Source organism: Yoonia sp. D2-7, assembly GCF_055809435.1.
The window spans coordinates 2,574,495-2,629,191 of record NZ_CM147912.1; the positions used below are offsets into that span (position 1 = coordinate 2,574,495).

At 55.6% G+C, this 54,697-nt stretch carries 59 protein-coding genes and 1 tRNA gene (1 of these 60 running past the window's edge); 34 read left to right on the forward strand and 26 right to left on the reverse strand.

All coding sequences use genetic code 11. From position 1 onward, the window contains the following. The first annotated feature begins 44 nt into the window (after positions 1-44). The 6 genes from lgt to AC0L7R_RS12675 all read left to right on the forward strand — a co-directional run bounded on the left by lgt (position 45) and on the right by AC0L7R_RS12675 (position 5,853). Entirely contained in the window at positions 45-929 is an 885-nt protein-coding gene (gene lgt, locus AC0L7R_RS12650) for a prolipoprotein diacylglyceryl transferase (protein WP_247126310.1), read from the forward strand. After that, complete coding sequence (locus AC0L7R_RS12655; RefSeq protein WP_473657231.1) at positions 926-1,990, forward strand: SAM-dependent methyltransferase; 1,065 nt, start codon at positions 926-928, stop codon at positions 1,988-1,990. The genes lgt and AC0L7R_RS12655 overlap by 4 nt, the downstream gene beginning before the upstream one ends. Beyond that, a complete protein-coding gene (pgeF, locus tag AC0L7R_RS12660) occupies positions 1,980-2,741 on the forward strand; it encodes a peptidoglycan editing factor PgeF (RefSeq protein WP_473657232.1) in 762 nt (253 codons plus the stop codon). The genes AC0L7R_RS12655 and pgeF overlap by 11 nt, the downstream gene beginning before the upstream one ends. A gap of 280 nt (positions 2,742-3,021) precedes the next feature. Continuing rightward, positions 3,022-3,207: a hypothetical protein gene (locus AC0L7R_RS12665; protein WP_247126305.1), complete on the forward strand. Its 186-nt coding sequence runs from the start codon at positions 3,022-3,024 to the stop codon at positions 3,205-3,207. Positions 3,208-3,633: 426 nt separating this feature from the next. Next, positions 3,634-4,431: a Hint domain-containing protein gene (locus tag AC0L7R_RS12670; RefSeq protein WP_473657233.1), complete on the forward strand. Its 798-nt coding sequence runs from the start codon at positions 3,634-3,636 to the stop codon at positions 4,429-4,431. 249 nt (positions 4,432-4,680) lie between these two features. Further along, complete coding sequence (locus AC0L7R_RS12675) at positions 4,681-5,853, forward strand: sugar-transfer associated ATP-grasp domain-containing protein (protein ID WP_473657235.1); 1,173 nt, start codon at positions 4,681-4,683, stop codon at positions 5,851-5,853. Positions 5,854-5,884: 31 nt separating this feature from the next. Here AC0L7R_RS12675 and AC0L7R_RS12680 read toward each other — a convergent pair whose 3' ends face one another. Beyond that, positions 5,885-6,385 carry an Lrp/AsnC family transcriptional regulator gene (locus tag AC0L7R_RS12680; RefSeq protein ID WP_247126301.1) on the reverse strand — a complete coding sequence of 167 codons (501 nt, stop codon included), beginning with the start codon at positions 6,383-6,385 and terminating at the stop codon, positions 5,885-5,887. 200 nt (positions 6,386-6,585) lie between these two features. Here AC0L7R_RS12680 and trxB point away from each other — a divergent pair, with 200 nt between their 5' ends. Continuing rightward, the gene (gene trxB, locus AC0L7R_RS12685; RefSeq protein WP_348109603.1) at positions 6,586-7,533 is read left to right on the forward strand and encodes a thioredoxin-disulfide reductase; all 948 of its coding nucleotides are present in this window, start codon (positions 6,586-6,588) and stop codon (positions 7,531-7,533) included. 205 nt (positions 7,534-7,738) lie between these two features. Beyond that, positions 7,739-9,814 (forward strand): bifunctional sulfate adenylyltransferase/adenylylsulfate kinase, encoded by a 2,076-nt coding sequence (locus AC0L7R_RS12690; RefSeq protein ID WP_473657236.1) that lies wholly within the window; start codon positions 7,739-7,741, stop codon positions 9,812-9,814. A 75-nt stretch (positions 9,815-9,889) separates the two neighbouring features. Here AC0L7R_RS12690 and AC0L7R_RS12695 read toward each other — a convergent pair whose 3' ends face one another. After that, complete coding sequence (locus AC0L7R_RS12695) at positions 9,890-10,114, reverse strand: DUF1150 family protein (RefSeq protein ID WP_247126294.1); 225 nt, start codon at positions 10,112-10,114, stop codon at positions 9,890-9,892. Between the two features lie 4 nt (positions 10,115-10,118). Next, entirely contained in the window at positions 10,119-10,532 is a 414-nt protein-coding gene (locus AC0L7R_RS12700) for an Hsp20 family protein (protein WP_247126292.1), read from the reverse strand. Between the two features lie 198 nt (positions 10,533-10,730). On the opposite strand from AC0L7R_RS12700, the gene AC0L7R_RS12705 reads away from it, so the two are divergent. The 3 genes from AC0L7R_RS12705 (at position 10,731) to AC0L7R_RS12715 (ending at position 12,570) form a co-directional block, all read left to right on the forward strand. Then, positions 10,731-10,949, forward strand: a complete 219-nt coding sequence (locus AC0L7R_RS12705) for a YdcH family protein (RefSeq protein ID WP_247126291.1) — start codon at positions 10,731-10,733, stop codon at positions 10,947-10,949. Positions 10,950-11,018: 69 nt separating this feature from the next. Further along, the gene (gene purE / locus AC0L7R_RS12710; protein ID WP_247126289.1) at positions 11,019-11,507 is read left to right on the forward strand and encodes a 5-(carboxyamino)imidazole ribonucleotide mutase; all 489 of its coding nucleotides are present in this window, start codon (positions 11,019-11,021) and stop codon (positions 11,505-11,507) included. Further along, a complete protein-coding gene (locus AC0L7R_RS12715) occupies positions 11,500-12,570 on the forward strand; it encodes a 5-(carboxyamino)imidazole ribonucleotide synthase (RefSeq protein WP_473657238.1) in 1,071 nt (356 codons plus the stop codon). Before purE ends, AC0L7R_RS12715 begins: the two co-directional genes overlap by 8 nt. Positions 12,571-12,600: 30 nt before the next feature. Here AC0L7R_RS12715 and AC0L7R_RS12720 read toward each other — a convergent pair whose 3' ends face one another. Then, positions 12,601-13,359: an alpha/beta fold hydrolase gene (locus AC0L7R_RS12720; RefSeq protein WP_473660411.1), complete on the reverse strand. Its 759-nt coding sequence runs from the start codon at positions 13,357-13,359 to the stop codon at positions 12,601-12,603. Positions 13,360-13,444: 85 nt separating this feature from the next. Between AC0L7R_RS12720 and AC0L7R_RS12725 the strand changes: the two genes are divergently transcribed. After that, positions 13,445-13,891: an NUDIX domain-containing protein gene (locus AC0L7R_RS12725; protein WP_473657239.1), complete on the forward strand. Its 447-nt coding sequence runs from the start codon at positions 13,445-13,447 to the stop codon at positions 13,889-13,891. On the opposite strand, the gene AC0L7R_RS12730 is transcribed toward AC0L7R_RS12725, so the two are convergent. Beyond that, on the reverse strand, positions 13,888-14,724 hold the full coding sequence (locus AC0L7R_RS12730; RefSeq protein ID WP_473657241.1) for an EamA family transporter: 837 nt from the start codon (positions 14,722-14,724) through the stop codon (positions 13,888-13,890). The two genes, AC0L7R_RS12725 and AC0L7R_RS12730, sit on opposite strands and share 4 nt — an antisense overlap. Positions 14,725-14,842: 118 nt before the next feature. Between AC0L7R_RS12730 and yghX the strand changes: the two genes are divergently transcribed. After that, positions 14,843-15,730 carry a YghX family hydrolase gene (gene yghX / locus AC0L7R_RS12735; protein ID WP_473657242.1) on the forward strand — a complete coding sequence of 296 codons (888 nt, stop codon included), beginning with the start codon at positions 14,843-14,845 and terminating at the stop codon, positions 15,728-15,730. Between the two features lie 124 nt (positions 15,731-15,854). On the opposite strand, the gene groL is transcribed toward yghX, so the two are convergent. Both groL and AC0L7R_RS12745 read right to left on the reverse strand, forming a co-directional pair. Further along, positions 15,855-17,492, reverse strand: coding sequence for a chaperonin GroEL (gene groL, locus AC0L7R_RS12740; RefSeq protein ID WP_247126280.1), 1,638 nt, complete (start codon positions 17,490-17,492; stop codon positions 15,855-15,857). A 63-nt stretch (positions 17,493-17,555) separates the two neighbouring features. After that, positions 17,556-17,843, reverse strand: coding sequence for a co-chaperone GroES (locus AC0L7R_RS12745; protein WP_247126278.1), 288 nt, complete (start codon positions 17,841-17,843; stop codon positions 17,556-17,558). A 197-nt stretch (positions 17,844-18,040) separates the two neighbouring features. Here AC0L7R_RS12745 and AC0L7R_RS12750 point away from each other — a divergent pair, with 197 nt between their 5' ends. Next, positions 18,041-19,030 carry a TraB/GumN family protein gene (locus AC0L7R_RS12750; protein WP_473657243.1) on the forward strand — a complete coding sequence of 330 codons (990 nt, stop codon included), beginning with the start codon at positions 18,041-18,043 and terminating at the stop codon, positions 19,028-19,030. A 133-nt stretch (positions 19,031-19,163) separates the two neighbouring features. Beyond that, entirely contained in the window at positions 19,164-20,798 is a 1,635-nt protein-coding gene (locus AC0L7R_RS12755; protein ID WP_473657244.1) for a substrate-binding domain-containing protein, read from the forward strand. Between the two features lie 65 nt (positions 20,799-20,863). On the opposite strand, the gene AC0L7R_RS12760 is transcribed toward AC0L7R_RS12755, so the two are convergent. Further along, complete coding sequence (locus AC0L7R_RS12760; protein WP_473657245.1) at positions 20,864-21,559, reverse strand: DUF2161 family putative PD-(D/E)XK-type phosphodiesterase; 696 nt, start codon at positions 21,557-21,559, stop codon at positions 20,864-20,866. 62 nt (positions 21,560-21,621) lie between these two features. On the opposite strand from AC0L7R_RS12760, the gene AC0L7R_RS12765 reads away from it, so the two are divergent. The 7 genes from AC0L7R_RS12765 to AC0L7R_RS12795 all read left to right on the forward strand — a co-directional run bounded on the left by AC0L7R_RS12765 (position 21,622) and on the right by AC0L7R_RS12795 (position 27,552). Then, a complete protein-coding gene (locus AC0L7R_RS12765) occupies positions 21,622-22,491 on the forward strand; it encodes a transferrin-binding protein-like solute binding protein (RefSeq protein WP_473657246.1) in 870 nt (289 codons plus the stop codon). 103 nt (positions 22,492-22,594) lie between these two features. After that, a complete protein-coding gene (locus tag AC0L7R_RS12770) occupies positions 22,595-23,515 on the forward strand; it encodes a manganese-dependent inorganic pyrophosphatase (RefSeq protein WP_473657247.1) in 921 nt (306 codons plus the stop codon). Between the two features lie 145 nt (positions 23,516-23,660). Next, on the forward strand, positions 23,661-24,536 hold the full coding sequence (locus AC0L7R_RS12775) for a TIGR01459 family HAD-type hydrolase (RefSeq protein ID WP_473657249.1): 876 nt from the start codon (positions 23,661-23,663) through the stop codon (positions 24,534-24,536). A gap of 91 nt (positions 24,537-24,627) precedes the next feature. Continuing rightward, the gene (locus tag AC0L7R_RS12780) at positions 24,628-25,071 is read left to right on the forward strand and encodes a MaoC family dehydratase (RefSeq protein ID WP_247126266.1); all 444 of its coding nucleotides are present in this window, start codon (positions 24,628-24,630) and stop codon (positions 25,069-25,071) included. 36 nt (positions 25,072-25,107) lie between these two features. Then, positions 25,108-26,046 carry a bifunctional riboflavin kinase/FAD synthetase gene (locus AC0L7R_RS12785; protein ID WP_473657251.1) on the forward strand — a complete coding sequence of 313 codons (939 nt, stop codon included), beginning with the start codon at positions 25,108-25,110 and terminating at the stop codon, positions 26,044-26,046. After that, entirely contained in the window at positions 26,039-26,506 is a 468-nt protein-coding gene (locus tag AC0L7R_RS12790; protein WP_473657252.1) for a YcgN family cysteine cluster protein, read from the forward strand. Before AC0L7R_RS12785 ends, AC0L7R_RS12790 begins: the two co-directional genes overlap by 8 nt. Further along, the gene (locus AC0L7R_RS12795) at positions 26,506-27,552 is read left to right on the forward strand and encodes a beta-eliminating lyase-related protein (RefSeq protein ID WP_473657254.1); all 1,047 of its coding nucleotides are present in this window, start codon (positions 26,506-26,508) and stop codon (positions 27,550-27,552) included. The genes AC0L7R_RS12790 and AC0L7R_RS12795 overlap by 1 nt, the downstream gene beginning before the upstream one ends. 42 nt (positions 27,553-27,594) lie before the next feature. Here the strand turns inward: AC0L7R_RS12795 and AC0L7R_RS12800 are convergent, their stop codons facing one another. Beyond that, positions 27,595-28,188 (reverse strand): 2-hydroxychromene-2-carboxylate isomerase, encoded by a 594-nt coding sequence (locus tag AC0L7R_RS12800; RefSeq protein ID WP_247126259.1) that lies wholly within the window; start codon positions 28,186-28,188, stop codon positions 27,595-27,597. A gap of 111 nt (positions 28,189-28,299) precedes the next feature. Between AC0L7R_RS12800 and AC0L7R_RS12805 the strand changes: the two genes are divergently transcribed. Then, entirely contained in the window at positions 28,300-29,313 is a 1,014-nt protein-coding gene (locus AC0L7R_RS12805) for a ribose-phosphate pyrophosphokinase (RefSeq protein ID WP_247126258.1), read from the forward strand. Between the two features lies 1 nt (position 29,314). Here the strand turns inward: AC0L7R_RS12805 and AC0L7R_RS12810 are convergent, their stop codons facing one another. The 3 genes from AC0L7R_RS12810 to AC0L7R_RS12820 all read right to left on the reverse strand — a co-directional run bounded on the left by AC0L7R_RS12810 (position 29,315) and on the right by AC0L7R_RS12820 (position 32,027). Next, on the reverse strand, positions 29,315-29,662 hold the full coding sequence (locus AC0L7R_RS12810; protein ID WP_473657255.1) for an H-type lectin domain-containing protein: 348 nt from the start codon (positions 29,660-29,662) through the stop codon (positions 29,315-29,317). Between the two features lie 262 nt (positions 29,663-29,924). Next, complete coding sequence (locus AC0L7R_RS12815) at positions 29,925-30,698, reverse strand: MOSC domain-containing protein (protein ID WP_473657256.1); 774 nt, start codon at positions 30,696-30,698, stop codon at positions 29,925-29,927. A 72-nt stretch (positions 30,699-30,770) separates the two neighbouring features. Then, the gene (locus AC0L7R_RS12820; protein ID WP_473657258.1) at positions 30,771-32,027 is read right to left on the reverse strand and encodes a cytochrome c peroxidase; all 1,257 of its coding nucleotides are present in this window, start codon (positions 32,025-32,027) and stop codon (positions 30,771-30,773) included. 114 nt (positions 32,028-32,141) lie between these two features. On the opposite strand from AC0L7R_RS12820, the gene AC0L7R_RS12825 reads away from it, so the two are divergent. Next, positions 32,142-32,558 carry a tetratricopeptide repeat protein gene (locus AC0L7R_RS12825; protein WP_473660413.1) on the forward strand — a complete coding sequence of 139 codons (417 nt, stop codon included), beginning with the start codon at positions 32,142-32,144 and terminating at the stop codon, positions 32,556-32,558. Between the two features lie 63 nt (positions 32,559-32,621). Then, on the forward strand, positions 32,622-33,155 hold the full coding sequence (locus AC0L7R_RS12830) for a hypothetical protein (RefSeq protein ID WP_473657260.1): 534 nt from the start codon (positions 32,622-32,624) through the stop codon (positions 33,153-33,155). 182 nt (positions 33,156-33,337) lie between these two features. On the opposite strand, the gene AC0L7R_RS12835 is transcribed toward AC0L7R_RS12830, so the two are convergent. The 5 genes from AC0L7R_RS12835 to AC0L7R_RS12855 all read right to left on the reverse strand — a co-directional run bounded on the left by AC0L7R_RS12835 (position 33,338) and on the right by AC0L7R_RS12855 (position 37,461). Further along, the gene (locus AC0L7R_RS12835; protein WP_348106729.1) at positions 33,338-33,724 is read right to left on the reverse strand and encodes a hypothetical protein; all 387 of its coding nucleotides are present in this window, start codon (positions 33,722-33,724) and stop codon (positions 33,338-33,340) included. Between the two features lie 107 nt (positions 33,725-33,831). Continuing rightward, positions 33,832-34,896 carry a TRAP transporter substrate-binding protein DctP gene (locus AC0L7R_RS12840; protein ID WP_473657261.1) on the reverse strand — a complete coding sequence of 355 codons (1,065 nt, stop codon included), beginning with the start codon at positions 34,894-34,896 and terminating at the stop codon, positions 33,832-33,834. Between the two features lie 22 nt (positions 34,897-34,918). Next, positions 34,919-36,457, reverse strand: a complete 1,539-nt coding sequence (locus tag AC0L7R_RS12845) for a TRAP transporter large permease subunit (RefSeq protein WP_473657262.1) — start codon at positions 36,455-36,457, stop codon at positions 34,919-34,921. Next, on the reverse strand, positions 36,457-37,056 hold the full coding sequence (locus tag AC0L7R_RS12850) for a TRAP transporter small permease subunit (RefSeq protein WP_473657263.1): 600 nt from the start codon (positions 37,054-37,056) through the stop codon (positions 36,457-36,459). The genes AC0L7R_RS12845 and AC0L7R_RS12850 overlap by 1 nt, the downstream gene beginning before the upstream one ends. A gap of 150 nt (positions 37,057-37,206) precedes the next feature. Next, positions 37,207-37,461 carry a hypothetical protein gene (locus AC0L7R_RS12855; protein ID WP_473657264.1) on the reverse strand — a complete coding sequence of 85 codons (255 nt, stop codon included), beginning with the start codon at positions 37,459-37,461 and terminating at the stop codon, positions 37,207-37,209. A gap of 107 nt (positions 37,462-37,568) precedes the next feature. Between AC0L7R_RS12855 and AC0L7R_RS12860 the strand changes: the two genes are divergently transcribed. Together AC0L7R_RS12860 and nagA are read left to right on the forward strand one after the other, a co-directional pair. Beyond that, complete coding sequence (locus AC0L7R_RS12860) at positions 37,569-38,507, forward strand: ROK family protein (RefSeq protein ID WP_473657265.1); 939 nt, start codon at positions 37,569-37,571, stop codon at positions 38,505-38,507. Next, positions 38,504-39,616 (forward strand): N-acetylglucosamine-6-phosphate deacetylase, encoded by a 1,113-nt coding sequence (gene nagA / locus AC0L7R_RS12865; RefSeq protein ID WP_473657266.1) that lies wholly within the window; start codon positions 38,504-38,506, stop codon positions 39,614-39,616. The genes AC0L7R_RS12860 and nagA overlap by 4 nt, the downstream gene beginning before the upstream one ends. Positions 39,617-39,637: 21 nt before the next feature. Here nagA and AC0L7R_RS12870 read toward each other — a convergent pair. Together AC0L7R_RS12870 and putA are read right to left on the reverse strand one after the other, a co-directional pair. Next, positions 39,638-39,711, reverse strand: a tRNA-Cys gene (locus AC0L7R_RS12870). A gap of 82 nt (positions 39,712-39,793) precedes the next feature. Next, positions 39,794-43,222, reverse strand: a complete 3,429-nt coding sequence (putA, locus tag AC0L7R_RS12875; protein WP_473657267.1) for a bifunctional proline dehydrogenase/L-glutamate gamma-semialdehyde dehydrogenase PutA — start codon at positions 43,220-43,222, stop codon at positions 39,794-39,796. A gap of 106 nt (positions 43,223-43,328) precedes the next feature. Between putA and AC0L7R_RS12880 the strand changes: the two genes are divergently transcribed. Beyond that, positions 43,329-43,811, forward strand: a complete 483-nt coding sequence (locus AC0L7R_RS12880; RefSeq protein ID WP_348109699.1) for an Lrp/AsnC family transcriptional regulator — start codon at positions 43,329-43,331, stop codon at positions 43,809-43,811. Here the strand turns inward: AC0L7R_RS12880 and AC0L7R_RS12885 are convergent. From AC0L7R_RS12885 to AC0L7R_RS12895, 3 genes are read right to left on the reverse strand one after another with little or no spacing between them, the layout of a single operon-like run. After that, positions 43,808-45,175, reverse strand: coding sequence for an MATE family efflux transporter (locus tag AC0L7R_RS12885; protein ID WP_473657269.1), 1,368 nt, complete (start codon positions 45,173-45,175; stop codon positions 43,808-43,810). The genes AC0L7R_RS12880 and AC0L7R_RS12885 overlap by 4 nt on opposite strands. Beyond that, positions 45,172-45,906, reverse strand: a complete 735-nt coding sequence (locus AC0L7R_RS12890; RefSeq protein ID WP_473657270.1) for an ABC transporter permease subunit — start codon at positions 45,904-45,906, stop codon at positions 45,172-45,174. Before AC0L7R_RS12890 ends, AC0L7R_RS12885 begins: the two co-directional genes overlap by 4 nt. Positions 45,907-45,916: 10 nt before the next feature. After that, complete coding sequence (locus tag AC0L7R_RS12895; protein ID WP_473657272.1) at positions 45,917-46,666, reverse strand: ATP-binding cassette domain-containing protein; 750 nt, start codon at positions 46,664-46,666, stop codon at positions 45,917-45,919. A 127-nt stretch (positions 46,667-46,793) separates the two neighbouring features. Between AC0L7R_RS12895 and AC0L7R_RS12900 the strand changes: the two genes are divergently transcribed. Both AC0L7R_RS12900 and AC0L7R_RS12905 read left to right on the forward strand, forming a co-directional pair. Further along, positions 46,794-47,573 carry a transporter substrate-binding domain-containing protein gene (locus AC0L7R_RS12900; RefSeq protein ID WP_247126196.1) on the forward strand — a complete coding sequence of 260 codons (780 nt, stop codon included), beginning with the start codon at positions 46,794-46,796 and terminating at the stop codon, positions 47,571-47,573. Positions 47,574-47,640: 67 nt separating this feature from the next. Then, a complete protein-coding gene (locus AC0L7R_RS12905; protein WP_473657273.1) occupies positions 47,641-48,291 on the forward strand; it encodes a glutathione S-transferase N-terminal domain-containing protein in 651 nt (216 codons plus the stop codon). Here AC0L7R_RS12905 and modC read toward each other — a convergent pair. From modC to AC0L7R_RS12925, 4 genes are read right to left on the reverse strand one after another with little or no spacing between them, the layout of a single operon-like run. Beyond that, on the reverse strand, positions 48,288-49,334 hold the full coding sequence (gene modC / locus AC0L7R_RS12910; RefSeq protein ID WP_473657274.1) for a molybdenum ABC transporter ATP-binding protein: 1,047 nt from the start codon (positions 49,332-49,334) through the stop codon (positions 48,288-48,290). The two genes, AC0L7R_RS12905 and modC, sit on opposite strands and share 4 nt — an antisense overlap. Beyond that, positions 49,331-50,020 carry a molybdate ABC transporter permease subunit gene (gene modB, locus AC0L7R_RS12915; RefSeq protein WP_473657275.1) on the reverse strand — a complete coding sequence of 230 codons (690 nt, stop codon included), beginning with the start codon at positions 50,018-50,020 and terminating at the stop codon, positions 49,331-49,333. The genes modC and modB overlap by 4 nt, the downstream gene beginning before the upstream one ends. 2 nt (positions 50,021-50,022) lie before the next feature. After that, positions 50,023-50,757: a molybdate ABC transporter substrate-binding protein gene (modA, locus tag AC0L7R_RS12920; protein ID WP_473657277.1), complete on the reverse strand. Its 735-nt coding sequence runs from the start codon at positions 50,755-50,757 to the stop codon at positions 50,023-50,025. 37 nt (positions 50,758-50,794) lie between these two features. Then, positions 50,795-51,967 carry an acetoin utilization protein AcuC gene (locus AC0L7R_RS12925; protein ID WP_473657278.1) on the reverse strand — a complete coding sequence of 391 codons (1,173 nt, stop codon included), beginning with the start codon at positions 51,965-51,967 and terminating at the stop codon, positions 50,795-50,797. Between the two features lie 33 nt (positions 51,968-52,000). Between AC0L7R_RS12925 and AC0L7R_RS12930 the strand changes: the two genes are divergently transcribed. The 4 genes from AC0L7R_RS12930 to AC0L7R_RS12945 all read left to right on the forward strand — a co-directional run. Next, a complete protein-coding gene (locus AC0L7R_RS12930; RefSeq protein WP_348109719.1) occupies positions 52,001-52,477 on the forward strand; it encodes an NUDIX hydrolase in 477 nt (158 codons plus the stop codon). Between the two features lie 83 nt (positions 52,478-52,560). Then, a complete protein-coding gene (locus AC0L7R_RS12935; RefSeq protein WP_473657279.1) occupies positions 52,561-52,971 on the forward strand; it encodes a DUF1178 family protein in 411 nt (136 codons plus the stop codon). A gap of 135 nt (positions 52,972-53,106) precedes the next feature. After that, positions 53,107-54,345, forward strand: a complete 1,239-nt coding sequence (locus tag AC0L7R_RS12940) for an aspartate kinase (RefSeq protein ID WP_348109721.1) — start codon at positions 53,107-53,109, stop codon at positions 54,343-54,345. Between the two features lie 86 nt (positions 54,346-54,431). Beyond that, positions 54,432-54,697, forward strand: partial view of a response regulator gene (locus tag AC0L7R_RS12945; RefSeq protein ID WP_473657280.1) — the 5' portion only. 76 nt of this gene lie beyond the right edge of the window; the window shows 266 of its 342 coding nt (coding positions 1-266); it begins with the start codon at positions 54,432-54,434; its stop codon lies off the right edge, out of view.

A 54,697-nucleotide genomic window follows, 5' to 3' on the forward strand; every position in this document is an offset into this window, starting at 1 on the left:
GCCATCCCTGTTGACTTTGCCGCAGCCCAAAGCCACGTAAAGGCATGAGCAATCCGATACCCTTCCCCGCCATATCGCCCGAGATTTTCTCGATCAATGTATTTGGATTTGAGCTGGCCCTGCGCTGGTATGCGATGGGGTATATCGTCGGGATCGCTATTGGCTGGCAGGTGATTGCCGCAGCCCTGCGTCGCCCACATCTGTGGCGCGGTGGCGTGGCCCCGATGGAACATAAACAGCTGGAAGACCTGCTGACCTACGTCGTGATCGGCGTGATCGGTGGTGGTCGGCTGGGCTACGTTCTATTCTATAACCCTGCCCGTTTCATCGCGAACCCGCTTGAGATTCCGATGATTTGGACTGGCGGTATGTCATTCCATGGTGGCTTTATCGGCGTCGTCATCGGCGTTTGGCTGTTCAGCTATCGCAACAAGATACCTTTCTCCGCCCTTGCAGACATCGTCTGCGTCGCCGCTACCCCTGCTATTCTGCTGGTCCGCATTGCGAATTTCATCAACGCTGAACTTTGGGGCCGCCCCACGGATCTGCCTTGGGCTGTCGCGTTCCCGGGCCAAGCCGCACAAAGCTGTGCCACAGCAACGGAACTGTGCGGCCGGCATCCGTCGCAGCTCTATGAGGCCGGTCTCGAAGGATTGATCCTTGGCGCGATCCTCATGACGCTGGTGTTCGGCTTTGGCGCGCTGAAACGCCCGTGGATGATCACTGGCCTGTTTTTCGCGGGCTACGGCATTTCTCGTTTCATCATCGAATTTGTTCGCCAACCGGATGCCCAGTTCGTCACAGAAGGCAATCCGCTTGGTCTTGCGTTTCATATTGATGGATGGGGAGTGACCATGGGTCAGACACTTTCCCTACCGATGATCCTGATCGGCCTCACGATCTTTGTCATGGCGCGGCGGCGGTCATGACCGCGCTTGCCGATCTTCTGATTGCGCGGATTGGCCAGACTGGCCCGATCACACTGGCGGACTATATGGCTGAATGCCTACTGCATCCGAAACATGGGTATTACGCCACACGCGACCCGTTCGGAGCCAAAGGCGATTTCATTACGGCGCCTGAGATCAGCCAGATGTTTGGCGAAATGCTGGGGCTTTGCCTCGCGCAGGCATGGATCGATCAGGACCAACCCACGCCCTTTACGCTCGCCGAAATTGGTCCGGGCCGTGGGACGTTAATGGCCGACATGCTGCGTGCAACGAAATCAGTGCCCGGTTTCCACGATGCCGCATCTGTGCACCTGATCGAAGCATCACCCGTTTTGCGCGCCAAACAGGCCGAATTGGTCCCGCAAGCGACGTGGCACGATACGATTAGCACATTACCAGATGCGCCGCTGTTCATGGTCGCGAATGAATTTTTCGACGCGCTGCCCATCCGCCAGTTTACACGCGACGACGCGGGTTGGCGTGAACATATGGTTGGGGTGCAGGACGACAGATTGACGCTAGGCCTGTCGGCCGCAGCCCCGATAGAGGCGCTGGACCACAGGCTTGACGACACCAAGGCAGGCGATCTGGTCGAACTTTGCCCTGCCCTGCCCGGTATTACGGCGCAGATCGGACAGCGGATCGCAGACCACGGCGGTGCCGCGCTGATCATAGACTACGGCGATTGGCGCAGTTTGGGCGATACGCTACAAGCCATCACAGATCACGCGCCCGTTGATCCATTCAAAGCGCCCGGCGACGCCGACTTGACCGCGCATGTGGATTTCGAAGCGATTGCGCAGGCGGCTAGCCCAGCCCAATTCACCCGCCTGACCACGCAGGGTGTTTTTCTCGAACGGCTCGGTATTACCAATCGCGCTCAATCGCTTGCACAGCATTTAACCGGTGACGGGTTAGATCAGCATATTGCAGCGCACCGCCGCTTGACCCACCCGTCAGAAATGGGTGAGATATTCAAAGTTATCGGGCTGCATCCAAAAGGCACCCCACCACCTGCGGGACTGACACATGACGCTTGAGATCATCACCGACGATCTGTTGGAAGGCATTCCGCACGGGTTCTTTACCCGCAAAGGCGGCGCGTCTTCAGGTGTTTATGCGGGCTTGAACTGCGGCTTTGGCAGCTCTGATCAACACGAGATCGTCGCGATCAATCGCGCGCGCGTGGCAAATGCAATGTCTGTTCCTCACGCCCATCTGATGGGCGTTCATCAAGTCCATTCAACGGATGTGGTCACGGTCAAAGAGCCCACACCGGATAAGCCCAAAGCCGACGCGCTTGTGACGAACGTACCGGGGCTCGCCCTGTCGATCCTGACTGCTGATTGCCAACCCGTCCTTTTTGCTGACCCGGTCGCTAAGGTCGTCGGAGCAGCGCATGCGGGCTGGACAGGTGCGTTGAATGGTGTGCTCGAGGCGACGTTAGACGCGATGGAAGCGCTGGGCGCTGACCGCGCCAACACCAAAGCGGTCATTGGCCCGTCAATCAGCCAAGCGGCTTACGAAGTTGGACCAGAGTTTTTCGAGACCTTTCTGGCAGAAGACCCACTTTACGCCCGTTTCTTTGCGCAAGGCACAGGCGACAAAATGCAATTCGACCTGCCGGGCTTTGGCCTGATGCGCCTGCGTGGCTTTGGAATCGGCGATGCGGCTTGGACGCGGCACTGTACGTACGCAGACGAAGACCGATTCTACAGCTACCGGCGGACCTGTCACCGCAAAGAAGCCGACTATGGTCGACTGATTGCCGCGATTTCCTGCCCGACTTAGGCAGGAATTAGGCAATATCGCGCCAAGGTATTGCCTCATTTTGTGAAACAATTGCTCAATCTGCAGCCTGATTGTTTCCGCAGATTAAAATTACCGATAGAAAACAAAAACTTCCGGGCGTTTGGGCAATGTTAACCAACTTGCCCCATTCTAGTGGTGCGAAACACGAAACTTTTTTGAGGACGGTCAAATTCTTGCCCGCATCCTAGGACAAACTGTTCTCAGAGCAGCAACAATACAACGTTGCACGAACCAACAGATCGACACCGGAGAAAAAACAATGGCTAAAGCACGCTGGATGGATGAAACGAAAACTGCAGCAAACGACTGCGAAACTAATATGCCTTGGGCCCGCGGATTGCGCCGCCAAGCGATGATCGCCCGCCGCCTTGAGACTGAGACACGTCAAAACAAAATTACCCTGCCGCCAATGCCGGCATTCATGTCCATGGACATTTCGGCCTAACGACACCGTCGGAAAGCCTGCAGCAAAAGCCCCCGCCAGGCATGGCAATCGTGGGACTTTTGTAATGCTCAGACGTCAGGCGTTCCAAACGGTGCTGTAACGGCCCGCATTCCCTCTCCCTCCCCCCGACTTCCCAAGGGTCGGTCTGTCAACCGCGTAGTCCCAAGCTGCGCGGTTGATTCGTGTTTGGACACCCGCAGGACGCGTTTGATGCGGTGATCGCCCGCGCAAATATGGCAGAGTCGTGCTCGTTTCGGCGACAATCCCGATCCCTGAATTGGGATTAACTCCGATAGCGCTGACAAATCCAAATAGTTTTGACAGCGCACGCCAAAATTTGCCACATTCGCCACAACGAATTTAGCAACTCTCCTCAGATGTTGTCGGTGGGGCCGACAGATGTGTGAAGAACCGAAAGGTGTTCGCATGCGCAAGACCCACCAAGCCGTCGCTGGCCTCGCGACGGAAAGTTATACCTCTCCGGCCCTTAATGGTCGGATCGCTAGTCAAGATGGGCGACTGTCCCGTGTGAAGCCTCTCATGCGGAAATATGAAGTCGCCCATCTGACACCATCCTACGACATCGAAGAATTTACGCGCATCGCACCTGCGTCGGCTGTGTTTGAAGATTGTTTCGCAGCCATCGGGCGCGGCGCGATCTTGCAGACCCAGAACGGCCCAGTCGCCGTCGAAGATCTGTTGCCGGGCGACAAAATCAAAACATCGACCAACGGATTTCAGACGTTGCGCTGGCGTGGCAGCATGACAATTGTGCCCGGTGCTCGCAATAAACGTCCCGAAATGGGTACGATGACACGCTTGACGGCTGATGCGTTAGGATACGGTCGCCCCGGAATGGATCTGGTCTTGGGGCCATCGGCACGCATGCTGCATAAGGCGCCAGGCGTCAAAACCTTGACCGGAAGCGACGCCGCATTCGCACCGGTGCGCGACTTTATTGACGGGTCAAGCATCATCGAATTGCGCCCGATTGCGCCCGTCCATTGTTACCAGCTGGGTTTCGACAATCACGAACAGATCAACGTCAACGGCGTCGAACTTGAAACGTTACACCCCGGTCTGGCCCATACAGTTCAAATGCGATCGGACATGCAGCTTTTGTTTATGTCGTTGTTTCCGCACAAAGAAAGCCTTTCGGATTTTGACGTCCTTCTCCATCCGCGACTGAACCTGCGCGATCTTGATATGTTCGCTGTGGCGTAACCGATGACCCGTTTGGATTTATCATCGCCGACGGCTAAGCTTACAATCCGCGTTGGAAAGCGACGGCAGCCGCTGCGCGCCCAGACGGCGCAGGCCCGCCGCATGGTCATAGCACCAGTGCACGTTGCACATAATTCGAGACCCCGCCCGCGTCTGGCCCCGACTGCGCCTTAATCTCACCACGTTTTCAAGATTGATTGTTGTTCAATTCGAAACAACTCTCTTGCCCTTGGAAACAATGTGAGCGCCATGAACGTACAAATTTTACCGACCGCCGAACAGAAAGACCAACAAGATTACCTCGCCGCGCGTGAAAGCACGCAGCAAGAACTGCTTGTATACGCGGCAAAGACATCCGGCAGGTCGGTCATCCAGATTATGCGTGATTACAAAACGATGGCTGCGTCACACAGCCGCCTGAACCTTGTTGAATATGTCCGTCATGGCCTGTTCGATGCAGATCGCCACGACGCGGAAGCGCGTGCATTGTTCATCTCGAATGATCGTCATTGGGACATGACACACACCTGTAACAATCAGGGATGGTCCACAGTCGCCGAAGACAAGATGCTAGCTGAAACCATGCTCAAGGCCGGCGGTGTTCCCGTTCCGGAAACAGTTGCCGTCATCGACAAATCCGCCCGCGTCTACCCTGGTGTTCGCAAGATCACGACAGCTGAAGAGCTAAAGGAACTTGTGACCTTTGAGCTTGGCGATGGCCTGTTTGGCAAGATTGTCGACGGTATGGTCAGCTTTGGCGCTTTTCGCATTGATCACGCTGACGCAACTCACCTGACATGCGCGGGTCAAGACCCCGTCACTTATGCAACGTTCATGGAAAACGTTGTGGCCGACAACGCCTATGTCGTGCAGCGCAAACTGTCCAACCATCCGGATATCGCGAAGTATTGTTCATCTATCGCCACCGTGCGCATGGTGAATCTGTTGAAAGATGACGGCGTCTATGTACCGATGGCTGTGATCAAGCTCCCGCAGGGCAACAACATTGCCGATGCGTTCTGGCGGCCTGGCAATCTGGCGTCAGAAGTCGATGTTGCGACAGGCCGCATCAAGACAATCGCGCAACGCGCAGACCCTGTTGTGGCGTTTATGGACGACCATCCGGAACAGGTTGGATTGATGGGGATGACCCTGCCGCATTGGGATCAGGTGGTCGAGATTAATGCCAAAGCCGCCAGTCTGTTTGGCCCGATCCGTTACCAATCCACGGATATCGCGATTACGCCGGCCGGCCCTGTTGTGGTTGAACTCAACTACGGCGGCGGATTTGACCTCCCGCAATACGCCAGTGGTCGGGGCATGCTGACACCTGAAGTGCGCAGCTTTTTCGAAGGGTTCGGATACGATTTCGATGCGACCCAGAAAAAAGTAGGGTTGATGGGTCGTCTATTGAATAGATAAACCAACAAGCGGTGGGCACGTCCCGCCGCTATTACGCCTCTTGGGCGAGCCGCTCTTCAAGGACATCGAACGGCACACCTGGGTGATCTTTCGCACCCCGAATAACGAGCGACGTTTTCACAGACGCCACGTTCGGCGCGCTTGTCAGTTCTTCCGTCAGGAAACGTTGAAATGACCGCAAATCAGGTGCGACGCATTTCAGAATGAAGTCCACTTCGCCGTTCAGCATGTGACATTCGCGAACCAACGGCCAGTCCTGACATTTGTCTTCAAACGCGGATAGATCAACTTCGGCCTGACTGACCAAACCGACCATCGCAAAAACCTGAACTTCGAAGCCCAATTCGCGTGGATCAACGTCCGCGTGATACCCGCGAATAAACCCCGATTCCTCGAGCGTCCTGACACGGCGCAGACAAGGTGGCGCCGAAATGCCAACCCGTTTCGCAAGCTCGACGTTGGTCATACGCCCGTCCGCCTGCAATTCAGCCAGAATCATCCGATCGATATCGTCTAGTTTTTGACCCGGCATGCATGTTTCCCTTGCTGTATTGTTGATTCCTACGTCAGACCAAGCGACTGCGCAACAATGTTTCACATAGTTAAAAGAAAATGTCGCCAACATTCTGCGTGTCGAAATGAAGTGCCGTCAAACACATCACCGTTTCACGGGCTTTTAACACAGGCCCTGCACGACTATATCGGATCAAAGATTCCTTGAAAGGCTGCCCAATGTCCGACACGCGTCACACCAAAGTTTTGATCATCGGCTCCGGCCCGTCCGGCTACACCGCTGGCGTTTATGCGTCCCGCGCAATGTTGGAACCCATCTTGGTGCAAGGCATCGAACCGGGCGGCCAGTTGACCACGACAACCGAAGTTGAAAACTGGCCGGGCGACACGCAGGTACAGGGTCCCGACTTGATGGTCCGCATGGAGGCCCACGCACGCGAAATGGGCTGCGAGATCGTCGGCGATATCATCACGTCACTTGATCTGTCCAAACGCCCGTTTACGGCCACAGCCGACAGCGGCACGGTTTTCACGGCAGATGCGGTGATCCTTTGCACCGGTGCCCGCGCGAAATGGCTGGGCCTGCCGTCAGAAGAGAAATTCAAAGGCTTCGGCGTGTCGGCATGCGCAACCTGCGACGGCTTCTTCTACCGCGGTCAGGAAATCGTTGTTGTCGGCGGCGGGAATACCGCCGTTGAAGAAGCACTTTTCCTCACCAACTTCGCGTCCAAGGTCACGCTGGTGCACCGCCGCGATGAACTGCGCGCCGAGAAAATCCTGATTGATCGCTTGATGAAGAACCCAAAAATTGAACCGCTGTGGTTCCATGAAGTCGACGAAGTCACCGGCACCGAAAGCCCACTGGGCGTCGAAGCTGTGCGCGTGCGTCACACCAAGACAGGTGAAATTACGGAAATTCCAGCGAAAGGGATTTTCATCGCAATCGGCCACGCCCCCGCGTCCGAATTGGTCAAAGACCAGCTGGAATTGCATTCAGGCGGCTACGTAAAAGTCGAAGCAGGCAGCACACGCACCGCCATTCCGGGTGTGTTTGCAGCAGGCGATCTAACCGACCACATCTACCGTCAGGCTGTGACGTCTGCGGGCATGGGCTGCATGGCGGCATTGGATGCGGAAAAGTTCATTGCGGAAATGGACGACGTGTAAGCGTAACCGCACCCCAATGCTGAACAGGATTGACTGCCGACGTGTGCAAACGCGTCGGCAGTTTCGTATTTCCACCACAATTTCGTTGTAGCGACACAACATATTAACCGATCTCGCATATTTTCGGGCGCACAAAAGTTTGTTCTAGCCTGAACATACCTTTCGTGACATACGTTCACGCGTGAACAAACCCCGAGTCGTGAGCATGCCGTTGCCAACCCTGAAACGCAGTGATGAAGACGAAGACCACCTCTTCCGTCTTCTCCGTCAGCTAGATGTCGCACCTGATGCGTCACAGCGGGCGCTGGCTGCTGCTTTGGATATATCATTGGGCCGGCTCAACGCACAACTACGTGCTGCGACCGATGCGGGTCTGATCAAACTCACCGACACCGACAGTACCGACAAACGCAAACGCGTCGCCTACGCTATCACGACCCGCGGCGCGTCTGAAAAGAACCGTCTCACGGATCGGTTCTTGAAACGCAAATTCGCCGAATACGACAAAATTCATGCCGAACTTACTGGCACCACTTCTGGATTTAATCCTCTGAAAAATAGGACAAATTTTATGGCCGATACGCTCGCCCCAATCCCAGAGCTCTATGTTTCTTACGACTCAGCCCAAAAGCTGAAGATGGAAGCAGCGGACCTCGCATCCCACGACCTGACTCCGCGCCAGATCTGCGATCTTGAATTGCTGATGAACGGTGGTTTCAATCCGCTGAAGGGCTTCTTGTCCGAAGAAGATTACGACGGTGTTGTTGAAAACATGCGCCTGGCAGACGGCCAGCTGTGGCCAATGCCGATCACATTGGACGTGTCCGAAAAGGAAGCCGACACCGTCGAAGTTGGTCAAGACATCGCCCTACGCGACCAAGAAGGCGTGATCCTCGCGACCATGACAGTCACTGACAAGTGGACACCAAACAAAGCACGCGAAGCTGAAAAAGTGTTCGGCGCCGACGACAGCGCCCACCCTGCCGTGAACTACCTGCACAACCAAGCGGGCAACGTTTACCTCGGCGGTCCTGTGACAGGCATCCAACAGCCAGTGCACTACGATTTCCGCGCACGTCGCGATACACCTAATGAGCTGCGCGCTTATTTCCGCAAAATGGGCTGGCGCAAAGTGGTTGCGTTCCAAACGCGCAACCCGCTGCACCGCGCCCACCAAGAACTGACGTTCCGCGCTGCAAAAGAAGCGCAGGCCAACCTGTTGATCCACCCAATCGTTGGCCTGACAAAGCCGGGCGACATTGATCACTTCACACGTGTGCGCTGCTACGAAGCTGTTCTGGATCAATACCCAGCCTCTACTACAGCGATGTCGCTCCTAAACCTCGCCATGCGTATGGCTGGTCCACGCGAAGCTGTTTGGCATGGCCTGATCCGTAAAAACCATGGTTGCACCCATTTCATCGTTGGTCGCGACCACGCGGGCCCTGGCAACAACAGCCAAGGCGAAGATTTCTACGGCCCATACGATGCGCAGGACTTGTTCCGCGAGCATCAGGAAGAAATGGGCATCGAAATGGTCGACTTTAAGCACATGGTTTATGTGCAGGATCGCGCCCAATACGAACCGGCTGACGAGATCGAAGATAAAGAAAACGTCACAGTTCTGAACATCTCAGGCACCGAATTGCGCCGTCGTCTTGCCGAAGGTCTGGAAATCCCTGAATGGTTCTCATTCCCATCCGTTGTGGAAGAGCTGCGGAAATCCCGTCCGCCACGGGCACAGCAGGGCTTCACCGTGTTCTTCACGGGCTTCTCTGGCTCCGGTAAATCCACAATCGCCAATGCGTTGATGGTGAAATTGATGGAAATGGGTGGTCGCCCTGTGACTCTTCTTGACGGTGATATCGTTCGTAAGAACCTGTCGTCCGAATTGGGCTTCAGCAAAGAACACCGCGATCTGAACATCCGCCGGATCGGTTATGTCGCATCCGAGATCACCAAAAACGGTGGTATCGCGATCTGTGCGCCAATCGCGCCATATGCAACGACCCGCCGCGCTGTGCGTGAGGACATCGAACAATTCGGTGCCTTCATCGAAGTCCACGTCGCGACATCCATCGAGGAATGCGAACGCCGTGACCGCAAGGGTCTGTACAAGCTGGCCCGCGAAGGCAAGATCAAGGAATTCACAGGGATTTCAGATCCATATGATGTTCCACAGAACGCTGAATTGGTCATCGAAACTGAAAGCGTCGAAGTTGATAACTGCGCGCATCAGGTGATCCTGAAGCTGGAATCAATGGGTCTGATCAAAGGGTAATTCCGGCGATCGCCCAAAAGAAAGCCCCGGCGTGATTACCACGTCGGGGCTTTTACGTTCAAAAACCAAAAAGATTTAATGAAGGGTCATCGGGACCAAATCATTCGCTTTTGCCAGATGTACGGCCAGTTGCCGGTTGGCCGCGACGGCAAGCTGCGCACCATTTGCATCATGCAATGCAAACACGCTGTCGCTTTCTAACGCATCAAGGTTAATGTCAGCTGGCACTTCGCTCGCCATGACTTCTTTGATGTAGACGATATTGCTGTCGTTCTTGGCAGCCTCGTATTTGTCGTTCATGTCTTCACCCCTTCCGAATTGAAATCGTCTGGACGATTTGCTCTGGTTCTGATCGGGTCAGATCCACGTGCAGCAACCCGTTCTCCATCACTGCCTCTCCTACATCAACACCGTCAGCGAGAACAAAGTTCCGCTGAAACTGGCGGGCGGCGATGCCACGATGCAAGAACACACGGCTTTCGTTGTCCTCAGATTGACGTCCTCGGATGACAAGCGCATTGTCTTCGACCGTAATCGCCAGATCATCGTCGGAAAAACCGGCGACAGCCAATGTGATCCGGTAGGAATAATCCGACGTTTGTTCAATGTTATAGGGCGGGTAGCCTTCGTTCCCGCTTTTCGCGGTACGTTCGACCAGTTGTTCAAGTTGCTCAAAGCCGAGCAGGAACGGATGCGTTCCTAAAGTGAGTTTTGTCATACGACACGTCCTTACGTTCAAAGCGACCGTCTGTTTCAGATCCCGCATTCGGCAATCTGTTGCCTAAAATATGGTGTCACTATTCGCGTCTTGCAACCCCGCAGATCGTAAAGGAAAAGCTAGGCGTTTGCGTCGTCACGCTTTATAAAAAAACCGTGAGATATGTACTGGCACCGCCAGTTCGACAAAGGAAGACGCATGAACAGCTCCGCTACGATGGAACAGACAGAGGTTCTGCGCGTTAAGCTCGCGGTTCTGAAACAGGAACACCGCGATCTTGATGATGCCATTCACGCGCTGCACGAACGCGGCGTGCCCGACATGCTGACGCTACAGCGGCTGAAACGACAAAAACTGGCACTCAAGGACGAAATTGCGTCCCTAGAGGACCGAATAACCCCTGATATCATCGCATAAGCGCATTGCGCGCAGGCCGCGCCTAGCTATATTGCCGCTTCCATCGGCACCTTCCGCAGCGAGACCCACATGACAGCAATTTCCGTCGGTATTATTATGGGCAGCCAATCTGATTGGCCCACGATGAAAGAAGCGGCGGATATTCTCGACGCGCTCAACATCCCTTACGAGAAAAAGATCGTGTCTGCGCATCGCACGCCTGACCGTTTGTGGGACTATGGCAAAACGGCCGTGGATCGCGGGTTGCAGGTCATTATCGCGGGCGCAGGCGGGGCTGCGCATCTACCGGGCATGATGGCGTCCAAAACGCGCGTGCCAGTAATCGGTGTTCCCGTGCAAACCAAAGCGTTGTCTGGCGTCGATAGCCTTTATTCTATTCTACAGATGCCTCGTGGTTTTCCTGTCGCAACCATGGCGATTGGCGCGGCGGGCGCATGCAACGCGGGCCTGATGGCCGCAGGTATTCTTGCGCTGCAGGACCCCGCTTTGGCGACCCGTTTAGAGAAATGGCGCGACGATCTCAGCGCATCAATTCCGGATGAACCTACCGATGTCTAATCCTCTTCCCGTTGGCGCAACGATAGGCATCCTTGGCGGCGGACAATTGGGTCGCATGCTCAGCGTTGCGGCTTCTCGGCTCGGTCTCAAAACACACATCTTTGAACCCGGTGCAAACCCGCCCGCCGCGGATGTGGCGCACGCAGTGACGACCGCTAGCTACGATGATGTTTCAGCGTTGACGACCTTCGCGCAATCGGTCGATGTGATTACCTATGAATTTGAAAACATTCCGACATCTGCTTTAGATGTGCTGGAAAACATCAAGCCAATCCACCCGAACCGCAAAGCACTGGCCACGAGCCAGGACCGATTGACCGAAAAGACATTCCTGCAAGAACTTGGCCTGCAAACTGCGCCTTTTGCGAACGTCGAAAACGCGGCTGATTTGACGGCGGCCATCGACACCATCGGCACACCTGCAATCCTGAAAACGCGCACGATGGGTTATGACGGCAAAGGTCAGGCACGTATCATGTCGCCCGCAGACGCGGATCAGGCGTTGGCTGATATGGCAGGTGCAACTGCCATTCTCGAAGGGTTTATCGATTTCAGCGCAGAGATTTCCATCATCGCAGCCCGCAACCCCGATGGGGCGGTGTCCTGCTACGATCCGGGCGAAAATGTCCACGTGAATGGCATCTTGAGCACAACAACCGTACCTGCCAAACTGACGCCAAGCCTACGCACCGACGCTGTTCTTTTGGCGGCGCGTATCTTAAATGCGCTGGACTACGTGGGTGTGATGGGTGTCGAACTGTTCGTGACGCCCAACGGTCTAATCGTGAACGAGATTGCGCCGCGTGTGCACAATTCAGGCCATTGGACCCAAAACGGATGCACGATTGATCAGTTCGAACAACACATCCGGGCAGTCGCAGGCTGGCCTTTAGGAGACGGGTCGCGGCACAGCGACGTTGTGATGGAAAACCTGATTGGCGACGACATGGATAAGGTGCCGGAGGCCGCGAAGACAAACGCTGCGATCCATCTTTACGGTAAAGCTGACGTAAAGCAGGGTCGGAAGATGGGCCATATCAACCGTGTGACAGGTGCAGCCTAATCGGCGCCCCAGTTTTCGCGCCCCATACCGCTACTCGAGACCAAAAACCACTTCGCCAAAGCTAAGGTCGCGGTCGAAATGACCCGTGCTCAAGAACGCTTGAACCTGCGCGATCACCAGCGGGTTGTTCATCATGAAGGTATGGGTAACGGGAAGGACAATGTGGTCGTCCATGCCGTCTAAACGCGTGCTATCCACCGAAACCTTCCCGTCGTCTGCACCTTCAATCAAGGCAGAATAGACAGGGTTCAGAGATTGGTCGCCGGCAATAATTCCGATTTCGTAAGGGACTTCGTCCAACTGGTTTGGCACCGATGACGGTTCAGTCCCCAACTGCAATCCAGCTGGCCCGTGGATCCATTCAAACGGTGGATAATCCCCGAACACATCAACCAATTCGGATCCCTGATTGGGCGGTGCCAACATCACGACCCGCCCCATGTCAGCTGGACGGTTTTCCGTCAGCCATGCCCGCGCCAGAATGCCCCCCATCGAATGCGTCACGAAATTCACGCGCCGATCACCACAAGCCGCAACATTGTCGCCGACTTGGCGTTCGACCAGTTCTTCGATTGGGTCTTCTGTGGATGGGTAACCGGTGTTGATCACCTCGTATCCTGCCGCCTTAAGCACGGCCTCCATCGGTGCCAATGACACCTCTGATCGCGCCAAACCATGCAACAAAACAACGCATTCCTGCGCCGTCCGAGGGGCTGCATGCACAAGGCCTTGGGTAATCGGGGCGCAGCCGATCAGGATCATCGCCGGTATCAAAGCTAATCTCATCATAGTCATGTAGCATTCCCGATCCACAATTGAAGTCCCGAATGCAATCACCCTTGCGTCACAAGCGAAGCATTGCCAAGTTGAGGGGATGTCAAAGCCTCCTCGCCTTGCTGTACGTGCCGTGCTTGTGCACGATAATCGTCTTCTTTTGGTGAACGCTTGGGGCGGTCGCGATGATTTGTGGTGCGCACCCGGTGGCGGTGTCGAACCACATGCAAGCCTACCGGACAATTTGCACCGCGAAATCATGGAAGAAACCGGTCTTGAGGTTGCGATTGGTGAGGTCTGTCTCGTCAATGAATTCAATGACGCTGCACGAGATTACCATCAGGTTGATGTTTATTTCCGGTGCACCCTGCGCGCTGGCGTTTTATCCGACGACTGGCAAGACCCCGAAGGCATCGTGACCAGCAGGCGATGGGTGACCCGCGCCGAGATGGCCAAGATGCAGGTCAAACCAGACAGTCTGGCCGCTGTCGCGTGGGAAGACGCAGATGCACCGACCTATGACCCGTTGGAACCTATCGTCCGTTAGCGGGATGGTTTCAACGAAATAGCAATGCCGCCAAGCACCAGCGCACCCGCGATCAGCAATCGCGTTGTAAGTGGTTCCGCCAACAAGACTGTCCCCGCAGCCACCGCAATCACAGGCACGGACAATTGCGCAACCGCCGCAGTCACCGTCGCCAATTGCGGCAGGCATCGATACCACAACGCATATCCCAACCCCGATGTCACAGCCCCTGCAATGATTGCGACCAATGTGCCGGGCACCGTTATCGTCCCCAGATCAGCCACCAGCAATGCCCCCGCAACCAACGGGAAACACAACACAAAATTACCTGCACTTGCGGCCAATGCATCCGCCTCGCCACGCCCAAGCAACGTGTACGCCGCCCACGCCACTCCAGCCAAAACCATCGCAGCTGCCCCTGCCATCGGGACGGCAGCACCGCCACCAGGCCACAGCAAAACTACCAGTCCAATCATCGCAACGCTCGCACCGATCCACCTGATGGCGGCAATCCGCTGGCCTTCAAACACCGCCCAGCCAAACATGACCACTTGCAGGACACCAAAAAGGATCAAGGCACCAAGTCCTGCGCCAAGCGTCAGGTAAGACCACGAAAAACCAATCATGTATAAAGCCAACGCGACAGCGCCAGCACCACGTTTCGCAGTCCAAAGGTTCAGGCCCCCCGCCCTGCGGATCATGACCAACACAGTCAGCATCACAGCCCCTGCAAGCGTTCGAATGACCGCAAAGGCCATCGGGTCCATGCCATAGCTGGCTACGCCTAGGCGGTTCAGAATGGAATTCGCCGCAAACGCGGTCATGGTTAGGGCTGTCAGCAAGAATATTTTCATAACGCCTGTCTGTCGAAATCGTGACACAAGAACAAGCGCGGCAGGGCTATCGCGATCACACAATCGCGCTACTATGAACACACGCAGAACGCGAAACGCACCATAGGGGAGCATTAGAATGAACCGCATGACCGCAAAAGACTTTGATCAGGGACTGCTTGATCTGTATGATTTCTACGCACACGGCAAGATCACGAAACGTGAATTCCTAGATAAAGCAGGACGTTATGCCGTTGGCGGTGTCACCGCCATGGCGCTTTTGAACATGCTTAGCCCGAATTACGCGATGGCCGAACAGGTGTCATTTAATGACCCGGACATTGTTGCAGATTACATCACGTATCCGTCACCGAACGGCACCGGCGATGTGCGTGGTTATCTTGTCCGCCCCGCAAACGTCGAAGGACCGCTGCCCGCCGTGCTGGTGATCCACGAAAATCGCGGCCTAAATCCGTACATTGAAGACGTGGCACGCCGTGTTGCAAAAGCCGGATTTATGGCGCTCGCGCCAGATGGGCTGACGTCGGTTGGCGGCTATCCGGGCAACGATGCGGACGGTCGTGACCTGCAACGTACTGTTGACGGGACCGAACTGATGAATGACTTCTTCGCGGGCTTTGAACACCTGATGGGCCGCGATGATAGCACCGGTAAAGTTGGGGCCGTCGGGTTCTGCTACGGTGGTGGCGTTGTCAGCGCCTTGTCCGTCGCCTACCCCGAGATGGCAGCTGGGGTGCCGTTCTATGGTCGCCAACCTGCTGCGGCCGACGTGCCAAAAATTCAAGCGCCCCTGCTCGTGCAAATGGGCGAACTGGACGAACGGATTAATGCGGGCTGGCCCGACTTTGAGGCCGCACTGAAAGCCAACGGAAAGACCTACGAGGCCTATATCTACGAAGGGGCCAACCACGGTTTCCACAATGACAGCACACCACGCTATGACGAAGCGATGGCAGAACTCGCGTGGGACCGGACGATTGGCTGGTTCAATACGCACTTGACCTAGATAACTAAAAAGGGCGCCCCAATCGGGACGCCCTTCTGTTCTTGTCAGCGGCTGTTCTCGTGCTTTTCACTTCGTGAAAACACTGTCACAGCTAAAACCGTTTGGGCGATGCCCAAGCCGGTTCTTACATCATGCCGCCCATGCCGCCCATGTCAGGCATTGCAGGGGCCGCGCCTTCTTTGGCTGGCTTGTCTGCAACCATGGCTTCTGTTGTGATCAACAGACCAGCAACGGATGCGGCGTCTTGCAACGCTGTGCGGACAACTTTGGCCGGATCGATCACGCCAAACTTGAACATGTCGCCATATTCTTCAGACTGTGCGTTGAAACCGAAAGACTTGTCGTCGCTCTCGCGGATTTTGCCAGCAACAACTGCACCGTCAACACCGGAGTTTTCAGCGATCTGACGCAGAGGCGCTTCGATCGCACGACGGATGATAGAGATACCAACAGTCTGATCAGAGTTTGCACCCTCAAGGCCTTCGAGCGCTTTTGCACCCTGAACCAGAGCAACACCACCACCAACAACAACGCCTTCTTGAACAGCAGCGCGTGTCGCGTTCAGTGCATCGTCAACGCGGTCTTTACGCTCTTTGACTTCCACTTCGGACATGCCACCGACGCGGATAACAGCAACACCACCAGCCAATTTGGCAACGCGTTCTTGCAGCTTTTCACGGTCGTAGTCGGATGTTGTTTCTTCGATCTGCTGACGGATTTGTGTAACCCGTGCTTCGATCTCAGCTTTTTCACCAGCACCGTCAACGATAGTTGTTTCGTCTTTCGTGATGTTCACACGCTTGGCAGAACCCAGCATGTCGATTGTGACGTTCTCAAGCTTCATGCCGAGGTCTTCGGAAATCACCTGACCACCTGTCAGGATAGCGATATCCTGCAGCATGGACTTACGACGATCACCAAAACCAGGTGCCTTAACAGCAGCAACCTTCAGGCCGCCACGCAGACGGTTCACAACCAGAGTTGCAAGCGCTTCGCCTTCAACATCTTCTGCGATGATCAAAAGTGGCTTGCCGGACTGGATCACTGATTCAAGCAGTGGAACCATTGGCTGCAAAGAAGACAGTTTCTTTTCGTGCAGGAGGATGATCGCATCTTCCAGCTCAACTGTCATTTTTTCTTGGTTGGTTGTGAAGTAAGGGGACAGGTAACCGCGGTCGAACTGCATGCCTTCTACAACGTCAGTCTCTGTTTCAAGACCTTTGTTTTCTTCAACGGTGATAACACCTTCGTTGCCAACACGCTGCATCGCATCAGCGATCTGACGACCGATTTCAGCTTCGCCGTTTGCAGAGATTGTACCAACCTGCGCAACTTCGTCTGAATCGGACACAGGACGTGCAGCTGATTTGATCGCTTCAACAACTTTGGCAGTTGCCATGTCGATGCCGCGCTTCAGGTCCATTGGGTTCATGCCAGCAGCAACGGATTTCATGCCTTCGCGAACGATCGCTTGGGCCAGAACTGTTGCTGTTGTTGTACCGTCGCCAGCTTCGTCGTTGGTGCGGGAAGCAACTTCCTTAACCATCTGTGCGCCCATGTTTTCGAACTTGTCTTCAAGCTCGATCTCTTTGGCAACAGATACACCATCTTTCGTGATGCGCGGTGCGCCGAAAGATTTGTCGAGAACAACGTTACGACCCTTTGGGCCCAGCGTTACTTTTACAGCGTCAGCGAGGATGTTGACACCGTTCAGCATACGACCACGTGCGTCGGTACCGAATTTTACGTCTTTAGCAGCCATTGATTAGCTCCTTAAATTCTAGTTTTCGTTTCAAGCGTAGATGCCCGAAGGCACCGATCCAAATCAGGTAATGATACCGAGGATGTCGCTTTCTTTCATGATCAACAGGTCTTCGCCGTCGACTTTGACTTCTGTGCCGGACCATTTGCCGAACAGAACTTTGTCGCCTGCTTTGACGTCCATTGGGATCAGCTCACCGCTGTCTTTACGTGCGCCAGTACCCGCAGATACGATTTCACCTTCGGAAGGTTTTTCTTTTGCGGCGTCTGGAATGATCAGTCCGCCTGCTGTCTTTTCATCGCTTTCGATACGACGAACCAACACGCGGTCATGCAGTGGTGTAAATGCCATCTCCGAACTCTCCTTGTTCGCGTTAAAACTGGTGTTATCACTCACAAGTCGCGAGTGCTAACGATGCATAGGTAGGCAGGTCGCAAACACGAGTCAACACGCCCGTCTGAGTTTTTTGACATCATTCCAAATAGGCTGTGGACACAGGGTGTAGTCGGGTTACCCTGCCGCAAAACCAGATCCCGAAAAGGACGCTTATGTTTCGCGCAGCTCTCACCGCCCTTACCACACTCACCGCCCTGCCCGCATTCGGGTTATGCGCTGGCGAAAGCTATCTCAATCAGCTTCCACAACCTGTGCAGGACGAGATTGCACAAGCGGTCGAAGCTACTCCAAATAACACAGGGCTGATCTGGACCGCGACCAAAGGGGATGACACGCTGACCCTTGTCGGCACGATGCATGTCTATGACGCACGGTTGGAACTGCTGCGCGTGCGTGCCCGCCCCGCCATCCAGACCGCAGACCTCTTAATGGTCGAAGCCACCGCCGATGAAGAAGCGGCGATGCAGGACGCATTTATCGCCAACCCTGACCTTTATCTGATCAACGACGGCCCAACGCTCCCCGACCTTCTGGCGCCGGACGTCTGGGAAAAGGTTCAGCAAGCCGCCCAAGATCGCGGGCTGCCGTCGTTTTTCGTCGCAAAGTTCCAGCCTTGGTATTTGTCGCTGACGCTTGGCATTCCTGCCTGTGCCATGACCGAAATCGCGCAAGGCGTGCGCGGCTTGGACCATATGCTGATTGCAGATGCTGAAGCCTATGACGTGCCTGTGCAAGCCCTTGAAGGCTGGGAAACGCTGATCGACATCCTGACCGACGGCACCCAACAAGAACAAATTGATCTGCTGAAACTCGGCTTGATTGATGCCGCAGATCAACAAGCGTTGTTTGTCGCGATGCTCGACGCCTATTTCTCGGAACAAATCGCGCGTGTCTGGGAAGTCAGCCAGATCGCCGCCCGCGAATTGACAGGCATGTCCCCCGAAGACGCAACCGCGCAAATGGCCGAAACCCAAGACCTATTGCTGGACCGCCGTAACCAAAACTGGATGCCCGTGATCGAGGCCGCGACAGAAACGCACGACAATATCGTGATCGCCGTTGGGGCCGCACACTTGCCCGGCGAATTGGGCCTTGTCGCATTGCTGAATGCTGCTGGTTGGGAAACACAGCCGGTGCGCTAATGCGCATTACGCGCCTCAATTGAATTGGTAAATGACGTTAGGGAACGGCCATTGTTAGGCGCAATGTTGCCGCATTGCTGCCTTCGTTCACAGCTTTATGCGGCTAAACCGTTTAATAGTGTGAGAAATAGTTATGAGCGCCCTAACTCCTAAAACCCGTAAGAAACTACCGTTCGTCTTGAGCGCCGTCGCAAGCTTGCTTGTACTCGCGACTGGCCCTTTGTCAGCGCAACAAAATGCCCCTATCCAGCTTGAAGCAAACGACGGCAGCATGTCGATCTCTGGTCAGCTCCTCAGCTACGAAGACGGTATGTATATTGTTGAAACCGAAGAACTCGGCACCCTGCGCATTCAGGCCAAAAGCGTGACATGTACCGGGCTTGTCTGCCCTGAAGTCGCGGAAGCTGCACAGGATTTTGGTCCGAACTTTGGCATCTACGGTTCACGGACTGTTGGCACGACATTGATCCCGAACTTGTTGCGTGGCTACGCGGCATCCGTGGGCGCAACTTATGAACTTGAAACGACTGCGGAAGCGGCTGAACGTATCATCCGCCTGACAAACGCAGACGGCACCTTGCGCGCAGAGATCGATCTGCAATCGCGCGGATCCGGCAGTGCATTTCCTGCGATTGCCGACGGCAGTGCAGCCATTGGCGTTGCCGACCGCCGTATGAAAGACAGCGACGTCGAAAAAATCTCCGCCGCTGGTATTCCTGACCTACGCGATACGGCTGACGAAACGGTTCTTGGCGTTGACGGCATCGTCATGATTGCCCACCCCGACAACCCGGTTCGCAACCTGACATCCGAAGAAATCGCGAAAATCTGGTCCGGTGAAATCACAAACTGGCTGGAACTTGGCGGCGGTGATCATCCCATCACAGTCAATTCCTTCAGCGAAAGCTCGGGCGACCGCGCCGTTATGATGGATGCACTCGTGCGCCCAAACAACCGTGACGAAAAAGAAGACGTAATCCGTTGGAGCGCCTACCAGGATATGGTTGATGCGGTTATGGCAGATCGCGGCGGCATCGGATTTGTGGGCCGTTGGTTGGCACGGACAAACGATGTGAACTTACTGTCCATTCGTGAAGAATGTGGCCTGCTGTCCCCTCCAACAGACTTCCGCATGAAGATCGAAGGCTACGCTTTGTCCCGCCGTCTGTACGCCTACACAAAGCCGGGTCAAATCCACCCGGAAGCACAAGCGTTTCTTGATTGGACACTGACCAGCGAAGCACAAGCGTACATCAAGGAAAGCCACTTTATCGACCGCGAACTGGAACGCATGCGCCTGGAAGACATGGGCATGATGCTGGTGCACACGGCTGCCGTTGAACCTGACTTCGACGGGGCGCAATACTCTGACATGATGCAGCAATTGCGTGGCGCTGACCGGTTGAGCACATCTTTCCGCTTTTCTTCCGCCTCAAGCATTCTCGATGTCGAATCCGTGCGGAACGTTGAAGAGTTGGCCGAAAAAATGGAAAACGGCGAATTTGCAGGCCTTGAAGTCTTGCTGGTTGGTTTCGCTGATTCAGTCGGTAACCGCGTCCAGAACACGGCGCTCGCACAAAACCGTGCCGAAGCCGTACGTGACGTGTTGGCCGGATCGCTTTCTGCTGAAAACGCAGCACTTGTAAAGCCGATCAGCTACGGTGAATTGCTGCCGTTGTCTTGCAACGATGGCGAAGTCGGCCGTGAACGCAACCGCCGCGTTGAAGTATGGTTGCGCTTGCCAAACAGCCGCAACACACTGCGCTAATCTGAAAAGACCATAAATACGAAAAGGGCACCCAACCGCGGTGCCCTTTTTGCATTGGCGCGGGCCTAAGCCTCTAAATCCCCATAGTCGTCTAGCCCTTTGCGCCCCACGTCGGTCAGCCCGTAAACCCCACGACTGACTTTTTCGAACCAGCCGTAGTGATCGTTGCGCATGATCGTCGTGGCTTGCGGGACTTCGGCCCATTCTTTCACTTTCGCGCCAGCGCTTGGTCCGTGCACGGCCAAGAACCGCGCACACCGCAGGGCATCCTGACGGTACCCCGTGACAATACCATGACGCGTTGATCCGCCTTCATTGGGGTCGCCCTTCAGCCGGTCAAACGCCCGCAACAGCTGGGCTTTCTTCTTTTTCGATTTGCGCGGCACATAGGGCGCAGGATCAGCGTGGACCTCCACGTGGCCGTCACTCGGTCGCACGGTCAACACGCCAAGCCCGACGCGGCGGGCCAGCTTGATGTTGTCCTTCAGGGCGCGTTGAAACGGCTTACCTGTCTTCAATGGAACCGCGACATAAACCAAATCAGTCACCGCCAAACGGTCAATTCCCTGATGAAACAGGCTTAACGAAAACCCCAGCTTCAGCTCAACAATGACCGGGTCTTCTTTGCCGCGCGTCGCCACCACATCAGCCGCGCCCACTTCACCCTTCACGTCGTACCCCTGACGGGTCAGATAGGCCTTCACCGGAGCATACAAATCCGCCTCGCGGATAGATTGAGATTTGCCGGACGCCTTCGCCATATGCGATTGAACCTTTGAAACGCTGACGTTAACTTTCCCACAACACCAAGGGGAAAGTCTACATGTTCAAGAATTTATCGATTGCCACAAGCATTACACTCCTCGCGGCCTGCGGGGGAAGCAGCGGTACGGCGACTTACGATGGTCCTACGATCATCCCGTTCGCCGCAGCCGGATTTGCAACAGACGACAGCCGTGTCGCAGGAAATCAAACTTATGACGCACAGAACCAACAACGAATTATCAGCGATGATGGCCCGATACTGAGCCTAGACCGACAAGACGTTGAATTTGCCATCGCAAGCGACGAGCTTACTATTGATGTAACCATAGAAGGTGTCACCTACACGCTCGATTATACTAGCGATGGCATGTACCGAAGTAGTGACGACGACGCACGGATCGAAGTCCAAATCATACAAGACTATGAAGTTGCTGCAGCTGTCGCAGTATTCTCGGTTATCGACGGACAATTGAATTCCTCGAACATCATCATCGGCCATGACACAAATCCGGACACCGTAGTCAATTTGACAGGCAGCGCAGAATTGAACGGCGATATCTATCTTGAGGCGCGCAACGGTTTTCTTGACGGTTATGCCTCGGGCGCAGCGACGCTTAAAGTCGACTTTGATGCCTCCAGCATTGAAGGCGAATTCGATTTGACCGACCTAAACAGCTCAGCTGCCGAAATTACGATCCCTACGTCTTCGTACCGCCTAGAAGAAACACCGATCAACGGAAATGGTTTCTCCGGTGACATCACGCTGGTCAGTGGGGACATCGAAGGTACTTTAACCGATGCGACCTATGATGGGCGGTTCTTTGGATCGGATGCGGACACTGTCGGCGGTCAAGTCAGCGCAAGCGTTGTGTCGGACGATTTTGACAACCCGACTTATTTGACAGGGGCTTTCATCGCGACTGAGTAGTCCGTGCACGAAGCGCATAGCGGTATGCCATTTTGTCCACGTGACAAGATCGGCATGCCTGTTATAAGGCCGCAAAATTACCCTGAATATAGGTCTATGACATATGACAACGCTCGTTTTCGGCCACAAAGCCCCTGACACCGATTCCCTTGGCTCCGCGATCATTTGGGACTGGTTCCTGAACCATACAGGCACAGACGCCAAGGCTGTGTTGCTCGGCACGCCAAACACCGAAGCCGCATTCGTGGCTAAGCGTTGGGGCTTTGATCAGCCGGAAATCATCGCCGACGTCGCAGACGGTCAGGACTGCGTGATCGTTGACACCAACAACCCTGCCGAATTGCCAGCCAACATCAATGGCGCGAACGTCACAGCGATCATCGACCATCACAAACTGGTGGGTGGTCTGGAAACGGCTGGCCCAATCGACATCACGATCCGTCCGTTGGCCTGTACAGCCACTATCATGCACGACCTGATGGCGGGCCACGAAGCCCACATGCCAGACAACGTCAAAGGCGTGATGCTGTCTTGCATCCTGTCCGACACGCTGGAATTCCGGTCCCCGACCACGACGCCAGTAGACAAAGCGCTCGCTGAAAAACTGGCCGCCGATTTGGGCGTTGATTTGGGCGCGTATGCCTCTGAAATGTTCGAAGCCAAATCAGATGTGTCTGCCTTCTCTGATGCGGAACTTCTGCGGATGGACAGCAAAGAATACGCTGTGGGCGACACAAAATTCCGCGTATCTGTTCTGGAAACGACTGCGCCAAAGATCGTCTTGGACCGCAAGGACAGCATCATGGCATCCATGACGGACGTTGCGAAAGAAGACGGCGTTGATCAGGTGCTGTTGTTCGTGGTCGATATCCTGAACGAAGAAGCCACAATGATGATCCCGAACGATCTGTCCAAAACTGTCGCAGAAGCATCCTTCGGCGCGACCGTTTCGGGCGATACAGTTGTCCTTCCGGGCGTGATGAGCCGCAAAAAGCAGATTATCCCGAACCTGAAGACGGCCTAAGCCACTTCTGATAGAATTCCGAGAACAGGGCGCTTTTCAGCGCCCTTTCTTTTTGCCCAACTTTCAGGTGTACGCCCTGCCCGCGTCCGGTGTACCCCTTGTACAACGGCCGACTGCCCTCTCATTTGTTTCACAAAGGTGTCCCATGACCCAAATCATCACCGCTTTTTCCGAGATTTCAGACCGCTACGACGCCGCATTCGTCGACCTATGGGGCTGCATGCATAACGGGATCGAAGCCCACCCTGCCGCCGTCAAAGCAATGCAGGATTTTCGGGCCAAAGGCGGCATCGTCATTCTGGTCACAAATTCGCCGCGACCATGGGATTCCGTCGCCCATCAGATCCTCGACTTCGGCATTCCTGATGATGCTTGGGATGCCATCGCGACATCTGGCGACAGTGCCCGCTCTGCGATGTTCCAAGGCATCGTTGGATCAAAAGTCTGGTTCATGGGCGAAACACCCCGCGACGATGATTTCTTCAAACCGCTATCGATCCTCGAAAACCCGATTGAGATTACAAAAGTCCCATTGGAAGACGCAGAAGGCATCGTTTGCTGCGGCCCGTTCGATACGTTGGCGGACGTCGACGTGAACCGGCCAGAGTTTCTGTATGCCAAACAAAAGGGCCTGAAACTGTTGTGTGCAAACCCAGATATCATCGTTGACCGCGGCGATGTGCGCGAATGGTGCGCGGGCGCGCTGGCGGCGCTTTATACCGAAATGGGCGGTGAAAGCCTGTATTTCGGAAAACCCCATCCGCCGATCTACGATCTGGCAAAACGCAGGCTCGCCGCGCTCGGCAAATCTATCGCGGACAGCGACATCATCTGCATCGGCGACGGGATTCGCACAGATGTGCTAGGTGGCGTGCAAGAAGACCTTGATACGTTGTTTATCACGGGCGGATTGGCGGCAGAAGAAACAAAAACCGATCACCAGCCGGACCCACAGGCGCTAAACGACTATTTAGAAACAGAAAAAATGTCAGCGACGTACAGCATTGGACACTTGCGGTAAGAACTTTGGGGTTGATTTTTCTGCGACCGCAAAGTAATAAAATTTCAACAAGGCCATTCAGGTCGGACTTTTATTACCTCAAGGACGCAAGATGTTGGACAATGCACCGCGCGGAACAATCTGTATCGAAGACATTGAAATCGGCATGGTTCGGTCGCTGCGCAAGCAAGTGACCGACCGTGACATTGAATTGTTTGCCGAAGTTTCGACCGACCGTAATCCTGTCCACCTTGACGACGACTATGCACACGACACCATCTTTGGCGGTCGGATTGCGCATGGAATGCTGACAGCCGGTTTGATTTCAGCCGTCATCGGCGAACAGCTTCCGGGTCACGGGACCGTCTACCTTGGACAAAGCCTGAAATTCCTGGCGCCCGTCCGCCCAGACGACATGGTTCTGGCCGAAGTTGAAGTCATGGAAATCGACCATTCGAAGCGGCGCGTAAAAATGGAAACGCGTTGCATCGTAAACGGAAAAAAAGTGCTGGTAGGCGAAGCAACTGTGCTCGCACCGTCGCGTAAATTCGACTGACCTTGCGCCCCGTTTCACGGCAGGTTACGCAAGCTCATGCGTATTATCCGTGACACCCTTTTCATCGACCCAAGCGACCGTGGTGCGGCGGCAGCTATCGGTAATTTTGACGGCGTACATCTAGGCCATCAATCGGTCATTGATCTGACGCGCGAAGCGGCCAATGCTGCGAACGCGCCGCTTGGGATCATGACGTTTGAACCGCACCCGCGTAGCTATTTTTCGAATGATCCCAATCCCTTCCGACTGATGAATGCGGAAGCCAAGGCAAATCGCCTTGCGCGTTTGGGCGTCGATAAACTGTATGAAGTGCCGTTCAACGCCGCCCTCGCCGCCCTGACGCCGCGCGAATTCACGCAACAGATTATCGTTGATCGACTGGGGCTGAAACACGTCGTTGTCGGGTCTGATTTCTGCTTTGGCAAAGGCCGCGCAGGCACAACACAAGACTTAACAGCGTTCGGCGCGGAAATGGCGTTTGGCGTGACTATTGCACCGATGAAAACCATCTCAACGGCAGAGGTATCTTCAACCGCGATCCGCACCGCGCTGACCGAAGGTCGCCCGCGTGACGCCGCCGCCATGTTGGGCCATTGGCACCGCATCGAAGGTGAAGTGATCCGCGGCGAACAGCGTGGCCGTGAACTTGGCTATCCGACAGCCAACATGTCGATCAGCGGCCTACACCAGCCCAAATTCGGGGTTTATGCCGTGAAAGCTGACGTCTTGGATGGGCCGCACAAGGGCAGCTACAGTGGTGCCGCATCCATTGGTGTGCGCCCGATGTTTGGCGAGAATGTCCCGAACTGCGAAACCTTCATCTTTGATTTTAAAGGGGATTTGTACGGGTCCACCGTGTCCATCGCCCTCGTGGAATATCTGCGGCCAGAACTGAAATTCGACGGGCTCGACGCGCTGATCACCCAAATGAACGCCGATTGCGACCAAGCCCGAAAGATACTGAACGATGTCTGATATCCCACGCGACGGCCTTGCGGATCGGTTTTGGGAAACCAAAAAGCTCGATCAGATGAACAAGGCCGAATGGGAAGCTGTTTGCGACGGATGCGGCAAATGCTGCCTGAACAAACTGGAAGACGAAGACAGCGGCGAAGTCGCGCTGACCCGTGTGGCGTGCCGCCTGCTCGACAACGAAACATGCCTTTGCACGCAATATCCGATCCGCCACCAGTTTGTGCCAGAATGCATCGTCCTGACACCTAAGACGTTGGAAGATAACATGTATTGGCTGCCCCGCACCTGCGGCTATCGGTTGCTGTATGAAGGGCGCGGTCTATACGACTGGCACCCATTGATCGCGGGCAATAGCACTGCAATCCACGAGGCGGGCGTGACCATGCAAGGCCGGACGGTCCCCGAATTCGAAGTCGATGAAGACGACTGGGAAGACCACATTATCGAGGAACCGACCTGATGTTTGTCGCGTCTGACAACTCCGGCCCCGTCCACCCACGCGTGATGGACGCATTGAATGAAGCCAACAATGGTTACCGATCCGGCTATGGCGCGGACGCCGAAATGGCCGCCGTGACCCAACAAATCCGCGATTTGTTCGAAGCGCCCGACGCCGCCGTCTATTTGGTCGCGACCGGTACTGCCGCCAATGCGATCCTTTTGGGAACAATGGCAAATCCGTGGGACACGATCTTTTGCAGCCCCATGGCACACATCCACGAAGACGAATGCAACGCGCCAGAATTTTACAGCGGTGCCAAGCTGACGCTGGTGCCTGCCACGCACGCCAAAATGACGCCCGACGCGCTGCGCACATCAATGGCGGGCGAAGGCAATCGCGGCGTTCACGGCCCACAGCACGGTCCGGTGTCCATCACCCAAATCACGGAATTGGGTACAGTTCATAAGCTGGTTGAGCTGAAAGCACTCACCGTCGTGGCCCGCGAATTTGGCAGCTTGGTCCAAATGGACGGCGCGCGCTTTGCTAACGCCATCGCAACGCTCGACTGTACGCCCGCCGAAATGACATGGAAATCCGGCATCGACGCGGTCAGCTTCGGCGGCACCAAAAACGGTCTGCTTGGTGTCGAGGCTTGCGTAATTTTTGATCCCAAACTTGCATGGGAATTTGAGCTTCGGCGCAAACGCGGCGGCCATTTACTTTCAAAACATAGATACCTGTCGGCACAGATGTTGGCGTATTTGACCGATGATCTGTGGCTGGACATGGCCAAGATGGCAAACGCACGCTGTGCGCAATTGACCGACGGATTGGCCCAAAACGATGCCGTCAACTTCGTCGAAACGCCACAGGCCAATATGATTTTCGCACGCTATCCGCGCCACCTGCACCAACGGCTTTTGAACGCTGGCGCGAATTACTACGTCACTGGCGGCGATCCGGCTGAAGGCGACCCTGATGAAATCCTCACCGCGCGTTTGGTGACAGATTGGTCCGCAACTTCAGAAGATGTGGAAAGATTTATCGCGGTTCTGAACAGCTAAAAGTCTAAAGCGGCGGAGCGTTGCTCCGCCACCGTTGTCAGATCAGATCTTACCCGCAAGATGGGCATCCAGATCGGCCAAGCGATCTTCGCCCCAGAACTTTTCTTCGCCAACAACAAAGAATGGTGCGCCAAACACACCTGCATTGATCCCCTGTTCAAGGTTCGCAGCAAAGGTTTCGGCACTCGACAACATGTCTTTGTCAGCGAGATCGGCGTCGAACCCAGCCTCAACCAAACACGCACGGATCACGTCATCCTGTGAAATGTCTTTTTCATCGGCCCAGCAGGCCTTGGTGATGCACGCCACCAGCTTAGCCACATCGCCACCCGCTGCTTGCGCCGCAATAATCGCATATGACGCAGGCGCACCATTTGTCGGCCAGAACGCAGGTTTGATGTTGATCGGCATCTCGGCCAAGGCGGCACGACGGCGCAATTCCTGCAAACGGTATTCTTGACGGTTCGGATGACGGTCCTTCGGCGGTACGCCACCAGTCCTGCCGAACAATTGCATGATATCCAGCGGTTTGTACGTCAGGGTTGCACCATGGGCCTTTGCGATTTCCTCTGGACGGGTGCCGCACAGGTAAGTGAAGGGGGAAAGCGTTGCAAAGTAGTAATCGATATGGGCCATTTGGTCCTCCTGACGCGCATGATGTTTGCGTGACCGTAGCGGCGTGTTAAGCGGTGTCAACGCCACGAATCTGTTACAATGAACAGACCTTCTGCCAAAGGACCGCGCCAGATGACGACCACCGAACCCAAACTGATTTCAGGAAATGCCAACACCCCATTGGCCGAAAGGGTCGCTCGACGCATGTCGATGCACCGTGGCCGGAAAGTAGGCCTTGTTGATGCCCGCGTTGAACGTTTCAACGACGGTGAAATTTTCGTCGAAGTGTTTGAAAACGTCCGCGGCGAGGACATGTTTATCATTCAGCCGACTTCAAATCCGGCAAACGATAACCTGATGGAATTGTTGATTATTGCCGATGCGCTGCGCCGTTCCTCTGCGGCCCGCATCACGGCTGTGATCCCATACTTTGGCTACGCCCGTCAGGATCGTCGGTCCAAAGCGCGTACACCGATTACTGCGAAACTGGTTGCGAATATGATCGTCGAAGCGGGCGTTGAACGCATTCTGACGCTTGATCTTCATGCAACGCAAATTCAGGGCTTCTTTGATATCCCTGTCGACAACCTTTACGCGTCGCCGATCTTTGCGTTGGATGTGAAGCATAACTTCAAGCAGCAGATGGATGACATCATGGTGGTGTCCCCTGATGTTGGTGGTGTGGCCCGTGCCCGCGATTTAGCGCAGCGTATCGGCGCTCCTTTGTCCATCGTTGACAAACGCCGCGGCAAACCCGGCGAAGTCGCGGAAATGACCGTCATCGGCGACGTCAAAGACCGGACCTGCCTGATCGTTGACGACATCGTGGATACAGCAGGCACGCTTTGCAAAGCGGCGGAAGTCCTGATGGAACACGGCGCAAAAGAAGTGCACGCCTACATCACACACGGTGTGCTGTCTGGCCCAGCGATCGAACGTGTTAACGCGTCTGTCATGAAACACCTCGTGATCACCGACACAATCGAAGCGACCAAACCGGTGTTGGCGACTGACAAAATCCGGATCGTTCCTACCGCGCCTATGTTTGCCCAAGCAATCTTGAACACGTCAAACGGTACGTCTGTGTCGTCGCTGTTCGACCACGAAACGCTGGGCCCAATCTACGAAGGCATGTACACGAGCTAAATTATAGCTCCCAAGTATCATCGCTTGGCAGCGGTCCAATCGCCTGCCAAGCGACCCGAATGCGCGCAACGCGACTATCGCCCCACGTGCGAAAAACAATGTCAAAGCCCGCTTCAGAGATGTTTTCAGGCTGAAGATCCGCACGGATAAAGGCGTCGTTCGACATATCAATCATCGACATCTGCAGTGAAACAGTTGGCACGTCGACATAGCGTTCCGAAAACGTGACGGAATGCCGGGCGGAGCGCGGTCCTTCACCCTTCCACATCTCGCCATCATCTTCGAAGTCCGAAAACAATATGACATCGCCGTGGTCCACGCCAACGGCATGGCTTTCTAATCGCTTCATGGTTCACTCAGTCCTGCAGAAATCGTGCACATATTGCTCTCAAATCATGAAATGAAAACAAACTTTTGGGTCAAAATCTTATCGAATTATTCTAAGCACATTTTGTGCAGATCAGCGGCCCGTGATCAAGGCCTATCGTTGTATACAGAAGTATCGCTCATAGCCGCTGACCATCGTTAACTGTGCACCCTCAGCGGTGTTGAGCACCGTTCGAAGACACAACGCATACGTCACAAACGCGTCTTTCTACCGCTTGGAGCCGCTACAGCACCGTGATTTCGTCACCGATACGCATCGCCCCACCCTTCACGACTTCAGCATAAACGCCCATATCCATATGCCCAAAGTGTTTGCGCAACAGATATGGCACCTTCACGTCACGTTCCCCCGTCTGAAGGTTCACTTCAGTCGCAGCGCATCTTTTGGTGCGCTTAAGCACATGAAGATGAACCTCGCCAACCTGGACGGTCCGCCCCAGCAGATCTAATTCTTGAAATGCTGGCATCCCTGAGAAGACGATATTTCCGCGAAAACGCGCCGCATCAATTGGATGGCCGACAGTCCGCGCGAACGCATCAACGCTGTCTTGCGAAATCAGGGAGACTGCATTCATCAATTGGGCGGATGTCACTGATACGTCCGTGAAACGATGGGGGGATGCGCTGAATAATGTCGGTTTAAGGGTGTCCGGCAAATCGAGATATTGCTGCAATGCGGTGCAGGCATCCGCCATCCCCGTGTCGGCATCAAGCTGAAACAATTGCGGGCCCTGCGGTCCATCAATCGTCAATTCGTTGCGGGATACGTCGTAAGTCGTATCCAACAACGCCAAGCGCGGATCGTTTGCCAAAACGTGAAATTTGTCTTTCGATAACGGCATCGGATTGCTGGGATCGAAGCCGCTACCAGGCTTCGCAAACCCCATGACGCGATCAATTGGAAAACCACATTTCGGCGATAGATCTACCGTTTCCAACGCATGTCCGGAAAGCCCCTTGATCGGGTATTGGGTGAGGCTGTCAATTGTCGCGTTCATGCTTGGCTTTCCTATTGTTAAGACATCGGATTTCCAGCGGCGGTAATCAAAACTGCCCCGCCGTTGGAACGATCAGTCCACCGGTAACCCGCTCGGCACTGTATCCGGTCGCCCTAACGGGCGATCTTCGGCGGTTTTGCCGGTCAAGGCATTCAGAAATGCCACCAAATACTGCACATCATCCTCTGAAATGGACAACGACCGCAAATCTTGAACCGACGCCTGACGTTCCATTTCGGCAGAGTCTTGTGCAATCGCCCCGTCAACTGCAGCAAACCAAGGCACGTCGGGAAGCTGCGCATCCGAAAGCGTCCAGCGCGCGCGAGACGCGACCGGATCAGCGTGATGCATGATCATCGCCTCAAGCGTCGGAAACGCCCCATTATGCCCGTAAGGACCCGTCAGGGCGACATTGCGCAGGGATGGGGTGCGAAAACGATAGGCGTCTTCCAGAAGGTCCGATTTGCCCATGCGGCCGACGTCGCGCGGGATCGGGTCAAACCGCCGCGTACGACCTGGACCAAAGGCAGGTAGACCCAGCGCATGAAAGCCCTGATCCGTGAACAGATCACCGCTATGGCAGCTGCTACACCGTGCAGAATAAAAGAAAATTTCCCGTCCACGTTCCGCATCATCATCCAAAGGCACCCCTGCGAGCCAGTCGTCGTAGAGGCTATCAAAACTTTGCCATTCTGACGCGATGAACGCGCCCAAGGCATTTCCAATTTCGACAATTGTTACCTGATCTGCGGTTTCGATATGGTTAAAGGCCGCGACGAATTTTTCGCCGTATTCCGGAATAGTCCGCACGCGTTTTGCGATGATCGGCCAGCCGTAATCGATGCGTTCGTGGACCGCACCCGTGACCTCGTTTTCGCCGGGGTTTCCAGCCATTTCGAATTGCGATGTCATCGGGAACAACGCTTGCGCGGCGACGAGGTTATCAAGCCCTTCGGGCAACCATTCTTCTGCCGGACTATCGAAGCCGCTTTCGTACAGATCGGACGGCGTCAGACGTCCATCGTGGAACATCACCTCAACGGATTTATGTCCAAGATTCCAGAGGGCTGGCGCATTTCGCGGAATGCGTTTTCGGATTGCGTCCGGCCCTTCCCCTGCTGTCCGTTCCGGCCCGACACCAATCCCACCTTCACCAATCCCAAGCGACAAACCGTCGGTGCCAGCATGGTCGTGATGGTGGCATGTGCCGCAACTGATATTGCGATTTCCCGACAGGATTTTATCATAGAACAGAAGCTGGCCAAGTTCGGCTTGCAAGGGGTCCACGGGGATGTAATCGTCTGCCGAAATCACCTGTGCAGCAGCCATGCTGGCACCGACAAAAAGGTTAAGGAGCAAGATGTGAAACGCGTGCACAACCCGTACACAACCCGTGCACTGCTGATCGCGGTTTTCCTGTGGGCCAGCCCTGCGTCCGCCGACATGGAAGACGCCCGTGATCTGATGGAAGCGGGGCAATTTGAAGAAGCCCGCGCGCTGTTCGAGGTCTACGCCCGGTCTGGCAACGCCGACGCGGAAGAATTGATCGGCGTTATGTACGCGCTTGGACTGGGTGTCGAACAGGACGATATCCGTGCGTTCGACTGGTATCTGCGGTCGTCGTTGAAAGGGCATCCGGGTGCGCAATCTGGGCTTGGCTGGTATTATGAAGTCGGCCGCGGCCTCCCCACCCCGGACTATGTCAGAGCGTACCTTTGGTATGCGTTGTCGGCAATAGGCGGGGACGTGGATGCGCCGGATTCACTGGAAGAATTATCGCCGAAATTGACGGACGCGCAACGGGCTCAGGCCGAAAAGATGGTGGATGACTATCGGGTGTGGATGTATCCGTTTCGGTGATGTTCGAGATTAGCCAAGTATTCTTCTATCCTTGCAATATTTCACATAGGCAGCACGGAAGAAATGACGACCAATAGTTATAACATGGCCCCAGGTTTTAGTACAAATCCGGTTTTCAATGCAGCGTGTGCTTACCTAGAAGCAGCAGAGGCTGTTTTCCAGAAAGAATGTGAGCGCGACAAAAAGTGGCTTTACGTACCGAACTGGTTCGTCGTCCACCATCTCAGCGTGATCGCAACCGAACTATTTTTGAAATCCTTTGATGTCACCGTTTCTTATGGTCCCCTCACTAGTGAAGACGGACCAGACGATGAGCAATATCAACACGCGTTTTCGGGGCACAAGGCCGCACTAGACCACCTGCCGGAGACTGTATCATCTGATCTGAAAGTGCATTTGTCGGGCGAACTTCATGAATTGATGAATACACTTTCTAACTCGGAAATCAGTAGAGGACGTTACCCCTATGAGGACGTCAACGGTTCCCAACGGTTTCCACCTTCTGATATGGGGCAGGAGCTTGCTTCTGATTGGATGAAGTTAGCTCAAGAACTTCAAGAATATGGCGAACACGGCAAACCCAACATTCAGAATTGAGAAACTCGGCCGGCGGCATGGCTGAAAGAGAATAAAAATCGCTAACCCAAGCTGTATGAACTTCAATTCGCGTCTTAGACCGAATTATGTGCTTCGGACCAGAAACGGCCCTTCACTTGCGTAAAACTTACGTGTCGTCTTCTCCCCGAGGTCCGCGCGCCCGATTGGGTAAGGCGTTGGAATTACCCCCGCAGCGACCGCAGGAACAGCCCGATGCCGCCGAAGAGCAGAACGAGGATGACGAGCAGGTCGAAGGCGCTCAGGTTCGAGAATTGCAGCGTTAGGTTCGAGATCACTCCGACCACCAGCGCGATGACTGATCCGATCGCCAGCCCCCAGCCGATTTTGCTGCGTCCGTTGTAGAACACCATCGCCACCCCGAACATGAAAGGGATCAGGATCATGCCTGTGGTGACGTCGTAGCCCCCAAGCCCGAAGGCCCGTGTCCCCATACCAAAAATGGGTCGGATTACGATGTTTGACAGCAGCAAATAGCCGCCCGCCACCATCATCACCAACCCGATGAGAAAGTTAAATTCGCCGCCGTCGCTGCCGCCTGCGCCTCGCATGGGTGTCTCCCGTTTTTGTTGTGGGCATCGTAGCGGACGCGCGCGGGATCGCCAACGCAAAAGGGCCGCCCGTGATGGACGGCCCTTTCGTTGTGATGTGTTAACGCTTAGTTCAGGTCGCTTGCGTATTCTGCTGCGAGTTCTGCTTCGGCTTCGCCCACGGCTGCGATCATCGCGTCGAGGATTTCATTGCCGCCGTCTACGTTTTCACGGAACCAAGCCTGAACAGGTGTCGCGGCTTCTGCGAAGGCTGCTTTTTCTTCAGGTGTTGGCACGTAAAGGTCACCGCCGCCTGCGACGAATGCTTCGTAGGCTTCGATGGACTTACGCTTTGGTGACGCGAAGGTCGCCTGCTGCAGTTGGGAGAACCCGTCTACAACCACACGACGCATGTCTTCTGGCATGCCGAGGAAGTTTTCGTTGTTCATGAACCACAGCGCACCCATGTAGGCGTGGCCGTCGAGTGTGACGTACTGCAGGCCAGCATCAGGGAATTTCATACCCATGATGTCGGTGATGCCGTTCTTGGATCCTTCAACAACGCCCGTCTGGAACGATGTGAACAGTTCAGGCCACGGGATCGGTGTCGGGGACGCGCCCAGTGCACGGACCAGTTCCTGCGGCAGGTCAGCGACAACAGTCCGGATTTTCAGACCTTCCATGTCTGCTGGCCCCTGAACACGGCGCTGCGTGTTCGCGAAGTTGCGCCAGCCGCCTGTGTTACCGATTGTCATCAGACGCAGCGCGCCGTCAGTCGCTTCCAGACCCATGTCACGCATTGTGCGTGTGAAGTCGCCAGTCAGCACGGCCTCGGCCACGCGGTCATCGGACATCAGGTATGGCAGGTCGAGAACCTGAACGAATGGCATAATGCCAGCCGCGCCACCGGATGTGGTGATGTAAACGTCGATGGACCCTTCAGCCACACCTTCGAGGCATTCAGCACCGCCGGAACACAGCTGTGTACCAATGAACAGCTCAACGCCGATACGGCCGTTGGACGCGGATTCAACGTAGTTCTTGAAGACAACCAGACCGTCATAGTCTTCGTCGTTTTCATTCGAGTTCGCAGTCGCACGGATCGTAAATTCCTGATGACCGTCTGCCCAAGCTGCAAATGGTGCAGCAAGGAAAGCAGCTGCCGCCGCGACCTTTGATAGTGTTTTCAACATTTTCTTCTCCCTTTGGTAGTTCTTAGTTTGGCGTTGGAACTGGACTGATACAAGCTGAGAAACCAACCTCTGGGCCGCAACCCAAGAATCCAGTCAGATATGGCACCGTCATCGAAATGGCGGGGATATAGGTGATGAGGAAGATCACAAGGATCTCCACGGCGAGGAACGGCAGGATCGCTTTTGCGATGGTTTCGACCTTTTCGCCGGACACCGTTGACGCGACGAATAGGACAAGCCCCATGGGCGGTGTCGCTAGCCCGACGGTCAGGTTCACCGACATGATGATCGCGAAATGCACAGGGTGCACGCCGAGGTCCACAAAGATTGGCCCCAAGATCGGGCCGAGGATGATGATCGCAGGGCCCGCGTCCAAGAACATGCCGACGATGAACAACAGAATGTTGATCAGGAATAGCAGGATCAGCGGATTTTCGGATAGCGACAGAATGTAATCAGACAGAATTTGCGGCGCGTAGGACAGGCTGACCACGGTTTTGAAGGCCACGGCTGCGCCCACGAGAAGCAACACAGCTGATGTGGAAAGCGCAGATTTCGCCAGCACTTCAAGCAGGTCTTTGCCGTTCATTGACCGCAGCACAAAGAAGCTAACGATCAGGGCATAGGCCACGGCCACAGCAGAGGCTTCTGTCGGAGTGAAGACACCCACGAGGATACCGCCAAGAATGATGATCGGCGTTTGCAGCGGCGCGATGGCCTTTTTGCAGACGATGCGGAAATCATGGCTGACCCGTTTTTTGGTGGCTGTTGCAATGGCATGTGCAATTGGCAGCGCGATCAGGAAGATCAGCCAGCCGTTGACCTCTTGCGGGATGAAACGGGTGACGATGCCGGACACTGCGTACAGCAAACCTGCGATGTTGATCCGGATCAGGAAGAAGCTAACCCAGCTTTCCAGCGCCGTCATCGACTGGTTTTTCTGCACGATGCGTTCAGCTTTGGGCAGGTCGTATTTGTCCGCCAAGAGCCGGACCATGACCATCAGGCCCACACCGACGAGGACACCGGGCACGATACCCGCCAAGAACAGCGCCGCGACGCTTTCGCCCATGACATAGGCGTAGATAATCATGATGCCGGATGGCGGGATGATCGGGCCGATGACGGATGAAGCTGCGGTAATGGCCGCTGCAAATTTCCGGCTGTAGCCGTTCTTTTCCATCGCGGGGATCAAGGTCGACCCAAGGGCCGAAGTGTCGGCGACGGCAGACCCAGACAGGCCTGCGAATAGGATCGACGACAGGATGTTCACATGCGCCAAACCACCGCGCAGGTGGCCCATGAACGCTTGAGAAAACTCGACCAGACGGACGGTGATACCACCGCGGTTCATGACCTCGCCTGCGAGCATGAAGAACGGCAGCGCCATCAATGGAAAGCTGTCCATGCCGTTGTAAAAGTTACGATAAAGGCCCGCGACGACGTTGCGGGTATCGCCTTCGATCATGATCAACGCGAACGGCGACACGAGCAATGCAAACACCACCGGCAGGCCGATCATGATCAGGATTAGGAAAAGCGGAAGGAACCAAAGTAGCATTATGAGGCCCCTGCGATATCTTCGTCCGCTGTCAGACGGCTCAGGCGGTCACCATGCCCTGCGAGCGTTATGATTTGACGGATCATCAATTCGAGGTTCACGAGGATCAACAGGTTCACCCCGACCCAAAGCGATGCGTATTGGAACCGGTTCTGGAATTTTTCACCGCATTTGCCGACTTCAATCCCGAACGGCCAGCGCAACGAAGCAGAACAGCCTTTGCCGGACAATGTGTCGATGTGGTTGTTCAAACCACGTTCCCACGCGACTAGCAGAACCCACATTGTGACGACCATTAGGACAAGCGACAGGATGCCCGCCAAAACGCGCGGCAACGCCCGTTCGAGCATATCAATGCCGACAAAACCGCCCATGCGATACGCCAGCGGTGCCATCAGACCCGTCATCCACAACATCCCAAAGCGGGCAGCTTCTTCGGTCCAGTTCGGGGCATCATTCAGAATATAGCGAAAGAAAACCTGGCCAAGGATCAAGCAAACCATGATGGCAAGGGCCGCAACGGCCACGACTTTACCAATCGCAAGCACGATGGAATTGATACGCTCTAATGGCCACAAAAGGCCAAACAGGACTGCCATGCAGCGTCTCCCCCCGACTTGTGTTTGACGACCCTCCCCGGCCATCGCGAGACACGACGTGCCCCACCTTTTCATGGTCAACGCAGCAGGGCGCATCTGTCAACTGAATGAATGATGCAACATGCATATGACAGGCTTTGAAATTGCCTGTCATATTGACCATCCAAAATTGGTAGCACGCACCAGATTATGACACAATGGTGTATCAATTTTGATTTTCATGTCGCATTCGGCTTGTTTCCATGACGCTAGGTCGTCGTCAGGTTTCCGTGGCGTTCCATTCATTTTGGGCGCATTTGGCGGTGAAATTTCGGGAATGGATGGACGAAACGCGGCGCTGACATAAGACGACATTATGGATTTGCGCCGCCCCAATGCTGTATCAATCGCAACTTGCTTCAGCATGACGGATGCTAATCGCATTGAACTGCGTTGCGCACGACCGCATAATTGCCTGATAACGCGGGGCAACACCCCATTCTCGTAGGAAGCCACCGATCAATGACGAAGCAATGCGATTGGACACAGGCGCGATTCTGGATGGGATTAGCACCTTGATCGGTGGGGTTGATCTTGGCGGCACAAAGATTGAAGCCCGCGCTTATGATGATGCCATGGAGGAAGTGTCCCGTCGCCGTATCCCGACCGGCACCACATCCTATCAGGCGCTGCTCGCCAGCATCGCCGATCAAGTGTCTTGGCTGAAAGATCAAGGTGTAACGTCAACGATTGGCCTTGGCACACCGGGCCTGATCCATCCTGAAACGGGGCGAATGTTAAGCGCAAATCTTCCTGCGACGGGGCACGCTTTGGGCGCTGATCTTACCGCGCTGACCAGTCACACCATCCCCGTGATCAAAGATTGCAGAGCCTTCGCGCTTGCGGAAGCCACCCATGGCGCGGGCATTGGATATCGCAATGTCATCGGTTTAATTATCGGCACGGGGGTGGCTGGCGGCCATGTGATCGATCGCACGATACCGCCTGATCACAATGGCCAAAGCGGGGAATTCGGGCACCTGCCCCTGCCCGCGCACATTGTGTCGGAGCTGGATTTGCCAGTTTTGGCTTGCGGATGTGGTTTGGTCGGATGTTTCGAAACGCTGCTGTCTGGACCGGGATTGACGCGCCTTGCCCACCACATGACCGGACAAGATCAAACCGCGCCGGACATTTGGACGACGATGCCGGATGTGAAATCGGCGTGGCTCCGCATTGCGGCGTCTTTGGTGGGCATCATCAGTCGCACCGCTGATCCCGATGTCATCGTGCTTGGCGGCGGATTAGGCACGGCGCATGGTCTTGCGGACGATCTAGCTGAGTCCCTTGATGGCGAACTCTTGGCCGGCACCACACCACCACGCATCCTGCCCGCGCAATTCGGTGATGCAAGCGGTGCATTTGGCGCAGCGATCTATGCCCAGCAACACATGCTGAAAGGCGCCACATGACGCATTGGATTTCCGCCGATCAGGTCTTTGACGGGCGCAACCTGCGTGACAATTGTGCTGTCGGCATCAAGGACGGCGTGGTTACACAGATCAAAGCAACAGACGACCTGCCCGCCGAGCACATTCACCGCCATCATCAAGGCATCATCACCCCGGGTTTCTTTGACATCCAAGTCAACGGTGGCGGCGGCGTCATGCTGAATTCGGACCCCAGTGCGGCTGGGATAGCCAAGATTGCGGCCGCACATCGGACATTCGGGACCACTGCCCTTTTCCCAACGGTTATCACCGACCGGCCAGAGGTGCTCGATGCCGCGGTTGCTGCGGCGATTGATGCGATCGGGGTGGACGGTTTCGCTGGCTTACATATCGAAGGTCCACACATCGACACAGCAAGGCGCGGCACCCACGCCGAATGCTATATTCGGCCATGCGACGCCCACACCATTGGCCTCGTTCGAACGCTGCGGGATCATGACATACCGACACTGATCACGGTCGCGCCCGAAGCGATCAGCGTATCCCAGATCAGCACCCTGCGCGATATGGGTGCTGTTGTGTCCATCGGGCACAGCGACGCGGACGCTGCTACGACGCGGCAAGCCATTGACGCAGGTGCCACCTGTTTCACCCATCTTTTCAATGCAATGTCGCCCATGTTGTCCCGCGCGCCCGGCGTGACGGGCACGGCAATCGCAAGCGACGGGTGGTGTTCGTTCATCGCAGACGGTCATCACGTTGATCCAACAATGCTGCGGATCGCCATGAACGCCCGCCCGACGCCTCGCCGGATGATCGCAGTGTCGGATGCGATGGCAACGGTCGGCGGGCCAAATCACTTTAACCTCTACGGGCACGATATCTTTTTGAAAGACGGGCGGCTTGTGAACGCGGAAGGCGCCCTGGCTGGCGCGCACCTTACACTTCTTGAGGCGCTGCAAAATATGGTCGGTTTCGGCGTCCCGCTTGAGGCAGCATTACAAATGTGCGGACCAAATGCGTACGATCTCATGGAGCTAGATCCGCGCGGAATGCTGATCAACCAACCCGCACGCGACGTCTTGGTTCTGAATAATGATCTTGGGCTGATAGCGATCGGGATCGCGTAGAAATGTAAACTGAGGGTAAAGTGGAGGCGAGTACCGGAATCGAACCGGTGTACACGGATTTGCAATCCGCTGCATAACCACTCTACCAACTCGCCGTCCTTGCGCTTGATTATGGCGTGTGTGCGGGGGCGTCAAGCGGTTATCCGCCCCCGCATGCAATCCGTCGTGACGCGCAGCTTAGACCGATGCGAGCAGGCTCGCGTTACCACCCGCCGCAGTCGTATCGATGCAGATGTGACGTTCCAGCCTACACCGTTCGTTCAAGTCCTTTTCGGCAAACAACGGGATCAGCTTTCCATCCCTTGCCGCCAAGGCCGCGCGGTATGACTTCAACGTCTCCTCTTCTGCATAAGACACGACCGCATCCAAACCGGTCAAAGCCGTCAGGGCGTCAGGCGTAATGCCGTCAGGTAGTATTGCCGCGGCACAACCAGCGGCCCTTGCGATGTTTGCTTGATCATCAGCTGCCGCCTGCCCCGGCCCGAGGCAGAGCACCTTTCCGCGACCATACACCGACAGCATGTTCGATTCCCCCGTCGGCCCCGGTAGCGCAGTTGCGGTTAAGGCCGTTGTTGGCACGTCGATATCATCGAACGCCTTTTGCGCGCTTTCCTGCGATGCTGCTGCCAGATCACCGTTCAACGCAACGCGCCCCGGATCGGTAAACCGTTTGACGTAATCGGGGCCACCTGCCTTCGGGCCGGTTCCAGAAAGCCCTTCACCGCCAAAGGGTTGCGATCCAACAACCGCACCGATCTGGTTGCGATTCACGTAGATATTCCCGACGTTTACTTTGTTGGTGACCTCGGTCACGCGATCATCAATCCGCGTGTGAATGCCGAAGGTTAGCCCAAAACCGGTCGCATTGATATCCGCAATCACCTGATCAAGGTCGTCGGCCTTGTAGCGCACAACATGTAAGATCGGGCCAAAGACTTCTTCCTTTAGGTCACGAATACTGTCGATTTGAATGACGCAGGTCGGGACAAAATGACCTTCTGCAGGGAAACGCACGTGCTTCAAAACCCGCCCCGCTTGCCCGTAAGGGTTAACATGCGCCTCGATGCCTTTTTTCGCGGTTTGGTTAATTAGTGGCCCAACGTCTGTCTTCAGGTGCCATGGATCACCAATGACCAGTTCATCAATGGCCCCGAAGAGCATTTTGAGAAACGGATCTGCGATGTCTTCTTGTAAATACAGAACGCGCAGCGCGGAACACCGTTGCCCTGCGGACTGAAACGCCGATGCCACGATATCGCGCACGGCCTGTTCTGGTAGCGCGGTGCTGTCCACGATCATCGCGTTCAGACCACCTGTTTCAGCAATCAGTGGCGCGGTTGGCGACATGTTGTGCGCCATATTACGGTTAATGGCTTGGGCAGTACGCGTAGAACCGGTGAAGCAAACGCCATCGACTTTCGCTGATCCCGTTAACCATGTTCCGACATCATGCCCTTCCCCCGTCAGCAGTTGCAGCGCCGCGACCGGAACCCCTGCTTCGTGCAGCAATTGGGTTGCGAAGACACCGGTCAAAGTGGTTGATTCCGCGGGTTTCGCGAGCACGCCGTTCCCAGCCGCCAGTGCCGCACTGATCTGTCCGGTAAAAATCGCGAGCGGGAAATTCCAAGGCGAAATGCACGTGATGATCCCGCGCGCTGGCTGATCCAATTCAACCGCGCGGGCCGCATAATAGCGTAAGAAATCGACCGCTTCGCGTAGTTCCGCGATCGCGTCCATCTGGGTTTTGCCGGCTTCGCGTGCCAATAACGCGAAAAATGCGCCAAAGTTCTGCTCATACAGATCGGCTGCTTTGTTCAAAATCGCGGCACGTTCGGCAGGCGACGCGGCCCATTTGCGGGCATCGTCGATCGCGGTTTGTACCGTTTCTTCAGAACTGAATTGTACTAATCCGACCAAGTCCGCAGGTCTCGCCGGGTTTTGGACGGCGACTGTTTCACCATTCGAACTTCCGGCTGCCACAATCGGCCCAACACGCCATTTCGTTGTGGCAAACGCGCCGCGTGCTTCTTCGATTGCGTCCAGATCATCCTGATCATGCAAATCCCAGCCTTTGGAATTCGGACGCTCAGGTGCGTACAGATCGGCAGGCGCAAGAACCGATTGCCGCCCCTTCACAATTGCCGCGAACGGATCAGCTGCGACTTCAGCGGGCGGCACATCTTCGTCTACGATCTGGTTAACGAAAGAACTGTTCGCGCCGTTTTCCAACAACCGGCGCACCAGATAGGCGAGCAAATCTTCGTGGGCCCCAACAGGTGCATAGATGCGGCACCGAGTCTGGTTCTGCTTCAAAACAACGTCGTGCAACGCTTCACCCATACCGTGAAGCCGTTGGAATTCATAGGTTTTCGGGTCTGCCCCGACTTCGAATATTGCCGCAACAGAATGTGCGTTGTGCGTGGCGAACTGCGGATAAATCCGGTCGGTCAGCCCCAGCAATTGCTTGGCACAGCAAATATACGACACGTCCGTCGCCGCCTTTTGGGTAAACACGGGAAAGCCGCGCAGCCCTTCGACTTGGGCCCGCTTGATTTCGGTATCCCAATAGGCGCCCTTCACAAGCCGGACCATGATTTTGCGATCCAGATCAGCCGCGATACCGTAAAGGAAGTCGATCACGCCCGACGCCCGTTTCCCGTATGCCTGCACGACAACACCGAAACCGTCCCAGCCCTTTAGCGCGTCATTCGACAAAACCTGTGCGATCACATCAAGAGAAAGATCAAGTCTGTCAGCCTCTTCCGCGTCGATATTCAACCCCATGCCCGCGTCGCGCGCCATCTTGGCAAGCGCTAGTGTGCGTTCTGTCAGTTCCGTCATCACGCGGTCACGCTGGCCAACCTCATAACGTGGATGAAGCGCGGACAGCTTGATCGAAATACCGGGGTTTTCGCGGATATCTACAGATGTGCATTCGCTTGCGAGCGCCTTGATCGCATCAGCGTAGGCGTCAAAATAATCCTGCGCGTCGGCTGCCGTCAGCGCCGCTTCGCCAAGCATATCATAAGAAAAAGTGTAGCCCTGTTTTTCGCGCGCCCTGCCCCGTTCCAGCGCTTTCTCGATGGTTTCGCCCAACACAAACTGCGCCCCAAGTTCTTTCATCGCGCGTGATACAGCCACGCGGATCACGGGTTCGCCCAAGCGTTTGACGGCGGATCGTAGAACCCCTGCCATGCCTGTGCCGTCTTGCAGAACCTTGCCTGTCAGCATCAAGGCCCACGTTGACGCGTTCACCAGCGAAGAGCTTGATTTCCCAAGATGTTCGCCCCACGCGGATGGCGCGATCTTGTCTTCGATCAACGCATCAATCGTGTCCTCGTCAGGGACCCGCAACAATGCTTCGGCCAAACACATCAGCGCGATGCCTTCGTCTGTCGAAAGGCCGTATTCGGCCAGAAAGACCTCCATCAATCCCGGCTTGCTGTCGTTACGTATGGCTTCGACAAACCGCGTGCCGCGCCGCACCGCATCAGCACGAAAAGTTTCTGAAAAATCAGCACGTTCTTGCAATTCGGCCAGTACGGCATCTTCGTCACGCAGATGGTCCGCACGGATTTTCTGACGCAGGGTTGAGAGGTCATTCATGTCTAAAAACCTTGATAAGAGTAGTCAAAACATAGCATAAGGCAAAAAGTCGTTCAGCCTAGAATATCGAAATGGACGAGATAAAAAACCAAATAATGGAACAATCATGGCCGATGAAACCGAAAATAGAGATAACGGAAGTCAGCTAGACCGGTTCGATATCGCGATTATCAAGATATTGCGCAGCGACGGTCGAATCTCTGTGACCGCACTGGCGGACAAAGTTGGCCTGACGAAAACCCCGTGCCAAGTGCGGCTTAAGCGGTTGATCCACAATGGTTACATTACGGGTTTTCGGGCCGTCGTGAACCCGGCAAAGTTGGGCCGCAGCAATGTGGCCTTTATAGAGGTCAAACTGAACGACACGACCGAAAAGGCGCTGCAGGCCTTCGATAATGCCGTTCGTGCCACTCCTGAAATCGAAATGTGCCATATGATCGCTGGTGCGTTCGACTATCTTTTGAAGGTGCGCACTGCCGACATTCACGAATACCGCCGTGTTTTGGGCGAAAAGATTTCCGCGCTGCCACATGTCGCGAATACATCGACGCATGTGTCGATGCAGTCCGTCGTCGACGAAGCATTCTAGCCGCGCAACCCGCCGATTTCACGTTTTGCGATGCCGTGCGCCACGGCCATTGCGATGATCCAACCTGTCGTGACCGCCGTGCCGATGCCGAACCAGACGCCCCAAACGTCAAAGCCCATCAAGCCGACATAGATCCAGATAAACAACGCGATCCCAATGCCTTGGCGATAGACGCTAATCCACAGTGTCCAGATCGGTTTCTTTAGTCCTTGCAGGAAGGAATTGATCGAAAACAGCATCATGTAGATCGGGAACAGAAAACTATCGACCCGCAGGTAGCTGACGCCAACGTCAATCACATCCGGATCATCTGTGAATAGCCCCATCGCAAATCGCCCCCCGAACCAGAGCGCAGGCGTCGCGATCAGCGTCATGGCAAAGCCGATCTTCCAACACAGGAACAACGCTTCGCGCACGCGATCAGGGTTAGATGCCCCGAAGTTCTGCCCGATAATCGGCAAAAGCGCACCCGTCATGCCAAGGACCGGCAGAAGCAGGATTTGTTCGATCCGCAGCGCGACCCCGTAGGCCGCAATCGCATGTTCGCCAAACCCTTTCAGCGCGTATTGCACCACAAAACCCGAGACGAACATCACCATCATCGCGGTGCTTGCGGGCAAGAGTTGCGCGGTGATTTCGCGTATTTTGGTGGCGTCGGGGATGAATTCGACCCGCTTGATGCCGTCCATAATTTCGAGGTCGAAAACCTGCCACATCACCCACAACATCACGCCTGTCTGGCTGATCACAGTGGCCAGCGCGATGCCGTTGAACCCTAGCCCGTCCCAGATACCCGGTACGCCAAACATCAGCAGCGGGTTCAGCCCGATGTTCACAAAAAACGCGACCATCAGCCCGCGTTGCAATGTGACCGTGTCGCCATGGGCTTGCAGAACACCATTGATGCCATAGGCCAGCATGAAACCGGGAAGCGAGAATATCAGCCAACGAAAATAACCTGTTGCGGCGTCACGATAGCCACCCGGTTCGGAAACAAGCGCAATCAGATATGGGCCGCCGATCCAGCCGATGACCATCAGTGTGGCGGTCGCAATCACGCCAAATGTGATGCCCTGCGCCGTGAACTTACGCGCTTCGCTGTTGTTCTTCCCACCCTTCGCGTTGCTCACCAACGCCGACATGGCAGAGCCAAGACCAAATCCGACCGCCATCATGATAAAGAACGCTTGGAACCCGATCGACAGCCCCGCTTGCGCTTCGGTCGACAACCGCCCCGCCCAGTAGACATCGACGACGTTATACAGCGTGGAAAACAGCATCCCGAATGCCGCAGGGATCGCGAGCGTTCGGAAATGGCCGACCAGTCCACCCGACGTCAGATCAAGATCGCGCGCGTTGCTCATGCTTCCGACGCCTGCATGCGACGTTCCAGCCAGCGCACGCCAGCCGATACGATCAGGATCAGAACGAGGTATTCGAGCACTAGCACCGTGTAGATTTCCAGCGGTCGGTATTCTGACACCGATAACTCATTCGCCTTTCGCGTCAGTTCTTGCATGCCAATGACGGACACCAGCGACGACATTTTCAACATATAAACCAACTGGTTGCCCAATGCTGGCAAGATACGGCGGATCGCCTGTGGTAAGATCACGTAACGCATGGTGTCGCGGTAGTTCAGCGAAATGGACTGCGCTGCCTCATATTGTCCGCGTGCAATGGACTGGATGCCGCCCCGGAAAATCTCGGCTTGGAATGCGCTGTCGGACAGCGCAAGCGCCAGAACACCCGCCCAAAAGACATTCAGCGTGATGCCAGACAGCGTCGGCAACCCGTAATAGACCCATAGGATCAATACCAGAATTGGCACCGCCCGCACGATTTCGACGTAGGTCCGATTGAACCGCCGCCATCCCTTTTTCTGGGACAACCCCGGGAGGGCAACCAACAGGCCTACCACCACCGAAATCGAGATCGCCGTCACCGACAGCAGAATCGTATAGTACATGCCAGACAGCATGAATTTGAGGTTTATCAAACCCTTAGGGGTTGACGGGTCCACCACATACCACCCCCAGTTGCCGGAACATCCAGCAAGGGCGATCAATGCTGCGACGATCATCAAACGTTTCATCTTGCGGCCCCTAGTGGTTCAAAATTTGCTGTAAGAAAGTCGCAAAACGCTGCGATTTCGGTGCGGTGAACACGTCTTCGGGCGCGCCAACTTCGACGATTTCGCCCTTGTCCATAAACACCATCGTATCGGCAACCTTACGGGCGAACCCCATCTCGTGGGTTACGACGATCATGGTCATGCCCGATGACGCTAATTCGGTCATCACATCCAACACTTCAGCAATCATTTCGGGGTCGAGCGCAGACGTCGGTTCATCAAACAACAAAATGCGTGGTTCCATACATAACGACCGTGCAATCGCCACGCGTTGCTGTTGGCCACCCGACAGCTGCCGCGGGAATTTATCTGCCTGATCAGGGATTTGCACGCGTTCGAGGTATTTCATCCCCCGCGCATTCGCCTCTTCTGCGGACAGGCCCAGCACACGGCGCGGGCCAAGGGTGAGGTTTTCAAGAACGGTCAGATGCGGGAACAAATTGAACTGCTGAAAGACCATGCCGACAGTCCCGCGGATTTTGTCCAGAATTTCAGGTTTATCGGTTAACACCGTTCCATCGACCGTGATCTCGCCGCTTTCGTGCGCCTCCAAACGGTTGATACAGCGGATCAACGTCGACTTTCCGGACCCTGACGGCCCGCACACAACCACCCGTTCCCCCAGCGCCACGTCAAGGTTCACACCCTTCAGGGCTTGGAAATCACCAAAGAACTTGGACACATCTTTCATCGTAATAATGGGCGGCTTCGCGTCGGTCATCGGGTCGTCCTTGATCAGATCACGCAGCCGTGACCGGGGATAGTGTAAGTAAAAAGTGTCAGCACTTTGCATTGCCGCCTGTGTCAGGCAAACTAGGTAGCAACGTTCAATCGAAAAGGGAAACCCTATGAAATTCTTCAAAATTGCGGCCGCGACTGTCGTGCTTGCTGCCAGCACCGTGTCTGCGACAGCGCAATCTGCGTTGAACGACATCCTTAGCGAAGGCGTGTTGAAAGTCGGCACAACGGGCGACTGGAACCCGATGACGATGAAAGACGTCGCCACAAATTCTTACACTGGCTACGACATCGACGTGATGACAGCGCTTGCCGCAGATCTGGGTGTCGAAGTTGAATTCGTCGCGACAGATTGGAAAACATTGGTCAGCGGCGTCACAGCAGGTCAGTACCACATCACAGGCTCTGCCTCTGTTTCCCCGTCCCGCGCAAAGGCCGCTGGGTATTCCGACAGCTATTTTTCATTGGCGACTGTGCCACTGACGCTGAAAGAAAACGCTGAACGCTTCACGTCTTGGGACAGCCTGAACATGGCAGACGTTTCTGTCGCAGCAACGCTTGGCACGACCCAAGAAGCGCAGGTTAAGGACTTCTTCCCAGACGCAGAACACCGCATTGTCGAAGCCCCTGCCCGCGACTTCCAAGAAGTGCTGGTTGGCCGCGCAGATGCCAGCATCACATCCAACGTCGAGGCCAACAAACTGGTCGCGCAATACGATGAACTGATGATCGTACCTGTGGACGCAGGCCGCGCCCCAACACCAATCGCGATGCTGTTGCCGCAGGACGATCAGGTGTGGATCAACTACGTGAACACATGGATTACCCTGAAACAAGAACAGGGCTTTTTCGATGAACTTGGCGTAAAATGGCAGCTTTTGGCTGAATAATTTTACCTTTTCGAACAATGGGCCGACCGCATGATTGCGGTCGGCCTTTGCATTGAAGGACATTACGATGCTGACGATCTACGCCGTTCCGGTTTCCGTTTATAACGCAAAACTGCGGTTTTTGCTGCGCCACAAGGGTGTGGAATTTACGGAATTGCCGCCTCCGGGTGGGTACGGATCGGCGGAATACAAGGCGTTGATCCCGTCCGGCAATCTGCCCGCAATGATCCACGGTGATCTTGTTCTTGCCGATTCAGAAGCCATTGCCGAATACATCGAAGACGCTTTTCCGGATGTCCCGATGCTGCCCGCCAATATGCAGCTACGCGCCAAGGCCCGCGAAAAAAGCCGGATGCATGACACGCGGTTGGAACCCGCTGTACGGGCTATTTATCCGCAAGTGGCCTACGCCACCCGCAATGTTGATGCCGTGAATGCAGGTGGTGCGGCCATTTCCAAACACCTCGCGTCGCTGGCGCTGCTGCTGTCCACCGACCCGCTGGATCGCGATACGTTGTGGATGTGTGACTGCGGCTTTGCCGTGACCTTCGCATGGATCAAAGCGTTTGAAACCGCCATCGATCTGCCCATTACGTGGCCCGAAGCGGTACTGGCCTATGATGCGCGTCTGCGCGGATTTCCCGAAGTCGCGAAAGAACTGATCGCTTACAAACCCGCGATGGACGCCTACCTCGAAAAAGCAAAACCGCCTGTCTAAACTGGCCCGACTGCCGTTGCTTTGAAAATCGCAAAGACGTTTTGCCCTGTCTCAAGTCCAAGGCGACGCACTGATAACGGTGTGATTTCCGCCCAGATCGGCAGTTCCTTCGCCCGCAACATCACCGCCAGATTGCCGTTTGGCAGCGGCGTTATTTCAGTGATGACGGTCGCAATTGCATTGAGCGCGGATTGCCCGACAGGCGCGGTTTGCGCCAATATCACATCTTGCGCGGGTATCCGCAATCGCAGCCCAGCGCCGACTTTCCCCACCTGACTCGGCAGCAGGATCGGCCCCGCGCCAGAGGCCAGCACGGTGACGCCTTCGTCCAGATCGTGTCGGTCGACCACGCAGGACACCAGCGCCCCCGCGTCGCGTTTCGCAAAATACCGTGAGGCCATCGGGTCTGCTAGAACGTCCGATACAGGCCCCTTGCGCGCGACCTTTCCTTGATCAATCACAATCAATTGGTCGGCCAGTTGGGTGACCTCTGCCATAGCATGGGTGACGTAGATGACGGGTATTTTCTGGGTCGCGGCGATTTCGGCGATGTAGGGCAGCACCTCTGCTTTGCGCGGCCCGTCGAGCGCCGCGAGCGGTTCATCCATCAGCACCACATCAGGCTGCGCCATCAACGCACGCCCCAATGCGACCCGCTGCTTTTCACCGCCCGATAACCCAGCAGGTCTGCGGTCCAACAGATCGCGCAGTCCAAGGACATCAACGATCCGGTCAAAGTCGTGTTTGCCGCCATACGTCAGGTTTTGCAGCACAGTCATATGCGGGAAAAGGCGTGCGTCTTGAAACACATAGCCAACCTTTCGTCGATACACCGCAACGCTGTTCTGACCGTCGAAAAGCACCTGTTTGTCTAAAGAAATCCGCCCCGTATCGGGTTTGATCAGGCCCGCAATCGCGTTGATGACAGATGTTTTACCTGCCCCAGATGGCCCGAACAGAACCGTCACACCCACCGGCGCGTCGAATTGCACATCAAGAGACAGATCACCCAATTGCGCTTGAATATCGACCTGCAACGTCATGCAGCCAACCTTTTGGCCATGCGCGACGACAGCCATTCTGACACGATCAAAGCCCCCATCGCCAAGATGATCGAGACGACGACCAAAGTCACAACCGCGCCTTCCTGCCCCGGCACTTGCAACAGGCCGTAGATGGCAGAGGGGATCGTTTGCGTCTGCCCGGGGATGGCCGCCACAAAGGTGATCGTCGCACCAAATTCGCCCAGCGCTTTCGCAAACCCCAGCACAGCGCCCGCTAAAATACCGGGGGCGATCAAGGGCAATGTGACTGTTATGAATACCCGCACGGGCGATGCGCCTAGGGTGGCAGCCGCCGCCTCTAACCCCGTATCGACCGCATCAAACCCCAACCGGATCGCGCGGACCATCAATGGGAACGCCATGATCCCAGCCGCCAACGCGGCCCCCGTCCATGTGAAAGCCAGGGTGATGCCGAACGTATCAAGCAGGAACCCGCCCACAGGCCCATTGCGCCCAAACGTGATGAGCAACAGATAACCGGTCACGACGGGTGGCAAAACCAGCGGCAAATGGACGATGCCGTTCAACAAACCATGGCCCCAAAACTGCCGCCGCGCCAGAACCCACGCCGTGATGATCGCAAAAGGCAAAGCCACCAAGATCGCGACAAATGCTACCTTCAAAGACAGCGAAACGATGGTCCAGAAGGCCGGATCAAATTGCATGCTCAGCACCACCGCGCATCTGTGCAGAACCCTGCGGCATCAAAAATCTCTTTCGCAGTCGGCCCGCGCAATGCATCCACAAAGCTTTGCGCATCAGGATGGTCGGATGCGGCTGTAATTGCTGCATAATATGCAATGTCTGGGTGGCTGCCTTGCGGGAACTGCGCCACGATTTTCAGGTCCGGCACAATCAGCGCATCGCTTTGGTACACGATGCCCAACGGCACTTCACCACGCGCGACAAGGTTCAACGCCGCGCGCACGTTGTCCATTTCAACCACCGAAGGCGCAACCGTGTGCCACAAGCCCAAGCTTTCCAGCGCTGCTTTCCCGTAAATGCCCGCAGGCACCCTGCTGGTGAAGCCCATGGCCAATCGTCCGCCATCCAGTCCTTTCGCCAAACTATCAGGCGTCAGCGCGACATCGGCCGCGTCCGGCTGGCCCACAATAACCAAACGATTGCCCACAAAGGTAATCGGGTCCGTCACGCTTTGCGCGTCAACGAGCACATCCATCCACGCAGCATTCGCCAGTAGAACAACATCAGCGGGCGCACCTTGGTTAATTTGGCGGGCCAACGTCCCGCTTCCCGCATATGACACGACGACATTTTCAAAGGGTTCCGCGATGGCATCCAATGGCCCTTTCAAGCTCGCGGCAGCGAAGACGACAAGGTCATCGGCCAGCGCCTTTATCGGCAGCAGACACATGAAAAGACAAAGGGACATCATACGCATAGCAACCTTATCGGCACCAACGCCCGCGCTGACAAGTCTAGATCCACTGGCGCAGCCGTGCCTGCAATGTGGCTACCCGTGTTCTGACATCATCCGGGATGCCGCCTGCACGCGGTTCATCCGCTAACGTGGTTAACCAATGATCCGGCGGCGTCTTCACCCGCCTTTGTCCGTCCCACCGTAATCCGCGCAAAACCGACTGTGCCGCCTCCGGTAACGCATCAGGGATTTCGTGGTTGTTCAGCACGGCCCAAACGCCAGTCCAGCAGCGCCCGACAGACCATGGATTGTAGCCGCCCCCGCCCAAGACAAGATAACGCGGCGCCACGCCCATTAACGCCTGCACAATCGCGCGGTGCGCGTTATTCGACCACGCCAGCCGTGACTGCGGGTCTTCCAACACGGCGTCCGCCCCGCATTGCAACACGATCGCGTCTGGTCGAAACGCTTGCACCAACGGCAAAATCAACGTGTCGCGCACCATAGCCGCAACATCATCCCCCACGCCCGCAGGCAGCGGCAGGTTCCACAGGTTGCCCACCCCAACATCCGTTATTGCACCGGTGCGCGGCCAGCGGTTTTCTTCATGCGTGGAAATAAGCAACGTATCGGGATAATCGGCAAAGGCATGTTCCACCCCGTCGCAGTGATGCGCGTCGATATCGATATACGCGATCTTTGCCGCCCCGTTGCGGCGCAATGATTGGATCGCAAGAACCGGATCGTTGAAATAGCAAAACCCGTTTGCGCGGTCCGGCATCCCGTGGTGCGTGCCCCCTGCTGGCGAATAAACTGTCCCGCCACGCGCCAACATTTCGCCCGCCAGCAACGATGCGCCAGCCGATGTGGCAGGTCTGCGGTACATTTCGGCGAACACGGGATTGGATGGGGTGCCAAGCCCGTGACGTGATTTGACGATGGGGCTGACGGATTGGGTCGCTTCGGCCGCCTGCAATGCTGCGATGTATTCTGGCGTGTGAAATCCGGTTAAGGCGTTGGGTTTTGCGCGCGGACTTTGGACAAACTGGTGCCTTGGCAACCACCCCATCGCACGCGACAGGTCCATGACGGTGGATACACGCGGTACACGCAGCGGATGATGCGCCCCGTAGCTTGATCCGCGATAAATCTCATGGCCGATCATTTTAGGCAAGGACGTATCAGGCGCGGGGCTTGTAAGCTGTGGCTGGGCGTGGGACGTAAACGACATTCGCCATACCTAACCTGCAATCGATAAAGCGCCATGCCTAAACCGATCAAACCGAAACAACTTCCGCTCAAGCTGCGGCGCTTTGGGAAAACCGATGTGCGGACGCAGTTCGCGGCCCTTTGCTACCGGATACGCAAGGATCGGGTCGAGGTTTGCATCATCACGTCGCGCCGCACAAAACGTTGGATATTGCCCAAAGGCTGGCCGATGCACAAACAAACGCCAGCACAGGCCGCCGCGACCGAAGCGTGGGAAGAAGCGGGACTGACAGGCAAGGCGTATGATCGCTGTTTGGGCGTATACACCTATCCCAAACGCACCAAGACCGAAACATTTCCCGTCATTACATTGGTGTATCCGGTCAAGGTGACAGCCGTGCACAGTGACTGGCCCGAAGCCCACCAAAGACGCCGCAAATGGGTCAGCCTGTCAAAAGCCGCCAGCCGCGTGCAAGAACCGGAACTGAAACGGATCATCGCCAGCTTCACCCCCGATATGGTAAAGCGGTAAAAGTCTTTGATCCTGTAGGACTTGTGATCCACGCACCGATCCCTATTTTTGATGCACACCCCGTTTAGAAAGCATCCCACCTGATGATCCGCTTCGATCTGACCTGCGCCAATGATCATACGTTCGACAGCTGGTTTCGGTCAGGGGCGGACTGCGACAAGCTTTTGAAAACGGGCATGGTCACTTGCACGACCTGTGGCGACACTGACATCCGCAAAGCGTTGATGGCCCCGAAGGTTGCAACATCCGACGCCGTAACCGCACCGCTCCTACGTGATGAGGAAAACCCGATCACGAAGCTGAAAAAGCACGTGGAAAGCAATGCGACAGACGTCGGCACAGATTTCTCAACCGAAGCACGTGCCATGCACGACGGGGAAAAGCCGGAACGGGCGATTTATGGGCAAGCATCTGCGGCTGACACGAAGAAACTGCTAGAGGACGGCGTTCCCGTACTGCCCCTGCCCTTTGTGCCGACCAAGAAAACCAACTGATCAGCCTGCCCCCGTATTCCTGATAGTTTGATCGATTTGTCCTGAAAAATCGCCCCCCGCTTGCCCCGCCCGCGCGAGCAGTCTAAAGGGGGCGCGATATTCCGGGACGGCTCCGGTTTTGCTAAAGGAACAGCGATGCCAACGCTTGTGATGAAATTCGGCGGAACATCCGTCGCGAACCTTGACCGTATTGCGCGGGCCTCCAAACGTGTGGCTGTTGAAGTCGCCAAAGGCTATGACGTGATCGTCATCGTATCGGCCATGTCCGGCAAGACCAATGAACTGGTCGGCTGGGTCAATGAAACGTCCCCACTTTATGACGCGCGCGAATACGACGCGATTGTATCGTCCGGTGAAAACGTGACGGCTGGCCTGATGGCGCTGCGTCTGCAAGAAATGGATATTCCGGCCCGCAGTTGGCAAGGTTGGCAAGTCCCGCTTGTCACGAATTCGGCCCATTCCTCCGCACGGATCGAAGAAATCCCGACAGATAACATCAACGCCAAGTTTGGCGAAGGTATGAAGGTCGCTGTCGTTGCGGGTTTCCAAGGTATCAGCCCCGAAGGCCGGATCACCACGCTGGGTCGTGGCGGGTCTGACACCACGGCTGTGGCCTTTGCCGCCGCGTTTGATGCGGAACGTTGTGATATCTATACTGATGTGGACGGGGTTTACACCACTGACCCACGGATCACCGACAAGGCCCGCAAGCTCGACAAGATCGCGTTTGAGGAAATGCTCGAATTGGCGTCGCTGGGCGCAAAAGTCCTACAAACGCGGTCAGTTGAATTGGCCATGCGTTACAAAGTGCGCCTGCGGGTGCTGTCATCATTTGAAGAACCATCGGACGACGCCGGTACGCTCGTCTGCGATGAGGAGGAAATCATGGAACAGAACGCAGTTGCAGGTGTGGCGTACAGCCGCGACGAAGCCAAAATGACGCTGATTTCCGTGGCTGACCGCCCGGGTATCGCGGCAGCTATCTTTGGCCCATTGGCCGAGGCAGGCGTGAACGTCGACATGATCGTTCAGAACATTTCAGAAGAAGGTCGCACCGACATGACCTTCTCTTGCCCGACTGATCAGGTGGCCCGCGCTGAAAAAGCGATGGCCGATGCGATGGCATCCGGCGAAATCAACTACCACGATCTGGTGACTGATAACGGCGTGGCCAAGGTGTCTGTCGTTGGCATCGGGATGCGGTCCCACGCGGGTGTCGCGGCCAAGATGTTTGCGTCCCTTCAGGCTGAAGGCATCAACATCAAGGTCATCACCACATCCGAGATCAAAATCTCGGTCCTCATTGATCGCAAGTACATGGAGCTGGCCGTTCAAGCCCTGCACGACGCGTTTGAACTGGAAAAAGCAGCGTAAGCTTTACGTATACGCACTTGGAAAATGATAGAAGGGCAGCTAGCGTCAGACGCGAGTTGTCCTTTTTTATTGTCACAGGCACCTAAATGCCAAAGAAAATCCTAGTTGTCGAAGATGACGCGTTTCTCGCCATGTCGCTTGTCATGGACCTTGAAGATGCGGGTTACGCGGTTGTCGGCCCCTACACAGGCGTTGCAAAGGCGCTTGTTGGATTGGCCGCCCATACGGTTGATTTCGGGATTTTGGATCTGAACCTTGGCGCTGAAACATCCGAAGTCATTGCAACCGCCCTTACACAGAAGGGCATCCCGTTTGTCGTGGCGACTGGCTACACCGAAGATCAACTGACGGG

What these genes read in the sequence shown, in the direction of transcription:
- lgt (WP_247126310.1), top strand. Translation starts at nt 45, where the DNA reads ATGAGCAATCCGATACCCTTCCCCGCCATATCGCCCGAGATTTTCTCG.
- AC0L7R_RS12655 (WP_473657231.1), top strand. Translation starts at nt 926, where the DNA reads ATGACCGCGCTTGCCGATCTTCTGATTGCGCGGATTGGCCAGACTGGC.
- pgeF (WP_473657232.1), top strand. Translation starts at nt 1,980, where the DNA reads ATGACGCTTGAGATCATCACCGACGATCTGTTGGAAGGCATTCCGCAC.
- AC0L7R_RS12665 (WP_247126305.1), top strand. Translation starts at nt 3,022, where the DNA reads ATGGCTAAAGCACGCTGGATGGATGAAACGAAAACTGCAGCAAACGAC.
- AC0L7R_RS12670 (WP_473657233.1), top strand. Translation starts at nt 3,634, where the DNA reads ATGCGCAAGACCCACCAAGCCGTCGCTGGCCTCGCGACGGAAAGTTAT.
- AC0L7R_RS12675 (WP_473657235.1), top strand. Translation starts at nt 4,681, where the DNA reads ATGAACGTACAAATTTTACCGACCGCCGAACAGAAAGACCAACAAGAT.
- AC0L7R_RS12680 (WP_247126301.1), bottom strand. Translation starts at nt 6,385, where the DNA reads ATGCCGGGTCAAAAACTAGACGATATCGATCGGATGATTCTGGCTGAA.
- trxB (WP_348109603.1), top strand. Translation starts at nt 6,586, where the DNA reads ATGTCCGACACGCGTCACACCAAAGTTTTGATCATCGGCTCCGGCCCG.
- AC0L7R_RS12690 (WP_473657236.1), top strand. Translation starts at nt 7,739, where the DNA reads ATGCCGTTGCCAACCCTGAAACGCAGTGATGAAGACGAAGACCACCTC.
- AC0L7R_RS12695 (WP_247126294.1), bottom strand. Translation starts at nt 10,114, where the DNA reads ATGAACGACAAATACGAGGCTGCCAAGAACGACAGCAATATCGTCTAC.
- AC0L7R_RS12700 (WP_247126292.1), bottom strand. Translation starts at nt 10,532, where the DNA reads ATGACAAAACTCACTTTAGGAACGCATCCGTTCCTGCTCGGCTTTGAG.
- AC0L7R_RS12705 (WP_247126291.1), top strand. Translation starts at nt 10,731, where the DNA reads ATGAACAGCTCCGCTACGATGGAACAGACAGAGGTTCTGCGCGTTAAG.
- purE (WP_247126289.1), top strand. Translation starts at nt 11,019, where the DNA reads ATGACAGCAATTTCCGTCGGTATTATTATGGGCAGCCAATCTGATTGG.
- AC0L7R_RS12715 (WP_473657238.1), top strand. Translation starts at nt 11,500, where the DNA reads ATGTCTAATCCTCTTCCCGTTGGCGCAACGATAGGCATCCTTGGCGGC.
- AC0L7R_RS12720 (WP_473660411.1), bottom strand. Translation starts at nt 13,359, where the DNA reads ATGATGAGATTAGCTTTGATACCGGCGATGATCCTGATCGGCTGCGCC.
- AC0L7R_RS12725 (WP_473657239.1), top strand. Translation starts at nt 13,445, where the DNA reads ATGTCAAAGCCTCCTCGCCTTGCTGTACGTGCCGTGCTTGTGCACGAT.
- AC0L7R_RS12730 (WP_473657241.1), bottom strand. Translation starts at nt 14,724, where the DNA reads ATGAAAATATTCTTGCTGACAGCCCTAACCATGACCGCGTTTGCGGCG.
- yghX (WP_473657242.1), top strand. Translation starts at nt 14,843, where the DNA reads ATGAACCGCATGACCGCAAAAGACTTTGATCAGGGACTGCTTGATCTG.
- groL (WP_247126280.1), bottom strand. Translation starts at nt 17,492, where the DNA reads ATGGCTGCTAAAGACGTAAAATTCGGTACCGACGCACGTGGTCGTATG.
- AC0L7R_RS12745 (WP_247126278.1), bottom strand. Translation starts at nt 17,843, where the DNA reads ATGGCATTTACACCACTGCATGACCGCGTGTTGGTTCGTCGTATCGAA.
- AC0L7R_RS12750 (WP_473657243.1), top strand. Translation starts at nt 18,041, where the DNA reads ATGTTTCGCGCAGCTCTCACCGCCCTTACCACACTCACCGCCCTGCCC.
- AC0L7R_RS12755 (WP_473657244.1), top strand. Translation starts at nt 19,164, where the DNA reads ATGAGCGCCCTAACTCCTAAAACCCGTAAGAAACTACCGTTCGTCTTG.
- AC0L7R_RS12760 (WP_473657245.1), bottom strand. Translation starts at nt 21,559, where the DNA reads ATGGCGAAGGCGTCCGGCAAATCTCAATCTATCCGCGAGGCGGATTTG.
- AC0L7R_RS12765 (WP_473657246.1), top strand. Translation starts at nt 21,622, where the DNA reads ATGTTCAAGAATTTATCGATTGCCACAAGCATTACACTCCTCGCGGCC.
- AC0L7R_RS12770 (WP_473657247.1), top strand. Translation starts at nt 22,595, where the DNA reads ATGACAACGCTCGTTTTCGGCCACAAAGCCCCTGACACCGATTCCCTT.
- AC0L7R_RS12775 (WP_473657249.1), top strand. Translation starts at nt 23,661, where the DNA reads ATGACCCAAATCATCACCGCTTTTTCCGAGATTTCAGACCGCTACGAC.
- AC0L7R_RS12780 (WP_247126266.1), top strand. Translation starts at nt 24,628, where the DNA reads ATGTTGGACAATGCACCGCGCGGAACAATCTGTATCGAAGACATTGAA.
- AC0L7R_RS12785 (WP_473657251.1), top strand. Translation starts at nt 25,108, where the DNA reads ATGCGTATTATCCGTGACACCCTTTTCATCGACCCAAGCGACCGTGGT.
- AC0L7R_RS12790 (WP_473657252.1), top strand. Translation starts at nt 26,039, where the DNA reads ATGTCTGATATCCCACGCGACGGCCTTGCGGATCGGTTTTGGGAAACC.
- AC0L7R_RS12795 (WP_473657254.1), top strand. Translation starts at nt 26,506, where the DNA reads ATGTTTGTCGCGTCTGACAACTCCGGCCCCGTCCACCCACGCGTGATG.
- AC0L7R_RS12800 (WP_247126259.1), bottom strand. Translation starts at nt 28,188, where the DNA reads ATGGCCCATATCGATTACTACTTTGCAACGCTTTCCCCCTTCACTTAC.
- AC0L7R_RS12805 (WP_247126258.1), top strand. Translation starts at nt 28,300, where the DNA reads ATGACGACCACCGAACCCAAACTGATTTCAGGAAATGCCAACACCCCA.
- AC0L7R_RS12810 (WP_473657255.1), bottom strand. Translation starts at nt 29,662, where the DNA reads ATGAAGCGATTAGAAAGCCATGCCGTTGGCGTGGACCACGGCGATGTC.
- AC0L7R_RS12815 (WP_473657256.1), bottom strand. Translation starts at nt 30,698, where the DNA reads ATGAACGCGACAATTGACAGCCTCACCCAATACCCGATCAAGGGGCTT.
- AC0L7R_RS12820 (WP_473657258.1), bottom strand. Translation starts at nt 32,027, where the DNA reads ATGGCTGCTGCACAGGTGATTTCGGCAGACGATTACATCCCCGTGGAC.
- AC0L7R_RS12825 (WP_473660413.1), top strand. Translation starts at nt 32,142, where the DNA reads ATGGAAGACGCCCGTGATCTGATGGAAGCGGGGCAATTTGAAGAAGCC.
- AC0L7R_RS12830 (WP_473657260.1), top strand. Translation starts at nt 32,622, where the DNA reads ATGACGACCAATAGTTATAACATGGCCCCAGGTTTTAGTACAAATCCG.
- AC0L7R_RS12835 (WP_348106729.1), bottom strand. Translation starts at nt 33,724, where the DNA reads ATGCGAGGCGCAGGCGGCAGCGACGGCGGCGAATTTAACTTTCTCATC.
- AC0L7R_RS12840 (WP_473657261.1), bottom strand. Translation starts at nt 34,896, where the DNA reads ATGTTGAAAACACTATCAAAGGTCGCGGCGGCAGCTGCTTTCCTTGCT.
- AC0L7R_RS12845 (WP_473657262.1), bottom strand. Translation starts at nt 36,457, where the DNA reads ATGCTACTTTGGTTCCTTCCGCTTTTCCTAATCCTGATCATGATCGGC.
- AC0L7R_RS12850 (WP_473657263.1), bottom strand. Translation starts at nt 37,056, where the DNA reads ATGGCAGTCCTGTTTGGCCTTTTGTGGCCATTAGAGCGTATCAATTCC.
- AC0L7R_RS12855 (WP_473657264.1), bottom strand. Translation starts at nt 37,461, where the DNA reads ATGCTGAAGCAAGTTGCGATTGATACAGCATTGGGGCGGCGCAAATCC.
- AC0L7R_RS12860 (WP_473657265.1), top strand. Translation starts at nt 37,569, where the DNA reads ATGCGATTGGACACAGGCGCGATTCTGGATGGGATTAGCACCTTGATC.
- nagA (WP_473657266.1), top strand. Translation starts at nt 38,504, where the DNA reads ATGACGCATTGGATTTCCGCCGATCAGGTCTTTGACGGGCGCAACCTG.
- putA (WP_473657267.1), bottom strand. Translation starts at nt 43,222, where the DNA reads ATGAATGACCTCTCAACCCTGCGTCAGAAAATCCGTGCGGACCATCTG.
- AC0L7R_RS12880 (WP_348109699.1), top strand. Translation starts at nt 43,329, where the DNA reads ATGGCCGATGAAACCGAAAATAGAGATAACGGAAGTCAGCTAGACCGG.
- AC0L7R_RS12885 (WP_473657269.1), bottom strand. Translation starts at nt 45,175, where the DNA reads ATGAGCAACGCGCGCGATCTTGATCTGACGTCGGGTGGACTGGTCGGC.
- AC0L7R_RS12890 (WP_473657270.1), bottom strand. Translation starts at nt 45,906, where the DNA reads ATGAAACGTTTGATGATCGTCGCAGCATTGATCGCCCTTGCTGGATGT.
- AC0L7R_RS12895 (WP_473657272.1), bottom strand. Translation starts at nt 46,666, where the DNA reads ATGACCGACGCGAAGCCGCCCATTATTACGATGAAAGATGTGTCCAAG.
- AC0L7R_RS12900 (WP_247126196.1), top strand. Translation starts at nt 46,794, where the DNA reads ATGAAATTCTTCAAAATTGCGGCCGCGACTGTCGTGCTTGCTGCCAGC.
- AC0L7R_RS12905 (WP_473657273.1), top strand. Translation starts at nt 47,641, where the DNA reads ATGCTGACGATCTACGCCGTTCCGGTTTCCGTTTATAACGCAAAACTG.
- modC (WP_473657274.1), bottom strand. Translation starts at nt 49,334, where the DNA reads ATGACGTTGCAGGTCGATATTCAAGCGCAATTGGGTGATCTGTCTCTT.
- modB (WP_473657275.1), bottom strand. Translation starts at nt 50,020, where the DNA reads ATGCAATTTGATCCGGCCTTCTGGACCATCGTTTCGCTGTCTTTGAAG.
- modA (WP_473657277.1), bottom strand. Translation starts at nt 50,757, where the DNA reads ATGCGTATGATGTCCCTTTGTCTTTTCATGTGTCTGCTGCCGATAAAG.
- AC0L7R_RS12925 (WP_473657278.1), bottom strand. Translation starts at nt 51,967, where the DNA reads ATGTCGTTTACGTCCCACGCCCAGCCACAGCTTACAAGCCCCGCGCCT.
- AC0L7R_RS12930 (WP_348109719.1), top strand. Translation starts at nt 52,001, where the DNA reads ATGCCTAAACCGATCAAACCGAAACAACTTCCGCTCAAGCTGCGGCGC.
- AC0L7R_RS12935 (WP_473657279.1), top strand. Translation starts at nt 52,561, where the DNA reads ATGATCCGCTTCGATCTGACCTGCGCCAATGATCATACGTTCGACAGC.
- AC0L7R_RS12940 (WP_348109721.1), top strand. Translation starts at nt 53,107, where the DNA reads ATGCCAACGCTTGTGATGAAATTCGGCGGAACATCCGTCGCGAACCTT.